54 protein-coding genes and 3 tRNA genes (2 of these 57 running past the window's edge) are annotated in these 56,694 nt (G+C 67.8%); 35 read left to right on the top strand and 22 right to left on the bottom strand.

Features of this window, described 5'->3' with window-relative positions; all coding sequences use genetic code 11:
• Together OC372_RS11590 and OC372_RS11595 are read right to left on the bottom strand one after the other, a co-directional pair.
• Positions 1-1,245, bottom strand: partial view of a DUF6571 family protein gene (locus tag OC372_RS11590; protein WP_029262891.1) — the 5' portion only. It extends 1,044 nt beyond the left edge of the window; only the first 1,245 of its 2,289 coding nucleotides appear in the window; its start codon is at positions 1,243-1,245; its stop codon lies off the left edge, out of view.
• 116 nt (positions 1,246-1,361) lie between these two features.
• Positions 1,362-2,351, bottom strand: a complete 990-nt coding sequence (locus tag OC372_RS11595; RefSeq protein ID WP_262002137.1) for a malate dehydrogenase — start codon at positions 2,349-2,351, stop codon at positions 1,362-1,364.
• Positions 2,352-2,403: 52 nt separating this feature from the next.
• On the opposite strand from OC372_RS11595, the gene OC372_RS11600 reads away from it, so the two are divergent.
• On the top strand, positions 2,404-3,288 hold the full coding sequence (locus tag OC372_RS11600; RefSeq protein WP_262002138.1) for a neutral zinc metallopeptidase: 885 nt from the start codon (positions 2,404-2,406) through the stop codon (positions 3,286-3,288).
• Positions 3,289-3,315: 27 nt separating this feature from the next.
• On the top strand, positions 3,316-4,323 hold the full coding sequence (gene pip / locus OC372_RS11605; protein ID WP_262002139.1) for a prolyl aminopeptidase: 1,008 nt from the start codon (positions 3,316-3,318) through the stop codon (positions 4,321-4,323).
• 3 nt (positions 4,324-4,326) lie between these two features.
• Here the strand turns inward: pip and OC372_RS11610 are convergent, their stop codons facing one another.
• The 5 genes from OC372_RS11610 to OC372_RS11630 are packed head-to-tail and all read right to left on the bottom strand — an operon-like array spanning position 4,327 to position 9,369.
• Entirely contained in the window at positions 4,327-6,123 is a 1,797-nt protein-coding gene (locus OC372_RS11610; RefSeq protein ID WP_262002140.1) for an aldehyde dehydrogenase family protein, read from the bottom strand.
• A gap of 28 nt (positions 6,124-6,151) precedes the next feature.
• On the bottom strand, positions 6,152-7,546 hold the full coding sequence (locus OC372_RS11615; protein ID WP_262002141.1) for an MFS transporter: 1,395 nt from the start codon (positions 7,544-7,546) through the stop codon (positions 6,152-6,154).
• 31 nt (positions 7,547-7,577) lie between these two features.
• Entirely contained in the window at positions 7,578-7,841 is a 264-nt protein-coding gene (locus tag OC372_RS11620) for a glutaredoxin family protein (RefSeq protein ID WP_262002142.1), read from the bottom strand.
• A 41-nt stretch (positions 7,842-7,882) separates the two neighbouring features.
• A complete protein-coding gene (locus OC372_RS11625) occupies positions 7,883-8,872 on the bottom strand; it encodes a cation transporter (RefSeq protein WP_262002143.1) in 990 nt (329 codons plus the stop codon).
• Positions 8,869-9,369: a transporter substrate-binding domain-containing protein gene (locus tag OC372_RS11630; protein ID WP_315985395.1), complete on the bottom strand. Its 501-nt coding sequence runs from the start codon at positions 9,367-9,369 to the stop codon at positions 8,869-8,871. Before OC372_RS11630 ends, OC372_RS11625 begins: the two co-directional genes overlap by 4 nt.
• Before the next feature lie 128 nt (positions 9,370-9,497).
• Here OC372_RS11630 and OC372_RS11635 point away from each other — a divergent pair, with 128 nt between their 5' ends.
• Positions 9,498-9,890: an SIP domain-containing protein gene (locus OC372_RS11635; protein WP_167632943.1), complete on the top strand. Its 393-nt coding sequence runs from the start codon at positions 9,498-9,500 to the stop codon at positions 9,888-9,890.
• A 52-nt stretch (positions 9,891-9,942) separates the two neighbouring features.
• Here the strand turns inward: OC372_RS11635 and OC372_RS11640 are convergent, their stop codons facing one another.
• Complete coding sequence (locus tag OC372_RS11640) at positions 9,943-10,398, bottom strand: adenylyltransferase/cytidyltransferase family protein (protein WP_029262881.1); 456 nt, start codon at positions 10,396-10,398, stop codon at positions 9,943-9,945.
• 120 nt (positions 10,399-10,518) lie between these two features.
• On the opposite strand from OC372_RS11640, the gene OC372_RS11645 reads away from it, so the two are divergent.
• Positions 10,519-11,739, top strand: coding sequence for a glycosyltransferase (locus tag OC372_RS11645; protein WP_262002144.1), 1,221 nt, complete (start codon positions 10,519-10,521; stop codon positions 11,737-11,739).
• Here OC372_RS11645 and OC372_RS11650 read toward each other — a convergent pair.
• The 5 genes from OC372_RS11650 to pssD all read right to left on the bottom strand — a co-directional run bounded on the left by OC372_RS11650 (position 11,736) and on the right by pssD (position 16,327).
• Complete coding sequence (locus OC372_RS11650) at positions 11,736-13,151, bottom strand: bifunctional dTDP-4-dehydrorhamnose 3,5-epimerase family protein/NAD(P)-dependent oxidoreductase (RefSeq protein WP_262002145.1); 1,416 nt, start codon at positions 13,149-13,151, stop codon at positions 11,736-11,738. The genes OC372_RS11645 and OC372_RS11650 overlap by 4 nt on opposite strands.
• Positions 13,151-14,149, bottom strand: a complete 999-nt coding sequence (gene rfbB / locus OC372_RS11655; protein WP_262002146.1) for a dTDP-glucose 4,6-dehydratase — start codon at positions 14,147-14,149, stop codon at positions 13,151-13,153. Before rfbB ends, OC372_RS11650 begins: the two co-directional genes overlap by 1 nt.
• Positions 14,146-15,018 (bottom strand): glucose-1-phosphate thymidylyltransferase RfbA, encoded by an 873-nt coding sequence (rfbA, locus tag OC372_RS11660; RefSeq protein WP_029262877.1) that lies wholly within the window; start codon positions 15,016-15,018, stop codon positions 14,146-14,148. The genes rfbB and rfbA overlap by 4 nt, the downstream gene beginning before the upstream one ends.
• 254 nt (positions 15,019-15,272) lie before the next feature.
• On the bottom strand, positions 15,273-15,851 hold the full coding sequence (locus tag OC372_RS11665; protein WP_262002147.1) for a glycosyltransferase: 579 nt from the start codon (positions 15,849-15,851) through the stop codon (positions 15,273-15,275).
• On the bottom strand, positions 15,848-16,327 hold the full coding sequence (pssD, locus tag OC372_RS11670) for a PssD/Cps14F family polysaccharide biosynthesis glycosyltransferase (protein ID WP_262002148.1): 480 nt from the start codon (positions 16,325-16,327) through the stop codon (positions 15,848-15,850). Before pssD ends, OC372_RS11665 begins: the two co-directional genes overlap by 4 nt.
• 289 nt (positions 16,328-16,616) lie before the next feature.
• Between pssD and OC372_RS11675 the strand changes: the two genes are divergently transcribed.
• The 9 genes from OC372_RS11675 (at position 16,617) to OC372_RS11715 (ending at position 29,905) form a co-directional block, all read left to right on the top strand.
• Positions 16,617-17,243 carry a CDP-alcohol phosphatidyltransferase family protein gene (locus OC372_RS11675; RefSeq protein WP_262002149.1) on the top strand — a complete coding sequence of 209 codons (627 nt, stop codon included), beginning with the start codon at positions 16,617-16,619 and terminating at the stop codon, positions 17,241-17,243.
• Positions 17,240-18,166, top strand: coding sequence for a glycosyltransferase family 2 protein (locus OC372_RS11680; protein WP_262002150.1), 927 nt, complete (start codon positions 17,240-17,242; stop codon positions 18,164-18,166). The genes OC372_RS11675 and OC372_RS11680 overlap by 4 nt, the downstream gene beginning before the upstream one ends.
• Positions 18,167-18,174: 8 nt before the next feature.
• Positions 18,175-18,762 (top strand): hypothetical protein, encoded by a 588-nt coding sequence (locus tag OC372_RS11685; protein WP_262002151.1) that lies wholly within the window; start codon positions 18,175-18,177, stop codon positions 18,760-18,762.
• A gap of 140 nt (positions 18,763-18,902) precedes the next feature.
• Positions 18,903-23,021: a delta-60 repeat domain-containing protein gene (locus OC372_RS11690; protein ID WP_262002152.1), complete on the top strand. Its 4,119-nt coding sequence runs from the start codon at positions 18,903-18,905 to the stop codon at positions 23,019-23,021.
• Positions 23,018-24,316 (top strand): O-antigen ligase domain-containing protein, encoded by a 1,299-nt coding sequence (locus tag OC372_RS11695; protein WP_262002153.1) that lies wholly within the window; start codon positions 23,018-23,020, stop codon positions 24,314-24,316. The genes OC372_RS11690 and OC372_RS11695 overlap by 4 nt, the downstream gene beginning before the upstream one ends.
• Positions 24,309-25,796 carry an oligosaccharide flippase family protein gene (locus OC372_RS11700; RefSeq protein ID WP_262002154.1) on the top strand — a complete coding sequence of 496 codons (1,488 nt, stop codon included), beginning with the start codon at positions 24,309-24,311 and terminating at the stop codon, positions 25,794-25,796. Before OC372_RS11695 ends, OC372_RS11700 begins: the two co-directional genes overlap by 8 nt.
• Positions 25,777-26,733 (top strand): beta-1,6-N-acetylglucosaminyltransferase, encoded by a 957-nt coding sequence (locus OC372_RS11705; RefSeq protein ID WP_262002155.1) that lies wholly within the window; start codon positions 25,777-25,779, stop codon positions 26,731-26,733. The genes OC372_RS11700 and OC372_RS11705 overlap by 20 nt, the downstream gene beginning before the upstream one ends.
• A 50-nt stretch (positions 26,734-26,783) precedes the next feature.
• The gene (locus OC372_RS11710; RefSeq protein ID WP_262002156.1) at positions 26,784-28,025 is read left to right on the top strand and encodes a YveK family protein; all 1,242 of its coding nucleotides are present in this window, start codon (positions 26,784-26,786) and stop codon (positions 28,023-28,025) included.
• 233 nt (positions 28,026-28,258) lie between these two features.
• On the top strand, positions 28,259-29,905 hold the full coding sequence (locus OC372_RS11715; RefSeq protein ID WP_262002157.1) for a glycosyl hydrolase: 1,647 nt from the start codon (positions 28,259-28,261) through the stop codon (positions 29,903-29,905).
• A gap of 135 nt (positions 29,906-30,040) precedes the next feature.
• On the opposite strand, the gene OC372_RS11720 is transcribed toward OC372_RS11715, so the two are convergent.
• Positions 30,041-31,567, bottom strand: coding sequence for a sugar transferase (locus OC372_RS11720; RefSeq protein ID WP_262002158.1), 1,527 nt, complete (start codon positions 31,565-31,567; stop codon positions 30,041-30,043).
• Between the two features lie 350 nt (positions 31,568-31,917).
• Here OC372_RS11720 and OC372_RS11725 point away from each other — a divergent pair, with 350 nt between their 5' ends.
• The 4 genes from OC372_RS11725 (at position 31,918) to OC372_RS11740 (ending at position 35,861) form a co-directional block, all read left to right on the top strand.
• Positions 31,918-33,060, top strand: a complete 1,143-nt coding sequence (locus OC372_RS11725; RefSeq protein WP_262002346.1) for a low temperature requirement protein A — start codon at positions 31,918-31,920, stop codon at positions 33,058-33,060.
• Positions 33,061-33,139: 79 nt separating this feature from the next.
• Positions 33,140-34,108, top strand: a complete 969-nt coding sequence (locus OC372_RS11730; RefSeq protein ID WP_262002159.1) for an intradiol ring-cleavage dioxygenase — start codon at positions 33,140-33,142, stop codon at positions 34,106-34,108.
• A gap of 201 nt (positions 34,109-34,309) precedes the next feature.
• Entirely contained in the window at positions 34,310-34,594 is a 285-nt protein-coding gene (locus OC372_RS11735) for a hypothetical protein (protein ID WP_262002160.1), read from the top strand.
• A gap of 148 nt (positions 34,595-34,742) precedes the next feature.
• Positions 34,743-35,861: an acyl-CoA desaturase gene (locus tag OC372_RS11740; RefSeq protein ID WP_315985399.1), complete on the top strand. Its 1,119-nt coding sequence runs from the start codon at positions 34,743-34,745 to the stop codon at positions 35,859-35,861.
• A gap of 85 nt (positions 35,862-35,946) precedes the next feature.
• Here the strand turns inward: OC372_RS11740 and OC372_RS11745 are convergent, their stop codons facing one another.
• Positions 35,947-37,338, bottom strand: coding sequence for a cell division initiation protein (locus OC372_RS11745; protein WP_262002162.1), 1,392 nt, complete (start codon positions 37,336-37,338; stop codon positions 35,947-35,949).
• Positions 37,339-37,668: 330 nt separating this feature from the next.
• Here OC372_RS11745 and OC372_RS11750 point away from each other — a divergent pair, with 330 nt between their 5' ends.
• Together OC372_RS11750 and OC372_RS11755 are read left to right on the top strand one after the other, a co-directional pair.
• Positions 37,669-38,994 (top strand): VCBS repeat domain-containing M23 family metallopeptidase, encoded by a 1,326-nt coding sequence (locus tag OC372_RS11750; RefSeq protein WP_105711024.1) that lies wholly within the window; start codon positions 37,669-37,671, stop codon positions 38,992-38,994.
• 51 nt (positions 38,995-39,045) lie between these two features.
• Complete coding sequence (locus OC372_RS11755) at positions 39,046-39,891, top strand: transposase (RefSeq protein ID WP_262002163.1); 846 nt, start codon at positions 39,046-39,048, stop codon at positions 39,889-39,891.
• Between the two features lie 18 nt (positions 39,892-39,909).
• Here OC372_RS11755 and OC372_RS11760 read toward each other — a convergent pair whose 3' ends face one another.
• The 4 genes from OC372_RS11760 to OC372_RS11775 all read right to left on the bottom strand — a co-directional run bounded on the left by OC372_RS11760 (position 39,910) and on the right by OC372_RS11775 (position 40,649).
• Positions 39,910-40,242: a hypothetical protein gene (locus OC372_RS11760; protein WP_262002164.1), complete on the bottom strand. Its 333-nt coding sequence runs from the start codon at positions 40,240-40,242 to the stop codon at positions 39,910-39,912.
• 89 nt (positions 40,243-40,331) lie between these two features.
• Positions 40,332-40,404, bottom strand: a tRNA-Phe gene (locus tag OC372_RS11765).
• Positions 40,405-40,473: 69 nt separating this feature from the next.
• Positions 40,474-40,547, bottom strand: a tRNA-Asp gene (locus tag OC372_RS11770).
• Positions 40,548-40,576: 29 nt separating this feature from the next.
• Positions 40,577-40,649: transfer RNA gene (locus OC372_RS11775), tRNA-Glu, on the bottom strand.
• Positions 40,650-40,859: 210 nt separating this feature from the next.
• On the opposite strand from OC372_RS11775, the gene OC372_RS11780 reads away from it, so the two are divergent.
• On the top strand, positions 40,860-42,236 hold the full coding sequence (locus OC372_RS11780; RefSeq protein WP_262002165.1) for a M23 family metallopeptidase: 1,377 nt from the start codon (positions 40,860-40,862) through the stop codon (positions 42,234-42,236).
• An 80-nt stretch (positions 42,237-42,316) separates the two neighbouring features.
• On the opposite strand, the gene OC372_RS11785 is transcribed toward OC372_RS11780, so the two are convergent.
• The gene (locus tag OC372_RS11785; protein WP_046014122.1) at positions 42,317-42,808 is read right to left on the bottom strand and encodes an inorganic diphosphatase; all 492 of its coding nucleotides are present in this window, start codon (positions 42,806-42,808) and stop codon (positions 42,317-42,319) included.
• Between the two features lie 40 nt (positions 42,809-42,848).
• Complete coding sequence (locus OC372_RS11790; protein WP_262002166.1) at positions 42,849-43,496, bottom strand: TMEM175 family protein; 648 nt, start codon at positions 43,494-43,496, stop codon at positions 42,849-42,851.
• Between the two features lie 65 nt (positions 43,497-43,561).
• Between OC372_RS11790 and tilS the strand changes: the two genes are divergently transcribed.
• Positions 43,562-44,554 (top strand): tRNA lysidine(34) synthetase TilS, encoded by a 993-nt coding sequence (tilS, locus tag OC372_RS11795; protein WP_262002167.1) that lies wholly within the window; start codon positions 43,562-43,564, stop codon positions 44,552-44,554.
• Between the two features lie 51 nt (positions 44,555-44,605).
• Here the strand turns inward: tilS and OC372_RS11800 are convergent, their stop codons facing one another.
• Complete coding sequence (locus tag OC372_RS11800; RefSeq protein ID WP_262002168.1) at positions 44,606-45,208, bottom strand: DUF937 domain-containing protein; 603 nt, start codon at positions 45,206-45,208, stop codon at positions 44,606-44,608.
• Between the two features lie 139 nt (positions 45,209-45,347).
• Here OC372_RS11800 and OC372_RS11805 point away from each other — a divergent pair, with 139 nt between their 5' ends.
• The 14 genes from OC372_RS11805 to OC372_RS11870 form a co-directional block, all read left to right on the top strand.
• Positions 45,348-45,617, top strand: a complete 270-nt coding sequence (locus tag OC372_RS11805; protein ID WP_262002169.1) for a hypothetical protein — start codon at positions 45,348-45,350, stop codon at positions 45,615-45,617.
• The gene (locus OC372_RS11810) at positions 45,614-47,509 is read left to right on the top strand and encodes an alpha/beta hydrolase (RefSeq protein ID WP_262002170.1); all 1,896 of its coding nucleotides are present in this window, start codon (positions 45,614-45,616) and stop codon (positions 47,507-47,509) included. The genes OC372_RS11805 and OC372_RS11810 overlap by 4 nt, the downstream gene beginning before the upstream one ends.
• Before the next feature lie 62 nt (positions 47,510-47,571).
• A complete protein-coding gene (locus OC372_RS11815) occupies positions 47,572-48,015 on the top strand; it encodes a hypothetical protein (RefSeq protein WP_136025628.1) in 444 nt (147 codons plus the stop codon).
• A gap of 26 nt (positions 48,016-48,041) precedes the next feature.
• Positions 48,042-48,545, top strand: coding sequence for a hypothetical protein (locus OC372_RS11820; protein WP_262002171.1), 504 nt, complete (start codon positions 48,042-48,044; stop codon positions 48,543-48,545).
• Between the two features lie 148 nt (positions 48,546-48,693).
• Positions 48,694-49,146: a hypothetical protein gene (locus OC372_RS11825; RefSeq protein WP_262002172.1), complete on the top strand. Its 453-nt coding sequence runs from the start codon at positions 48,694-48,696 to the stop codon at positions 49,144-49,146.
• A 55-nt stretch (positions 49,147-49,201) separates the two neighbouring features.
• Positions 49,202-49,753 carry a hypoxanthine phosphoribosyltransferase gene (gene hpt, locus OC372_RS11830; protein ID WP_029262844.1) on the top strand — a complete coding sequence of 184 codons (552 nt, stop codon included), beginning with the start codon at positions 49,202-49,204 and terminating at the stop codon, positions 49,751-49,753.
• A 71-nt stretch (positions 49,754-49,824) separates the two neighbouring features.
• Positions 49,825-51,825 (top strand): ATP-dependent zinc metalloprotease FtsH, encoded by a 2,001-nt coding sequence (ftsH, locus tag OC372_RS11835; RefSeq protein ID WP_262002173.1) that lies wholly within the window; start codon positions 49,825-49,827, stop codon positions 51,823-51,825.
• A gap of 1 nt (position 51,826) precedes the next feature.
• Positions 51,827-52,432 carry a GTP cyclohydrolase I gene (gene folE, locus OC372_RS11840; RefSeq protein ID WP_105711034.1) on the top strand — a complete coding sequence of 202 codons (606 nt, stop codon included), beginning with the start codon at positions 51,827-51,829 and terminating at the stop codon, positions 52,430-52,432.
• On the top strand, positions 52,432-53,241 hold the full coding sequence (folP, locus tag OC372_RS11845; protein WP_262002174.1) for a dihydropteroate synthase: 810 nt from the start codon (positions 52,432-52,434) through the stop codon (positions 53,239-53,241). Before folE ends, folP begins: the two co-directional genes overlap by 1 nt.
• 44 nt (positions 53,242-53,285) lie before the next feature.
• Complete coding sequence (gene folB, locus OC372_RS11850; protein ID WP_029262840.1) at positions 53,286-53,681, top strand: dihydroneopterin aldolase; 396 nt, start codon at positions 53,286-53,288, stop codon at positions 53,679-53,681.
• Positions 53,678-54,217, top strand: a complete 540-nt coding sequence (gene folK, locus OC372_RS11855; protein WP_262002175.1) for a 2-amino-4-hydroxy-6-hydroxymethyldihydropteridine diphosphokinase — start codon at positions 53,678-53,680, stop codon at positions 54,215-54,217. Before folB ends, folK begins: the two co-directional genes overlap by 4 nt.
• A complete protein-coding gene (locus tag OC372_RS11860; protein ID WP_029262838.1) occupies positions 54,214-54,696 on the top strand; it encodes a DUF3180 domain-containing protein in 483 nt (160 codons plus the stop codon). Before folK ends, OC372_RS11860 begins: the two co-directional genes overlap by 4 nt.
• The gene (locus OC372_RS11865; protein ID WP_029262837.1) at positions 54,647-55,228 is read left to right on the top strand and encodes a PH domain-containing protein; all 582 of its coding nucleotides are present in this window, start codon (positions 54,647-54,649) and stop codon (positions 55,226-55,228) included. Before OC372_RS11860 ends, OC372_RS11865 begins: the two co-directional genes overlap by 50 nt.
• On the top strand, positions 55,225-56,694 hold the 5' portion of the coding sequence (locus tag OC372_RS11870; RefSeq protein WP_262002176.1) for a PH domain-containing protein. Its footprint extends 588 nt past the window's final position; only the first 1,470 of its 2,058 coding nucleotides appear in the window; it begins with the start codon at positions 55,225-55,227; its stop codon lies beyond the right edge, outside the window. Before OC372_RS11865 ends, OC372_RS11870 begins: the two co-directional genes overlap by 4 nt.

The raw sequence follows: 56,694 nt of genomic DNA on the forward strand, positions 1-56,694 counted from the left end.
GGTCGCCGTGAGCCAGTCCAGTGCCGCGTCGGGGTAGGTGCCGAGCGTCGAGAAGACGCGGCCGGCGAGGTCGTCGACGCGGTTGCCGTTGAGCCCGGTCGTCTCGCCCTCGAGCTGCGCGAGGAAGCGACCGCCCGCGTTCGGCGAGGTGTCGTACCAGCCGCCGTTCTGCATGCTCATCGGGTCGCGTTCGATGCGGTCGATCTCGTCGGCCATGGCCACCGTGAGGTTCACACCCAGCGGGTTGTTCTTCTCGTCCGAGAAGAGGAAGCCGATCGCCGCGACCGCGCCGCCCACGGTCGAGGAGGCGCCTTCGAGCATGCTGTCGGCGAAGTCGCTCGAGGTCGACGGCATCCAGATCTGGGAGCCGGTCGACAGGCCCCCGCGGATCATGGTCGCGAGCGCGAGTGCCGCTGCGGGGTCGAAGCCCTCGGTGATGGCCGCGTCACCCAGGTTGTCGATCATCGAGACGGTGCTCTCGCCGCCGACCTCGAGGAAGAACTGCGACATCACGAACGTGTCTTCGCCCCAGACCGAGAAGAAGTCCTGCAGGGCCTGCACGTTCTCGTCGGTGACGTCGCCCTCGGCGATCTCGTCGGCGAGGTTCGCGAACGCGTCTCCGAGGTTCTCGAAGGTGAGGTCGTCGATGTCGTCGATGCCCGCGGCGCTCAGCGCCGACTGCATCTGGTCCCACCGCGCCGATGCCGGCGGCTGGAGCGCCGTCGTGAGCGTGCTGTCGGCGGTCTCGCGCTGGTCGGCGAGGGTGCGCAGCTGCTGTGCGGCCATCCGCATGTCGTACAGGCCGGGCTTGTTCCCGCTCGGCACCCAGAGGTTCGACCCCAGGGTGGCATTCGGCGCGTTGGGGGTGAAGGCCGACGGCAGGAACGGGCTGTCCTCCTGCTCCGCGGCCTTCCACGTGGCGTAGCCGGTGGCGTACGCCTGGTGCGCCGCCGTGGTGGCGACGCGGATGCGGTCGACCTCGGTGGCGTAGGCGGAGAGGGCGGACTGCACGGCGGCGAACTCCGTCTTGAGCTCATCGCACAGGGTCTGCGGCTTCGCCAGCGACGTGCGGAACGCGGCGCCCGCGTCTCCGGCCCAGATCTCCTCGGTCGTGCCGGTGGCGGCGTTCGACAGAGCCGTGCGCACCGTCTCGGTGCCGGTGTTCCGGTTGCTGACGCGTGTCGCGGCATCGTTGACCGCCCCGGTGTTCCCCCGGCCTGGATGCAGTTCGTCCCACTGAGTCATGTCGTGCGCCCCTCCTCGACGGTGTTCCCGTCCCCCAGCAAATCTAGCGGGGGTGACGAAGACCGGCGATGGGCAGAACTCCCCATGCGCCTGGCCGCTCGTGCGCGGTCAGGCGATCACAGCATGCCGAGGGCGCGCACGGCTTCGCGTTCGTCGACCAGCTCGGCCACCGAGGCGTCGACGCGGGCGCGGGCCCAGTCGCTCAACTCGAGGCCTTCGACGATTCGCCACTCGCCGTCGACGGAGCGCACGGGGAACGACGAGATCAGACCCGCAGGAACCCCGTACTCGCCGTGCGAGACGACGCCGGCCGAGGTCCAGTCGTCGGTGCCCTGCACCCAGTCGCGCACGTGGTCGATCGTCGCGCTCGCCGCGGATGCCACGGACGACGATCCGCGCACCTCGATGATCTCCGCGCCGCGCTTCGCGACGCGCGGGATGAAGGTCTGCTCGAGCCACGCGGGCACGTCGCCGACGATCTGCTCGAGTGCTTCGCCGACGGGCTTCCCGCCGACGGTCGCGTGCGAGATGTCGGGGAACTGCGTGGCCGAGTGGTTGCCCCAGATCGGCACCCGGCGCACGGTGTGCACGGGGACGCCGAGCGTCCGCGCCAGCTGAGCGCGCGCCCGGTTCTCATCGAGCCGGGTCAGAGCGGTGAACCGCTCGGAGGGCACGCCGTCGGCTGCCGCGGCCGCGATCAGGGCGTTGGTGTTGGCGGGGTTTCCCACGACCGTGACGCGCACGCCCGGTGCCGCATTCGCCGCGATCGCCGCACCCTGCGGGCCGAAGATGCCGGCGTTGGCCGCGAGCAGGTCTGCGCGTTCCATGCCGGGTCCGCGCGGGCGGGCGCCCACGAGCAGTGCCAGATCGGTGCCGTCGAAGCCGACGGCGGCGTCATCCGTCACCTCGACGTGCTCGAGCAGGCCGAACGCGCCGTCCTGCAGTTCGAGCGCCGCACCCTCCGCGGCGCCGAGTCCCTGCGGGATCTCCAGCAGCCGGAGCCGCACCTTCTCATCGGGTCCGAGCAGGTCGCCCGCCGCGATGCGGAACAGCAGTGCGTAGCCGATCTGTCCGCCCGCGCCGGTGATGGTGATCGTGGTCGTCATGCCCCGAGCCTACGACCGTTCGGCCGATCTCCGCGCGGAGTACCCTCGACGCATGACCTTCAATCCCGACGCCGACATCTCGGGCAACACCACGCGTCGACGCGGCCGCAACGGAGCCATCGCAGGTGGCGTGGGCGTGGGTGTGCTCGGCATCATCGCGCTCATCGCCGGACCGCTGCTCGGCATCGATCTGACCGGATTGATCGGCGGTGGCGCGCCCGGCGGCGGCAGCGAACCCGCCGGGGGATCGGTCATCGAGAACTGCGAGACCGGTGCGCAGGCGAACGCCGATGTCGACTGCCGCATGGCGGGAGCGCAGCTCGTGCTCGACGAGTTCTGGGCCGACGAGGTCGAGGGCTACCGCAAGCCCGGATTCATCGTCGTCGACGGGGCGACGAACACGGCCTGCGGCACGGCATCCAACGCCGTCGGGCCGTTCTTCTGCCCCGGCGACGAGACGGTCTACATCGACCCGACCTTCTTCCAGCTGATGCAGGAGCAGTTCGGTGCATCCGCGGGCGAACTCGCCCAGCTGTACATCGTCGGGCACGAGTGGGGTCACCACATCCAATGGATCACCGGGGTCATGGACGAGTACCCGAACAACGGCACCGGTCCCGGAAGCAACGGCGTCCGCACGGAACTGCAGGCCGACTGCTACGCGGGTGCCTGGATCGGTCGGATCTCGGAGGAGACCGACAGCAAGGGCGTTCCGTACCTTCAGCCGACCACCGAGAAGCAGCGCATCGATGCCCTGAACGCGGCGTTCGCAGTCGGTGACGACCACATCCAGGAGCAGTCCGGCTTCTCGAACCCGGAGAGCTGGACGCACGGCTCCAGCGAGCAGCGGCAGCGCTGGTTCGCCGAGGGGTATCAGAACGGCCTCGGCGTCTGCGAACAGGCGCTGACGCTGCCGACCGACCAGCTGGATCCATAGCCGCAGCGTGACCCGCTAGCGTTGACGATGAAGTCTGCACGACCGGCCGGGGGACCGAAGATGAAGAAGACGGATGCGCTGTATCCACCGATCGAGCCGCACGAGACGGGGGAACTGCTCGTCGGCGACGGCCACCGCGTCTACTGGGAGGTCAGCGGCAACCCCGAGGGCAAGCCGGTGGTGTTCCTGCACGGCGGACCCGGCAGCGGCACCTCGCCCTGGCAGCGCCGGTTCTTCGACCCGAAGGTCTATCGCATCGTGCTGTTCGACCAGCGCGGCTGCGGACGCAGCACGCCGCACGCGAGTGCGCCGGATGCCGACTTCCGGTACATCACGACCGCGCACCTGATCGCCGACATCGAGCTGCTGCGCAAGAACCTCGGCATCGAGAAGTGGCAGGTGTTCGGCGGGTCGTGGGGGAGCGCCCTCGCGCTGGCGTACGCGCAGGCGCATCCGGATGCCGTGACCGAGCTCGTCCTCCGCGGGATCTTCACGCTGCGTCGCGTCGAGCTCGAATGGTTCTACGAGGGCGGCGCCGCCGCGCTGTTCCCCGACCTCTGGGAGAGCTTCCTCGCGCCGATCCCCGTGCTCGAGCGCTCGCACATGATCGAGGCCTACCACCGGCGGCTGTTCGATCCGGACCCCGCCGTGCACGTGCCTGCCGCGATCGCCTGGTCGACGTGGGAGGCGGCGACCGTGACGCTGACGCCGGATGCCGCGCAGATCGGCGCGAAGTCCGACCCCGAGAAGGCGACCGCGTTCGCCCGCATCGAGAACCACTTCTTCGTCCACCGCGGCTGGTGGGAAGAGGGGCAGCTGATCGCCGGGGTCGACGTCATCCGCCATATCCCGACCGTCATCGTCCAGGGGCGGCACGATGTCGTGACACCGATGATGACCGCGTGGGACCTGCACCGCGCCTGGCCCGAGGCCGAGTTCGTCGTGGTCGACGATGCCGGGCACGCGGCCACCGAGCCGGGTACCCAGAAGGCGCTGCGCGCTGCGACCGACCGCTTCGCCCGCGCCGCCCGCTGAGCCTCAGGCCTGCAGCGCCTTCGTCAGCGTCTTCAGGAGTCCCACGACGCCGCCGTTCGCGCGGTGGCGGGTCAGCCCCTCGCTCACGGCCGCCCCGGTGCGCGCCGACACGAACCACGGCGGCTTCGGCAGGATCGTGAGGCGTCCGCCGCCGTTCGCGATCGGCAGCGATCGGGGGAACGGGCGGAACGGTCCGCGGAGCACCGAGCGCTCCACCCCGTCGAGCAGCAGCGCGTTGTGCACGACGCCGATGCCGCTGCCCACGTCGTCGATGGTGCCGCCGGGGAACGCGCCCCAGGTGAGGGTCGGGGTGATGAACGCGAAGGCGGTCCAGCTGTTGATCGCGATCGAGCCGTAGTGGAGCGCTGCGATGGCCCGCTCGAAACCGGCGCCGAGCGCCTTCTCAGTCGCCGGGTCGATCAGCAGGTTCGCGCCGAGGGTGCCCTGGAGCTTGTCGTTCGCGTGGGCCACGGCGGCATCGAGGAACTCCTGGCCGGTGCCTGCGACGGTGACGACGCCCAGCACCGGCGCGAAGTACTCGGTGGTCTCGAGTGCCGTCGCGTCGTCGTCGGCGTCGATCTCGACGAGCAGCCGGTCGCCCAGCACGAGCGCGTCGGGGTAGGCGTCGGTGGCGAGGTCCATCCGCGAGGGGGAGCCCGGGTACCAGATGGGGCGCTCCGGGGCGTTGGCGTAGGCACGGCGCAGCGCGGCGCGGAATGCATCGGCCTGGTCCCAGTCGGACGACATGATGACGACCTGGCCGGCGATGCAGTTGTGGCCGGAGTTCTGCAGGCGCATGGTCGCGATGTGCTCGGCCTGGTAGGTGAGATCGGCGTCGGTCCACGCGCCGGGCACCACGATGATGGGGGAGACTCCGCCGAGTTCGGCGGTGATCGGCTTCTTCAGCTGCGGGCGGTTCTCGCGCCGACGACGCTTGGTCGCGGCAGCCCCTTCGCCCTTCGACGGCCCCCAGGCGATCGTGTCGAACGTCGCGGCGGAGCCGGTGATGTGCACGTGCACGAGTCCGGGGTGGCCGGTGAGATACGCGCCGACCGCGGGGCCGCCGCGCACGATGCGCAGCAGTCCCGGCTCGATGAGGGGCGCGAGCGCGCGCTTGTACACCGGCACCAGAGCATCCTGCGTGGGGTTGACCTTCAACAGGGCGGTGCGGTTGTGGGCGAGCAGTTCGTACAGCACGTCGAGCACCGGGATCGAGGTCACGTTGCCCGCGCCGAGCACGAGTCCGACCCCGCCCGGTTCGGTGGGGGTGCGCTGCGCGAGGCCGGCACCCGCGCGCGCGGCGTTCGGGGTGATGCCGGGCTCGAGCCACACCTCGCCGGTGAAGCCGGACAGCAGGAACTTGTCGATGCCGGTCAGGGGGAAGGCGTGCACGCGGGTGCGTCTGCCGGGGGCGCGGTCGATCGTGAGGCCGTCGAGCGGATTCACGCCCTTCGCCAGGCGGGAGAGCGTCTCGATGTAGGCGTCGAGCGCGCCGAGCACACTGTAGGGGCCGCTCAACCATTCCTCGCCGCGCAGCGGGTGCTTCCCGTCGAGCCCCTTGGAGGCGGCGGCCGTGTTCGCCCAGTCCTCGGCGGTGGCGGCGACGCTCGTGCGCACCGCGCGCAGCAGCGTGACCCGCTGGGCGACGGTGAGAGCGGACCAGGTGCGCGATCCGGCCTGCAGGTCGTCGATCGCGGTGTCGAGGCGTTCCTGTTCGCTCTCACTCAGCGACGCGGACCCCGCTGTCGACGTGCTCTTCGAGGCGGATACGGGGGCGGGGGCTGTGCTCGCAGAAGTCATCGGCGTCTCCTTCGGACGGGATCCCAGCTTAGGCGTCGGAGGTTCCGACGGCCTCGATGTCGGCGCGACGGAGGCGGTAGCGCCGGAGCGCCAGCAGGCTCGCGGCCATCAGCACGGCGGGGAGGATGCTGAAGCTGAGCACGATGCCCGTGATCGCGGCCTCCGGCTGCTCGACCGTGGCTCCGGCGACGGTGGAGACGTATCCGGTCGCGGCGAGGGTCAGCGACACCGCGGTGGCGCCGAGCGCGAAGCCGACGGTCTCACCCGCCGTCCAGATGCCGGTGAAGGTGCCGGCCTGTCCCGGCCCGCTCGTGCGCTCATCGTGCGAGATCACATCGGGCAGCATCGCCATGGGCAACGACTGGAGTCCGGCGTAGGCGATGCCGGCGACCGCGACCGAGGCGTAGATCCAGGCGCCGGGCGCCCAGACCGCGAAGACGAGCGTCGCGCCGGCGGCGGTGAACAGAGCGCTGGCCATCGCGAACGCCCGCTCCTTGCCGACCCGCCTCGCGATGACGGTCCACGCCGGAGTCGCGAGGAGTGCAGGTCCGACGAGGGCCACGAACACGAATGTCACGGCATCCTCGCTGCGCAGCACCCACGTCGCGACGTACTGCGCCCCGGCGAGCATCGTCCCCGTGGCGAGGGCCTGCAACACGAACGTGCCCAGCAGTGCGCGGAACGGCTGGCTGCGCTTCAGGGCCCGGAAGCCCGACATGTACTGATCGCGCCATGTCGAGTCGGCGATCGCGGCGGCCGGGGCTGCCACGGTGCGCCGGGCGGCGATCGTCGCCGTCCGGGAAGCGATCAGCATGCCGATCCCGATCACGACACCAGAGGCGATGCCCATCAAGAGGTACCCCAGGACGGGGTCGTCGCCGGCATTGCGCAGCGCGGGACCCCCGGCGCCGAACAGCAGGATCGCCGCGGTGAGCACGACCACGCGCCAGCCGAGCAGACGGGTGCGCTCGTCGTAGTCGCCGGTCAGCTCGGCGGGCAGGGCGACGTACGGCACCTGGAAGAGGCTGAACGCCGTGGCGGTCGCGAGGAAAGCGAGCAGCACGCTGATCGCCCCGGCGACCGGCCCCCAGGAGGGCGGCACGGCGAACGTGAGGGCGAAGAACAGGGGGAGGGCCAGAGCACCGGTCACCATGAACCCGCGACGGGAACCGGTGCGAGCGAGCTGGCGGTCCGACGCGGCGCCGATCAACGGATCGATCAGGACGTCCCAGATCTTCGCGGCCGTGACGATGAGTCCGGCCGCGAGCGCGGCGACGCCGAGGTTGTCGGTGAGGAAGTACGTCAGCACCAGCCCGGGCAGGGTGGCGTAGCCGCCGGTCCCCAGCGACCCGATCGCGTACAGCGCGATCGTGCGCGGGGAGAGACGGACGGATGCTCGTTCGGGCCGAGCCTCAGTGCTCATCGCGCCAGTGTAGCGGCGCGATGAGGGCCACTCAGATCAGCGCGAGTTCGCGCAGCTTCGACTCGACGTCGGCGTTCGACGGCTCGACGTGGTGGGAGGAATCGGGGTACACGACGACCGGGATGTTCATGCGACCCGAGATCTCCTTCGCGACGTCCGCGGCGGCGGGCTCCGCGACGAGGTCGACGTAGGTGTATTCGACACCGAGCGCATCGAGCTGCTTCTTGGTGCGGATGCAGTCGCGGCACCAGTCGGCGCCGAACATCGTGATGGTGTCGGAGGCAGCAGAAGTCATGCTTCCAGCCTACGGCCGCGCGGATGGGGTGGCGCTGAGTGTCAGTCGGGTGCTCGGCGACCGGTGTCGACTTCGGCGGGCAGATGCTCGACGGGGATCACGACCACGTCCTGCATCTTCCAGTCGATGTCGGCGATCCCCTCCGCGGCGGCGCTGAGATCGTCGAGCGGCACCTTGCGGCGATGCGGCACGACGAACGCTTCGATGTGGAAGACCTGCCCCTGGTCGCGCATCCGCACGCCGGCCTGCGCCACCCAGGGTCGACTCCGCAGGTACGACACGATGTCGGCGGCCAGCGGGTGCGGATGCTTGCTGTCGTACGTGCGGGCACGCTGATCCATGAGGTCGACCACGGCTGTCTTCGTGTTGCGGAAGCCGTCCCAGATGATGCCCAGCGATATGAAGAGGGCGGCCGCGCCGTCCAGCCACCACGCGCCGACGCCGATGCCGAGCACGCCGACCACCGAGGCCACCGTGGTCTGCCAGTCGGCCTTCGCCATGTCGGCGTCGGCATACAGCAGCTTGTTGTGCAGCACAGGGGCGAGCTTCGACTTCGCCGGGCCGTAGAAGAACACCGGCCCGATGATCACGACCACCATGACGCCCACCATGAGCCAGCCGAGCCAGATCGTCTGCCCGAACAGCTGCACGGTGCCGATCGTGGGATGCTCCGCCGCGATCAGCCCCGTGACCGCCTCGACGGCGAGGTTCAGGCCCACGGCGAGCAGTGCCACCCCGGCGACGAGATGCCCCACGCCCATCGCCCGGTGCAGTCCGTAGGGGTGCTTCTTCGTGGGTCGGCGGCGTACGAAGATCAATGCCGTCAGGAAGGCTATCTGCGGGATCAAGGAGAGCATGTCCTCGATCCAGGCCGTCCGCATCGCCTGCGACTCGCCCACCACGAGCGCGATCACCGCGATCGTGATCGACGTGTAGACGATCGTGAAGATCTCCCACTTCACCGCGCGACGAACTGCCCGCGCCTGCTCCGCCGGCAGCGTGGTGCGGCCGAACTGCCGGGTCTCGGTCATCCGCCGACCTCCTCGTCGAGGAAGGTCTCCAGTGTCGACAGGAAGGCGTTCTCCCCGAGCGGCACCAGCATCACGAGCTCACGCCCATCGGCGCCCTCGATCCCGCGATAGCCCCGGGTGACACCCGCCTTGTCGATCCACGGGGTGTCGGGGGTGATGCCGCCGGCGATGAGGTCGAGGTCGCCTGCCTCGAGCTCCGTCACCAGCGTCTCCTCCGATGCGACGGTCCACTCGGTGTCGGCATCGATGCTGTCGGCGAAGCGGTCCACGAGGTCGACGATCGTTCCGGTGGGGTCGCCCTGGCTCACCTCCACCAGCTCGCCATCCGGGGACGTGCCGACGCGCAGCACTCCTCCCGAGACGGAGTCCAGGGTGCCGTCGGGGTCGGCGGGGATGCTCAGGCCGCACCCGCCGAGAAGGCTGATGGCGGCGAGCACGGCGAGGGAGGCGATCGGGCGCCGGATGCGCCGTCGCTGCGGCAACGCAGATCTGTCCACGCGCCGAGAGTGCTCCGCGCGGCGTCGTCCTGCAAAGCCGTTGACGAGTGGCACTGCCGAGCGCTAGCGCCACGCAGATCGGGCGCCGTCTCTTGTGGGTAAGGGTACCCTTACCTATACTCAAAGCCATGAGCAGCGCATGCGAGCACCTGCAGGATCCCGACTGGGACGACATCGAAGGCGCCGTGCTCATCGCCGGTGATGCGGCCGATGCCGGCGTCATCGCGAGCATCGCCGCGCGACTGCCGTGGGACGCGCAGGGCGTGATCATCCTCGAAGCCGCGGCGCGCATCCAGTTCCGTCACATCGACGTGCCCGAGGGGGTGTCGGTGCGCTGGTTGGTGCGCGGTGACGGCATCCGTGCGCACACGCGTGGCGAGCGGCTGGCCAACGCCGTGCATGCCTGGTGCGTGGAGTGGACCTGCTCCGAGCCGCCGTCGCAGTGGACCGTCTGGCTCGGGCCGCACACGCCGCCGCACGTCGCGCGGATGGCGCGCAGCCTGCTCGGCGTCGCGAACTGACCGCTCAGGCGCTCAGGCGCTCAGGCGCTCAGGCGCTCAGGCGCTCAGGCGCTCAGCGCACCGAGGCCACCGCGGGAGCGTTCGCGCCCGCGGTGATCGCGTCGAGGGCGCGGCGCAGCGACGAGCTCGACGTGTGCGCCGTGTACGGGAAGTACACGACCTCGACCCCGACCTCGGCGAACTCGCTCTCCAGGCGCAGCCCCTTGTCGGTGCCGCGCCAGTCGTCGCCCTTGAAGAAGTGCGTGAACTGCACGTCGCGCCACGAGTCCATCTTCGACGGCGTGGTCTCCACGTAGACGTCGTCGACGAACGAGATGTGCTTCACGATCTCCGCACGCTCCGCCGTCGGGATGACGGGCTCGATGCCCTTCACCTGGCGCAGCATCTCGTCGCTGACGACGCCTGCGATCAGAATGTCGCAGTGCTGCTTGGCGTGACGAAGTAGATTCAGATGCCCGACGTGAAACAGGTCGAAAGCACCAACGGCATAGCCGATACGCGTCCCCATGATCTCCCCAGATCAGTGATTCCCCAGAAAGCGGATCCCCACCCGCTCTGCGACTCCCACAGCCGCAGTTCGACAGTGTAGCAGGTCCGGGTTTCGTTCCCCACAGCAACCCATGGAACGATGGAGGCCGCACGCGGTGCGTGCGCGGAACAGGGGGCTGACGTGGGGACACCGGTGACGGTCATCGTGCCGACGTTCAACGAACGCGAGAACGTCGCCGAGCTCGTGGCCCGCACCGCCGCCGCGCTCGCCGGGTGGGACGCCGAGATCCTGTTCGTCGACGACAGCACCGACGACACCGCCGCCGAGGTCGAACGGGTCGCCGTCGACGCCCCGATCCCCGTGCGCGTCATCCACCGCACCGAGAACACGAACGGGCTGGGCGGGGCCGTGGTGGTCGGGCTCGAGGCCGCGGCATCCGATGTGTGCGTCGTGATGGACGGCGACCTGCAGCATCCGCCGGAACTTCTCCCTGTGCTGCTCGAGCGTCACGCCGCCGGGGATGTCGACGTGGTGGCGGCATCGCGCTACATCGGCGGAGGCGACACCAGCGGCCTCGGCACGGCGGTGCGCTTCGGCGTCTCCCGCGTGGCGACCTGGCTGACGAGGGCGATGTTCCCGATCCGTCTCGCGCGCAGCACCGACCCGATGACCGGCTTCTTCCTGGTCGACCGGCGTCGGCTCGATCTCACGGCGCTCCAGCCGCAGGGCTTCAAGATCCTTCTCGAGATCCTCGCGCGCAACGATCTGCGCATCGCCGAGGTGCCGATGGAGTTCGCGGAGCGCCGGCACGGCACCTCGAAGGCGAGCCTGCGTCAGGGGGCGACCTTCATCGCGCACCTCGCCCGCCTGCGCTTCGGGAAGATGTCGCTGTTCGCGCTCATCGGCGTCATCGGCGCGGCCGCGAACCTCGGGATCATGTGGGCACTCACCGCCGCCGGCGTGCCCTACGTCTGGGCGGCCATCATCGGCGCCGAGGTCACCATCATCGGCAACTTCCTGTTGCAGGAGCGGTTCGTGTTCGCCGACATGCGCACGGATGCCCGCGCCCTCGGCATCCGCTTCGCCAGCTCCTTCGCGTTCAACAACGTCGAGGCCGCCCTGCGCATCCCGGTGATGGCGCTGATGGTCGAGTCCTGGCACATCTCGAGCGTGCTCGCGACGGCACTCTCGTTGATCGTGGCGTTCTTCGCCCGGTTCCTGTTCCACTCGCTCGTCGTCTACGCGCCGCAGCGGCGGCGCAAGGGCGATGCCGCGGGGGCCGAGCCGCCGACGGACACCGCCGCTCTGCGGGTCATCCGCGCGATCGATGCCGAGGCGATGAAGCCGGGCGAGCTCTAGCTGCTCGCGCCGAGGTACGTCTCGAGGGCGGCATCCGCATCCCGCGGCGTCCATCCCGTCGCCTCGATGCGGCCGAGGTCCAGCACGCTGTTGAGCGGACGCGGGGCGATCGGGCCGGCCTGGTCGGCGAAGTACTCCGTGGTGGTCACGTCGGTCACGCCGGAGGGATCATGCCCGGTCAGGCGGTACACGGCGCGCGCGATGTCGGCCCACGAGCGCGGCTCTCCCGCGCCGGTCACGTTGTAGACGCCGTAAGGAGCGGCGGTCGACAGCAGGTGCAGGATCGCCGAGGCCAGATCCTCGGTGAAGGTCAGGCGCCCGATCTGGTCGCCGACGACCCGCGGTGCGATACCCCGCTCGGCGAGCGAGGCCATCGTGCGCACGAAGTTGCGCCCCTCGCCGATGACCCACGACGTGCGGACGATGTAGTGCCGCGGCACCGTCGCGACGACGGCGTCGCCCGCGGCCTTCGTCTGGCCGTAGATGCCGAGCGGGCGCACCGGGTCGGACTCCGTGTACGGGCCCGCCTTCGTGCCGTCGAACACGTAGTCGCTGGAGACGTGCACGAGCGTGATGCCGTTCTCGGCGGCGATGCGTGCCAATGCGGTCACGCCGGTGACGTTCGACGACCAGGCGTCACCGCGGCCGTCGTCGGTCTCGGCGAGATCGACCGCGGTGTAGGCGGCGGCGTTGATGATCGCGCGATAGTCGCGCCATCGCCGCGCCGTGGCGAGGTCGTCGGCCCGCAGGTCGAGGGTCTCCCGCGTCGTGTACTCCACGTGCTCGGCGTCGCCGAGCGCGGCGCGCAGGGCGAGTCCGAGCTGGCCCGCGCCGCCGAGGACGAGGATCTTCTTCGGCCCGATCGGCGTCACATCGGCGAGGCGCGGGTGCGCGAGGTCCTTGGCCGACACCTCGACGTCGGCGAGCGGGATCGGCCACGCGATGGCCGCGGTCTCATCGGCGAGGTTGAGGAACGAGTACTCGGCGTCGGGCGACCAGTGATCGTTGACGAGGTACGTGTAGGCCGTGTCCGCCTCGAGCGTCTGGTACGAGTTGCCCACGCCGCGGGGCACCAGGATCGCGCGCGACGGATCGATCTCCGTCGTGAAGACCGTGCCGAACGTGTCGCCCGCACGCAGGTCGACCCATGCGCCGAAGATCTTCCCGGTGGCGACCGACACCCACTTGTCCCAGGGCTCCGCGTGGATGCCGCGCGTGGTGCCGACCGCGTCGTTGAAAGAGATGTTGTTCTGCACGGGGCCGAAGTCGGGGAGACCGGCGGCGACCATCTTCTCGCGCTGCCAGTTCTCCTTGAACCACCCACGCGAATCCCCGTGCACCGGCAGGTCGACGACGAGCAGGCCGGGGATCGGCGTCTCGGTGACCGTGAGCGCCTTGCCGAACTCCGTCATCACTGGCCCTTCGCCGCGTAGAACGACTCGGTCGCATCCTTGGCCGGTGCCCACCAGTCCTCGTTCTCCCGGTACCAGTCGATGGTCGAGGCGAGCCCCGACTCGAAGTCGGAGAACTGCGGCACCCAGCCCAGCTCGGTGCGGAGTTTCGTGGAGTCGATCGCGTAGCGCAGATCGTGGCCCGCGCGATCGGTCACGTGGTCGTAGGCGTCCGCGGGCTGTCCCATCTGCGTGAGGATGAGCTCGACCACCGACTTGTTGTCCTTCTCGCCGTCGGCGCCGATCAGGTACGTCTCACCGATCTCGCCCTTGTCGAGGATCGTCAGGACGGCCGACGAATGATCGTCGGCGTGGATCCAGTCGCGCACGTTCTGGCCGGCGCCATACAGCTTCGGACGGATGCCGCGCAGCACGTTGGTGATCTGACGCGGGATGAACTTCTCGACGTGCTGGTACGGCCCGTAGTTGTTCGAGCAGTTCGAGATCGTCGCCTGCACTCCGAACGACCGCACCCACGCGCGCACCAGCAGATCGCTGCCCGCCTTCGTCGACGAGTACGGCGACGAGGGGTTGTACGGGGTGTTCTCGGTGAACCGCTGCGGATCGTCGAGCTCCAGGTCGCCGTACACCTCGTCGGTCGAGATGTGGTGGAAGCGCCGCTCGTGCCGACGTGCGGCCTCGAGCAGCGTGTAGGTGCCGATGATGTTCGTGTCGAGGAACGGCCGCGGGTCGTGCAGCGAGTTGTCGTTGTGCGACTCCGCCGCATAGTGCACGACCGCGTCGGCTTTCGCGAACAGCCCGTCGACGAGCTCGGCGTCGGCGATGTCCCCCTCGACGAGCTCCACGCGGTCGGCGGGGAGGCCCGCGAGCGATGCCCGGTTTCCGGCATAGGTCAGCTTGTCGAGCACGGTCACGTGCGCGTCGGTGTGCGCCACGACATGGTGCACGAAGTTCGATCCGATGAAACCGGCGCCGCCGGTCACGAGCAGCCGGGTCATCGCTTGCCTCGTTCCAGGAGCTCGAGCAGGTAGGAACCGTACCCGGATTTCACGAGGGCTTCGGCGCGCACGCGCAGTTCGTCGTCGTCGAGGAAGCCCTGGCGCCAGGCCACTTCTTCGGGCACGCCGATCTTCATGCCGGTGCGGCGCTCCATCGTTCGCACGTAGTCGGCGGCATCCGTCATCTGGTCGAACGTCCCGGTGTCGAGCCAGGCGGTGCCGCGGGGCAGCACCTCGACCTGGAGCTTGCCGCGCTCGAGGTATTCGCGGTTGACGTCGGTGATCTCGTACTCGCCGCGCGCGCTGGGAGCCAGGTTGCGGGCGATCTCGATCACGTCGTTGTCGTAGAAGTACAGACCGGGCACGGCGTAGTTGCTCTGCGGATTCTTCGGCTTCTCCTCGAGCGAGATCGCCTGGCCGGCGTCGTCGAACGCGACGACGCCGTACGCCTCGGGCTCGGCGACCCAGTAGGCGAAGACCGCGCCGCCGTCGATGTCGGCGAAGCGCTTGAGCTGGGTGCCGAGGCCGGGGCCGTAGAGCAGGTTGTCGCCGAGGACGAGGGCGACGCTGTCGTCGCCGATGAAGTCCGCACCGATCGTGAACGCCTGCGCGAGCCCGTCCGGCGACTCCTGCTGGGCGAACGTCAGCGAGATGCCGAACTGCGAGCCGTCTCCGAGGAGTCGTTCGAAGTGGGCGGCGTCGTGGGGCGTGGTGATGACGAGGATGTCCCGGATCCCGGCGAGCATCAGCGTCGACAGCGGGTAGTAGACCATCGGCTTGTCGTAGACCGGGATGAGCTGCTTCGAGACTCCCAGTGTGATCGGATGCAGTCGCGTGCCCGAACCGCCCGCCAGAATGATGCCCTTCATGATCCCCCTCGTGAAAACGTCGATGTCCATGGTGGCGTCACAGAAGGGACGGCCATCCCCTGCCGTCCGACGACCCCCACAGTCGTACGTCCGACTCTAGCGGTTTGCCTATGCGTGCCAAGGCGCTGCCAAGCTTGAGCCATCCAGCTGCCCACGTCGATCGTGGTGCTTTCGAGCGGTCCAAGTTCGACCGAGACTGCAGCCCTGTGGGCCGTCGACGTGGAGGCCATGAAGCCCGGGCGAGCTCTAGGAGCTCACGGCGTCCGTCGTGGGGGGTGCGGTGACGTGCGGCGGATCATCGCGGTCACACGTCGCCATGCGAAGCGGCGGCGGGGCTGGGCCACCAGCTCGGCGACGAGTGCGGCGACCGCGGCGCTCGCGCTGACGTCGTCGGCATCCGGTTGGAAGCGTTGGGCGCCGGGGGTCGAGATCAGGTGGTCCAGCGCCGACCGCAGATCCGCCTCCGTGGTGACGACCGTGCAGCGCCCGCGATCCGCCATGAACTCGCCGAACGCGTATTGATGATCGTCGACCACCTCGCCGAGCCTCGGGTCACGGGGGACCACGATCGGGACGACGCCGGCGGCGTTCGCATCGGCGATGGTGCCCGGGCCGACCTGGGACACGACGATGTCGGCGGACCGATAGTGCCGCTGCAACTCCTCGCCCGTCATCATCATGTGGTTCTCGCCGGTCGTCGAGGCAGCAGAGTAACCGTTCTGCACGATCAGCGAGACGTCCGGATGCGCAGCGACCCATTGATCGATCCACGTGATCAGTCGGTCGAACGGGTGATGGTCCGTCCCGACGGAGACGAAGACCCGCGTGCTCACAGTGTGGCTCCGATCACGCGCGAATCCGGATAGAGCAACTGTTGCTCGGGCCATTGGACCGCGAAGGCATCCACGGTCGGATACACCATCCGTCCGGTCATCGTCCGGGTGGAGATGCGATCGATCACCTCTATGTAGAGGGTGCGGATGCCGAGAGCTCGTGCGGTCCAGAAGAAGGGCACGGCGACACCGGCTCCGGTCGACACCACGATGTCGGGCCGGTATCGCCGAAGGACGCGGCGCGCCAGGAACAGATTGCGGATCGCGTTGGGGATGTTCCTGGTCGTCGGTGAGAACGCCCAGGTCACCTGCTCATCGGCGAGTGCAGCGTGCGCATGCGGGTGATCGAAGCTCACCCACGCGCGCTCCTGCGTGGACCACCAGTCGCGCAGTGCGAGCAGCTGGGTGAGGTGCCCGCCGGTGGAGGCGACGAAAAGGATCTTCAACCGATCACGGTCGGGGGTTGTCTTTCCCATGATGAGTCCCAGTATGGCGCGGGAGGCGCCCTCGTGAGAGTCGGCATCGTGAGTGGCGAAATTGGTCCGTGCGCGCGCTTGATATTCTGGTACGCTTCGGGGAGGTCACCTCGGGGGAGGTGATCGGCGGGAATGTAGGGATTTCCGTCAACTGGGGATTTTTGGGGAGAACGGTCTTATGACTGGGGTAGACCTTGGCGTTGAAGCGCCACTTTCGTTTCGTTCGGCGCTCAGACGCCTCGATTCCGCGCAGAAGCCTGGCGTAGGAGTACCCGCGTACACGCGCTGGGTGAACCGACGTGTGGCGCGAGTGTTCGCGGCCTTCTTCGGCGCGGTGAAAGCGACGCCGTCGGCCGTTTCGGTCGTCAGCATCGTGTTCACCTTCGCCGGACTCGCCTCGTTCCTGCTGCTGCAGGCGTACTCGCCGGTGCTCGCGGGGTTCGCTACCGCGCTGCTCCTCGCGATCGGATATGCGCTGGATTCCGCCGACGGTCAGTTGGCGCGACTCCAGGGCACCTCGAGCCTCCAGGGCGAGTGGCTCGATCACACGCTCGACGCCGTTCGTCTCCCGGCCGTCCACCTCGCGATCGCGGCAGCCTTCCTGATGTCCGGCATGACCACGCTCGCCGTGGCCGCCGCGCTCTTCTCGGTTCTCGCATCGGCCAGCTTCCTGAGCCAGAACGTCGGTGGCCTACTGCGCGACAACGCTCGAGTGGAGCGGACGGAGGTGCGGCGGATGCAGTCCTGGATCCTGTTGCCCACCGACCCCGGCATCCTTTGCTGGGTGTTCGTGCTGTGGGGTGTTCTCCCTCTCTTCGTCGCGGCTTACCTGCTGCTGATGATCGCCAACGTGGCGCACATGATCTTCTCCGCGCGCCGCCGCTGGCGTGAACTCGCAGAAGGAGGTCAGCGATGAGCGTCGTGACCGAACCCGCCGTGTCCGTCGTGATCGCGACGCGAGGACGTGCAGAGCTGCTTCGTCGAGCGGTTCGATCGATCGCCGCCCAGGAGTACGCGGGCGACATCGAGATCGTGATCGTGTACGACCAGTGCGACATCGATGCCCTCGACGACGTGAAGCCCGGGCTCGGCTCGGTCACCCTCCGCACGATGGCGAACGATCGCACTCCCGGCCTCGCCGGCGGTCGCAACACCGGCATCGCCGCCGCCACGGGAGAGCTGCTCGCCTTCTGCGATGACGACGACGAATGGCTGGCAGTGAAGCTTCGCGAGCAGGTCGCGCTGTGGGCGCAGGTGCCGGATGCCGTCGGTGTCTCGGCCGGTATCGAGATCGTCACGCAGAGCGAGTCGATCGTCCGCATTCCGCCCGCCGTCAGCACCCGGAAGGACTTCCTCTCATCGCGCATCGGTGAGATCCATCCCTCATCCTTCCTGTTCCGTCGCAGCGATCTTCTCGATCTGCCGGTCGGGGTGGACGAGGCGATCCCGCACTCGTACGGCGAGGACTACGATCTTCTCCTGCAGCTCACAGAGCGCGGCGACATCGTGAGCGTCCCGCACCCGCTGGTCATCGTGCACTGGGACCGCACATCCTACTTCGCCGGCCGCTGGGCACCCATGGCCGAAGGGCTCGGGTTCCTGCTCGAGAAGCACAAGGACCTGCTTCTCGACGACAGCAACGCCGCCCGCATGTGCGGTCAGGTCGCGTTCGCCTACGCGGCGGCAGGTTCGAAGGCGTCGGCCAAGCACTGGGTGCGACGTGCCCGCAGACATCGCGCGAGCGAGCCTCGTGTGGCACTGACCTGGATCGCACTTTCAGGTATCGTCTCGCCCGAGCGGATCGTCACCGCCCTCAACAACCGTGGACGTGGGATATGAACGCCCGGATGAAGTGGATCGTGGGGGCGTCGGCCGCCGCCGCCGTCCTCGCCGCAGCGGCATCGGTTGCCGTCATCGCGATGGGGCAGTCCGGTGGGCCCTCCGCGCAGAACGCGTCAGCCACGGCGACGCCGACTCCCATCCCGACCGTCGTTCCGCCGACCACTGGGCCGAGCGCGCCGGCGGCCGCCGTCGAAGATGCATTCGAAGACCTGGTCTCCAGCGTCCTCGACGTCACGACCACCGTGAACGCCGGAGACATCGACGTCGTCCTCGACAGCCTGAAGGCAGTCGCTGCGCCCATCTACCTCAGTGGGGTGGAAGCGGAGCGTATGGAGCTGGAGGATCAGGGCTGGACTCGATCGGGCCAGGCGACCGTCGACGGCGTCGAGACCCTGGAGTACGACGCGTCCAAGACGCCCGCGACGGCCACCATACGCGCCTGCATCGACTCGTCCGATGTGGTCATCCACGATGCTGCCGGTGATGTCGTCACCGGTGGGTCGCCGCGGGCGTGGAAGATATTCGCCATCGAGCAGGTCGACGGCGCATGGAAGATCATCGGGCAGACATTCGCCGACGATCCCGCTTGTTGACGGCTCCGCCCGTCTTCGTTGCCCGACAACTCACATACGAAACGTTCTTGACGCTAAACGCCCGGCGACGCCAGTAATACGCAGTAACAGTTCTTTTCACCTTGAGCAGTTCACTTTTTCAATGATTCTGGGGAGTCATCATGTCGCTGGGGAATACGCAGCAGAAGTCATCAAGCCGGTCTCGGCTGTCCGTGGCGGCCATCGCCGCGCTGGCAGTCGTGGGCGCGCTGTTCACTCCGACCGCCGCGTCGGCGGCGTCGCCGGTCACCGCTGACCTCGCGCCCGCCGCCGTATCGGCGACGTCGATCGGCCAGACGCAGGAGACTGCGGCCGCCTCATGCTGGGAGATCAAGCAGACTGCCCCCGCGGCAGGATCGGGCGTCTACTGGCTGAACACCCCGGAGCTCGGGGCACCGCAGCAGTTCTACTGCGACCAGGTGACCGACGGCGGCGGATGGGTGCTCATCGGTCGCGGACGCGAGAACTGGCTGCAGGGCAACGTGGGCAGGCTGACGCCGAAGGACGTGTGGGAGAACCCCACCGGTCCGGCCGCGTTCTCGCCCGCCCAGCTCCCGACGGACACGGTCACCGGACTGCTGAACGGTGGCAATGTCGACGCGCTGCAGGAGGGTGTGCGACTGCGCCGCGCGCAGAACGTCGCCGGAACCACGTGGCAGGAAGTTCGCTTCAAGTACGCCACGCCCCGCGCCAAGTGGTCGTGGCAGTTCGCCGGCGTGCAGCAGGTCGGAACTTACTCCTTCAACGGTGAGACGTCTTCGGGCGGCAACACCGGCAGCTTCGGACGCGACAACACGTTCCGCCGAGTCGAGACGAACGTCGGCGGCGGCACCCGCGGCTGGGCGAGAGGCTTCCAGTACGGGTCGAGCGCGCGCGGAAACCCCGCAGCCGACTCCTACCTCTGGCAGGCCGACACCTCGTCCCCGTACCCGCGCCCCTTCACGCAGGTGTTCCTGCGCCCGCGCCTGATGAGCGCCGACATCTTCGCCACGCCGATCCCCGACGCGGGCACGCCGCAGAAGACCGTCGTCGCGACGGCTTCCAGCTATGCGCAGCTGAACTCCTGGGGAGTCTCCGGCCTGGGCGCCGGCGGTTCCGGTGAACTCAACACCGAGGTCTCCGATTTCGTCGAGATCGCCGGTGTCATGTACGTCGGCGGCAACTTCAAGTACGTCCAGCGCACCGCGGGCGGAACAGGACAGGTCGAGCAGAGCTACCTGGCGGCGTTCGACGTGGCGACGGGTGAGTGGATCTCCACCTTCCGCCCGGTGCTGAACAATCAGGTCAAGACGCTCGCCGCGCTCCCGGACGGGCGGCTCGCGATCGGCGGCGCCTTCAACACGGTGAACGGTGTGAGCGCGCCGGCCTTCGCCGTCCTCAACCCGAGCACCGGCGCGGTCGACCCGGCCGTCACGACCAAGATCATCAACTACACCGGCGGCACCCCGCCGCTGCTGCGCACCATGGATGTCCAGGACGGCTATCTGTACATCGGAGGTCGGTTCACTCACGCGACGGGAAGCGGCGTGACCCGCGAGGTCTACATGCGCAACCTCGGGCGGCTGAACCTCTCCACACTCGCGCCGGACGCGTGGAACCCGCTGCTCGACGGCACCGTCGTGTCGGTCGACGCCTCCGCTCGCGGCGACCGCGTGTATGCCGCCGGGTACTTCGGTCTCAGCAACTGGGAGACGGTGACCGAACGCGGTGGCGCGTACAACGTCAGCGACGGTTCCGTCATCCCGTGGTCGGTGCTCTTCTCGAACCGCGACAACGGTCGAAGCGGATACCAGCAGGCGGTCAGGGAGATCGGCGACAAGGTCTGGCTCGGGGGCTCTGAGCACTCGCTGTTCAGCTACTCCCGCGACACCATGGCCCTGGACACGGCCAACATCACCCAGAACGGTGGCGACTTCCAGGCCATCAACACCTGGAACGACTATCTCGTCGCCGGCTGCCACTGCTCGGAGAACGTCTACCAGGGAGCCACGACGTGGCCGACTCCGACGAACTACCACCGGGTGGAGCACATCGATCAGGCCGGGTTCTGGAACACGGCGGACGGATCGTTCTCCGCCGACTTCAACCCGCAGATCACGATGCGCGTCGGGTACGGCGTCTGGGCCATCGAGCAGGCGAGCAACGGCTCACTGTGGCTCGGCGGCGATCTCACCCACGTGCGACAAGCCGATGCGACCAACCGATGGACCGGCGCATTCGCTCGATTCGCTCCGAGGGATGCCGTCGCTCCGACGACCCCGACCGGTCTGACCGCGGCGCGTGCCGACGGCACCGACACCCTCACCTGGGATGCGGTGGACGGCGCGAGCTATGAGGTGCTGCGCAACGATCGAACGATCGCCACGACCACCGACACGAGGTACTCGCTTCCGGCCGCCGGGCAGGGTACGCGTTACTTCGTGCGCTCGATCGACGCAGCGGGGAACCGATCTGCTTCGACACCCGTGATCACGCCTGCCGTGCTCGCGCAGCCGGTCGACGTGCTGACCGCCGGTGCGAACTGGTCGTACTGGTTCGCAGCGACGGCACCCGCCGCCGGCTGGCAGCTGCCGGGCGCCGACGTGTCGAACTGGCGGACAGGAGCCGCTCCGCTCGGATGGGGTCACTCCGGCCTCGGTACGACGCTGACGATCGACGGCACGAAGCCGGTCACCTCTTACTACCAGCGCACGTTCGATGTGCAGGATGCGGCGGGGGTCGAGTCCCTGACTCTGACCACGCGGGCCGATGACGGCATCATCGTCTACGTCAACGGAACAGAGGTCGGCCGTGCGAATATGCCGGCAGGCGCAGTGGGATTCACGACCTACGCGAGCTCGGCGCCCAGCGCGGCGAGTGCCGTCGCCAACCCCGTGACGTTCACGGTCCCCGGTTCGCTCCTGCAGACCGGTGCCAACACCATCACGGCCGAGGTGCACTCCAACTACCGCACCACTCCCAGCGCGAGCTTCGAGTTGACCGGGGCGCTCACGCTGGGCGAGCAGCCGGAACCGGAACCGGTTCCGGTGGATGTCATCGGTGCGCAGTCGCAGTGGTCGTACTACTTCGGCTCGGATGCTCCGGCTGCCGGTTGGGCCACTGACGTCTTCGACGCATCGGGTTGGGCCGTCGGCACCGCACCTCTGGGCTGGGGGCACACGAACCTCGGTACGACGCTCAGCGTCGAAGGAACCAGACCTCTCACGTCGTACTTCCGAAAGGACTTCACGGTCGATGACGTGTCGGCGCTCGGTTCGTTCGTCATCACGACTCGAGCGGACGACGGGATCCGGGTCTCGGTGAACGGGACCGAAGTGAGTCGAGTGAACCTTCCGGCCGGGACCGTCGGACACACGACCTACGCGACGGCGGTGCCCAGCGCCGCACAGGCGCTCGCCAACCCGGTGGTCGTCGATGTGCCGCTGACCCTGCTCCGCGACGGTGCGAACAACGTGAGCGTCGAGGTGCACTCGAACTACCGGACGACGCCGAGCCACAGCTTCGAGCTCGTGGCGACCGCGGTGCCGGCAGGTGCGGGCGATGCGCAGCAGCGCATGCGGGGAGAGACCGCTCCGGCTCCCGAGGTCGCCCCGACCGAGAAGCCCGTGGACGCACCCAAGGCCGACAAGAAGGCCACGACCGAGGAGCCCTCGGCGCCTGCCCCGGTCGTGCCTCCCGTCGAGGAGGCTCCGGCCCCCGTCGACGAGACCCCGGCCCCGACCTCGACGGATGTCCTCACTGCAAAGTCGGTGTGGAGCTATCACGTCGGGGCGGAGGCTCCGGCACCGGAGTGGACGACGAACGTCTACGACGACTCGTCGTGGCCGACCGGGACCGGTTCGTTCCTGCGGGGCGTCGAGGCGCCGCAGGACTTCGCCGGAACCGTCCTGGAGGACGCCGGTGAGGCGAGCCCGATCACCACGTACTTCCGCGCGAAGGTGGATCTCAACGAGACGGCCGGAACACAGTCGGTCACGTTGACCCCTCAGTCGTCGGGTGGCATCGTGGTGTATGTGAATGGAACCGAGGTCGGTCGCGTCAACATGCCTGAGGGTGCGATCACGGCTGACACGCTCGCCCTCCCCGCCGACGCGGCGCAGAAGCCCGTGACCGTGGCCATCCCGCTGACCGTGCTCGCCGACGGCGCCGATGTGATCACCGTCGAGGTGCACTCGGTGGCGGCAGGGCAGTCGCGACTGAGCTTCGACATGACGGGTGTCCGGCTCTCTGCCGGGACGTGAGCGCGGACACGACCGTCCGGCCGCATCCTGCACCTGCGCCCTGGGCCATCACGCCCGGGGCGCAGGTGTTGCCGGCATGGCCTCTGCTGGCGTGGCTCTACGGCTTTCCGCTCTATTGGGTCACCGGATTCAGCATCGTCGTGCCGATCGTCTTCGGCTCGCTCATGGCCGCCTTCCTCGTCCTTCGCGGAGGGCTGCGGGCGACGCCCGGGGTCTTGATCTGGGGTGCGTTTCTGGGATGGGTGCTCGTCTGCGCCGTCTCGCTTACCGGCGTGATGCAGGCGATCGGATTCTTCCAGCGCACCATAGATCTCTTCGCGGTCGGTGTCGCGTTCCTCTATTACGTCAATGCCAGGGAGCGGGTGAGCGTCGATCGGATCCTCGGCGGTTTCGCCGTGATCTGGTTCACGGTGATCGTGCTCGGCACGCTCGCGACGATCTTCCCCGATGTCCGGATCGCGACACCGCTGGCGCAGGTCCTTCCGGGCTCGCTGATGAACAACGAACTGGTGCGTGAGCTCGTCTACCCGCGCCTCGCAGAGGTTCAGCAACCCTGGGGTGTGGAGGAGCCGTTCGTCCGTCCGGCTGCGCCGTTCCCGTACACGAACTCGTGGGGGATGGCGTATGCGCTGCTGACCCCGGTGATGGCGCTCATCTGGTCGCGCCTGCGCTCTCGGTGGGCCCGTGTCGGGCTCGGAGCTGCGATGCTCGGCTCCCTGTATCCCGCGGCGCAGACCAGCAACAGGGGCATGTTCATCGCGCTCGGGGTCTTCGTCGTCTTCATGTGCTTCCGGTTCTTCGCGGGCGGGATGATTCGAGCGGGCCTCCTCACTCTCGGAGCGCTCGCCGCCGGTGTCGCGGCGCTGGCCGGGCTGGGTGTGTTCGCGGCGATCGCAGGGAGGCAGGAGTACAGCGACACGACGACCGGCCGGAGCACCATCTATCAGGCGACGATCGAGAAGGTTCTCGAGTCGCCCCTGGTCGGGTGGGCTACGCCGGCGATGGATACATCGATCGGTATCTCCCTGGGGACCCAGGGGTACGCCTGGACCCTGATGTTCTGTTACGGATTCGTCGGGCTCGTCTTGTTCCTCCTCTTCCTGGTGCGCATCATCACAGTGAGCTGGCACCTTCGCGGAGGCGCCATGTTCGTGATGCAAGGTCTCGTGGTCACCGTGGGGGTCACGATCTGGTTCTACGGGCTCGCGGTGACGCAGTGCCTCATCCTGCTCCTCGCCGCGGCAATCCTCAGCCGCGCGAGCGCAGACAAGGAAGAGGTGTTCGTGCGTGAGTAACGGAATGCGATTGGGACGGGAATCGCTTCTGACCTTCGGCGGCATCGTGGTGAATGCAGGTCTCGCATTCGTCGTGACCTGGATGGTCGGTCGTGGGCTCGGCGCGACGGCGACAGGTGAGTTCTTCCAGTTGACCTCGTGGTTCATGATCGCCACGAGTGTCGTGGGGCTCGGAGCGGACACCGGACTGGTGCGCTCGCTCTCTCGCCAGCGCGCGCTCGGGGACGAACGCTACCTCCGACCCACCGTGCGGGTCGCGGTTCTGCCGGTGATCGGGTTCGGGGCCGTCGTATCCATCGCCGTTCTCCTCGCGGCCCCGCTGCTGGGGGACTGGCTGGGACTCGACGCCTCCGGCGTGGACACGCTCCGCATCCTCGCGATCGCACTGGTTCCGGGAGCACTGATCGGTGTGCTTCTCGGCGGTTCGCGGGGCCTCGGCCATATCGCGACGTACACGGTCGTCCAGAACCTCTTCATCCCGATCGCTCGCCTCGCAGCCGTCGCGGCGGTCGTCCTCTGGATCGGTACAGCGTGGGCGGCGGTCTGGGGGTGGGCGCTCCCGCTCGTCTTCGCGGCAGCCATCGCCGGTATCGCGCTGTGGCGGCAGGTCTCCGCGGAAGACCCGCATCGGGAGGTCGTGGATCGAGGCGAGATCAAGGAACAGCGGCGTGCGTTTTGGGCCTTCTCGCTTCCGCGGGGCGGTGCGGTCGTCCTCGAGCGCGCGCTCGACTGGGCCGACGTCCTCCTGGTCATCGCGTTGCTCGGGCCGGCTGCCGGCGGTGTCTACGGTGTGGTGACGAGAATCGTCCAGGCCGGATCGATGCTCGAGGCCGCGATGCGCATCGTGATGGGCCCGCGCCTCAGCGCCGCGGTCGCTCAGGGCAAGCATGACGAGGCACACTCCCTGTTCCAGAGGGTCACCAATCTTCTGATCATCTCCTCGTGGCCGTTCTACATCGCGATCGCGGTATTCGCGCGTGATCTGTTGGGCCTGTTCGGCCCGGAGTTCCAGAGCGGTACCTTCGCCCTCGTCATCCTCGCCGTGGCCATGGGGCTTCGTAACACCGGAGGGGCCCTACAGACGGTGCTGCTCATGGCGGGGCACAGCATGAGCCAGCTTCGCAACAAAGCCGTTCAGCTCGTCATCCTCGTGGTGATGACGATCGTGCTGGTGCCGGTGTGGGGCATCAACGGTGCGGCGGTGGCCTATGCGCTCGGTGTGCTCGTCGACACCCTGCTGGCGGGCGTCCAGGTCTATCGGTCACTGCGCTTCCGAACCGGCATCCGCGAGATCATGGTCGCCGCCGCGCTCCCGATCGTGGTCGTGCTCGGCGGTACGCTCATTGTCAGCTACGTCCTTCAGGACGCATCGACCTTCTGGCGTCTCGCCGGACTCTTCGGGGTGCTCGCCCTCTACGGCGCCGTTCTCCTTTACACGCTGCGAAGACGAGGGGGCCCTTTTGGAAAAGCCGTCGGCTGACACGTCGACCCGCGCCGCATTCGTGATCACGAGCCACGCCGACATCCCGCTGTTGCGTCGCCTGGTGGACCGGCTGCTCGCGGGATCGCCCGACGTGCGTGTGTACATCAGCCATGACATCGCGGGGGAACCCGGAGTCGAAGACCTTGCGGGGCCGCGCTGCACCGTCATCCGGGAGGTGGGAGGGCGCGGCGACTTCACACAGATCGAACGCATCGTCTCGCTCTTCCGGCTCGTCGAAGCGGACGGCGGCGCCGACTACGTCACCGTGCTGTCGGGGATGGACTACCCAGCGAGGCCCATCTCCGATTTCCTCGACGCCCTCCCGAGCGCGGGGGACGGTTACCTTCACAATTTTCCTGCTCTCGATCCACAGGGCAGCGACTGGGCGATGCACGAAGCGCGCCAGCGTTACCTCTACCGCTGGTGGATCCTCTGGCCGCTGAGCGCGGCGTCGCGACGGCGCTGGCACTGGCTCCACGGTGTCAACTACGTGCAGCCGTTCTTCCGTGTGAACATCTCGTACGGGACGTTCCGGCTCGCAGCGCTCCGCGGAAGATTGCCGAACGGAATGACGGTGCATGGCGGATCCGCGTGGTTCACCATCTCGCGCCGTGCGGTCCGCCATGTCCTCGCGACCGTGGATTCCCGACCGGACATCCTGCGCTGGGCGCGGACGAGCCTCGCCGTCGACGAGGTCTTCTTCCAGAGCATCCTCCTGAGTGCGGGCACGTTCGACTTCATCGATTCGAACGCGCGCTACATCGACTTCGAAAGCGATGGTTTCGGCCATCCGAAGGTCCTCACAGACGAGGACCTCGAGCGCATCGACGCGTCCGACGCGTACTTCATCCGCAAGGTCGACCGGGCTCGGTCCGCGACCCTTCTCGACAAGCTGGATGAACGCGTGACGGGACGCGAAGCTGACGATAGATGAGACTGTAGAGAGGGAGTCGGCGCTCAGTGCGTCCGACGGGAGGACAACGGATGACATTCTCGCTGATACTGACGGTGCTGCGACGCCGCTGGAAGACGATTGCAGCCTTCGCGTTGCTGGGTGCATTGGGCGGTATCGCGCTCTGGACGGCCATGCCGACGAAGTACTCCGCGACGACGAGTCTCGTCGTGTCCGCCGGTGTCTCCAATCCGTTCACCGGCACCAAAGAAGAGGTGAACATCCGCACCGAGCAGGAGATCCTGGGTTCCCGTCAGGTGGCAGAGCGTGCATCCGAGGCGCTGGGCGTCGACCTCGTCCCGGGCTCCTTCCTGCTTTCGCAGGTCGACGTCGCCGCGCCTTCCGGTTCGCAGGTGCTGCAGGTGACGGTGAGCGCCAGCTCCCCGTCGGAAGCGGCGAAGGCTGCAGACGCGCTCAGTGAGGCCTACCTCGAGTTCCGTCGGGAAGGCGCCGACACGGTCGTCGATGGATATCTCGAGAAGATCGACGGACAGCTCGCTGAACTGCAGGCGGGTACCCGAGACGACGCGACGAACAGTCTGATCGCGACGTTGCAGCAGCAGCGGCTGAGTCTGCTGCTGTCCTCGTCGGAGCCGGGTCGGATCATCGGCGAAGCCGAGGTTCCCTCGAGTCCGTCGACGCCCGGCCTGATCGTGTCCCTCGCCGGCGGAATCGTCGGCGGCATCGTCCTGGGCATCGGGGCCGCGCTCCTTCGCGAGCGCACCGATCCGCTCGTGCGGTCGGCCGATCGCCTTGAGAAGATCGTGGGTGCTGTTCCCCTCATCTCGTCGTCGCACCATCAGCACGGTTTCTGGGCTTCCTTGGCGGATCACGTCGCCGACGCGACGGAGTCCGAGGGGGTCGTGCAGCGTGTGCTGCTTCGCGGTGTCGGGGTCTCCGATGCCGCTGACTGGGCGAATCATCTCGAGAATGCGCTGGCGGACGCGGAGTCGGACGCGGGGGCTGCGAAGGACGGCGTGGACCTGTGGGCCGTCGACGTCGACATCGACGAGGGTGACAGCGAGTCGTCGGTGCTGCGCTCCGAGGACGACGGCGCTCATGCGCGGATCATCGACGCATCCGGGATGGGCTCGGCGCGGGCCGTGGCTCGCTTGGCCGTCGGGGCGGATGTCGTCGTGCTTCTCGTGCCGAGCGATGCGCGATCGTCTGATATCGAATCGGACTTCGAGCTGCTGCAGAGCACGGAGAAGCCTCTCGTCGTGGGCTTCGATCCGACACAGGAGCCGGAGCCCGCAGACTCGCCGAGTGCGTGATTCGACCGTTATCAGAAAGTTGCACGATCGATACGGCTGTGGTTAACTCGCCGGAGCGAACGCCCAGTCAGGCCCGGAGGGGGGGCGTGGTGTTCTTGTCGTCTCGCAGACCGCGGGGCGACCAGACCGTGTAAACAACACTGAGGACCCCTCTTTTGAAAGACCGCAGATCCCGATCAAGCACGCTCAGAAAACTCTCCCTCTCTTCGACAGCGGTCATCGCATCCGCAGTGATGCTGGCCGCTGCCCTCGCTGGTTCGGCACCGGCGGCGGCCGCCGAACCGGCGTCCACCCCGATCGCACCGGCTGCCGCCGCGTCCGAGCCCGTCACGCTCCTCGCAAAGGGCGCCGATTGGCGCTGGCACTATTCAGCGAGTGCCTGGGATGCCGGCTGGCAGTCTCCGGACTACGACGATTCGTCCTGGCGAGACGGCACAGCTCCACTCGGGTGGGGCCCCGATGCCCGCACCCGAACGTCGCCGGAGGGCAGCCCAGCCCGTAAACCGTTGAGCATCCAGTTCCGCACGGAGTTCCCCGTGACCGATGTCGACGCGCTCGCCGATGTCACTCTCTCGTTCCGTGCAGACGACGGGGCTGCCGTGTACGTCAATGGCAAGGAGATCACACGGCAGAACCTGCCGTCGAAGACGCTCTCGGCGACCACCTATGCGACGAAGGCGCCCAACTCCAAACTGGCAGCGCGGCTGCACACCGTCACGGTCCCGGCCTCAGCGCTGCGCGACGGAACCAACGTCATCGCCGCATCGACTCACCTGAACTGGCGTGCGACCCCGAATGTCAGCTTCGACGCCGAGATCACGGCGACGGCGAGCACGGCACCTGCTCCCGCACCGGAGCCCGCTCCTGCACCGGAGCCCGCTCCTGCACCGGAGCCCGCTCCTGCACCGGAGCCCGCTCCTGCACCCGAGCCCGCTCCTGCACCCGAGCCCGCTCCCGCGCCACAGCCCGGTGGCGACCAGTGCGGCGCTCAGGGATACCTCGCGCCCGCATGCGGAGCGCTGTGGGGTGCGTACACCCTCAAGGGTTCCACGCTCACGACGGCGGTCACCGACCTCGAGCAGAAGATCGGGCGTGATCTCGACATCACGCTTCGCTACCACGACTTCTCCAAGAGCACCCACCAGGGCCTCTTCCCCGACTCGCACGAGCAGACGCTCGGACAGTCGCGCACTCTGCTCTTCGCCTGGCAGGCCCGTGTCGCGAGCACGAACACCGATATCCGGTGGGCGTCGATCGCACGCGGAGAGTGGGACGAGTACATCGATGCCGCAGCCGATCGAGTCGACGCGCTCGGCAATCCGGTGATGATCGCCTTCGACCCTGAGTTCGACAGGTTCGACAAGGGGACCATGGCCGAATACATCGCCGCATACACCCGCGTGCATGATCGCTTCGAAGCGAAGGGCGTGACGAACGTCGCGTGGCTGTGGGTGTCGACCGGCTATCTCGGGGCAGGGAACGACAAGAAGATCGCGTCCGGCTACCCCGGTGATGCGTACGTGGACTGGGTCGGGTTCGATCCGTACAACTTCTACACGTGCAACGGCAGCGGGTGGACGTCCTTCGAGCAGGAGGTCGCCGGCCCTCACGACTTCCTGGTGAAGAACGGATGGGACGACAAGCCGCAGATCCTGATGGAGTACGGCACGGAGTTCGATGAGGCCAACCCGGCTCGCTCCCAGCAGTTCTACCACGACATCCCGTCGGTGCTGAAGAAGTACCCGAACATCAAGGGACTCGTGCGTTTCGATGCCAGCTCCGGCACGCAGACATGCGACATGCGAATCGAGAACGGCCCGGGAATGGCCGGTGCCTTCGCGAAAGCCGGCCTCGATCCGTGGGTCAACGTCGGCAAGTGAGCCGCGTGGGGGCGACCAGTCGATCGACCGGCCGCCCGCACATGTCGCCCGGGTGGAGACCGCCCGGCAATGCGGACGAATGACTCGGGCGGCCCACTGAACTTCGGTGGGCCGCCCGAGTCGTCGTGGGGCGGGTCAGTATGCGCCGCTCGGTCGAACCATGACCTTCGCCGTGCGCCACATGATCTGCAGGTCGTTCATGACGGACCAGTTCTCGACGTAGCGCAGGTCGAGGCGCACGCTCTCGTCCCACGAGAGGTCGCTGCGCCCGGACACCTGCCACAGGCCGGTGATGCCCGGCTTGATGTAGAGGCGGCGGAACACGGTCCCGTCGTACGCCGTGACCTCGCTCTGCAGCGGGGGGCGCGGTCCGACGACGCTCATGTCGCCGGTGAGCACGTTCCAGAACTGCGGCAGCTCGTCGAGTGACAGCTTGCGCAGCACCTTTCCCACGCGGGTGACGCGCGGGTCGTCTTTCATCTTGAACAGCAGACCTGCGCCCTCGTTCTGTGCCTTGAGTGTGGCGAGCTGCTGCTCGGCGTCGGTTTTCATGGAGCGGAACTTGACCATCTTGAAGGTGCGACCGTCGCGGCCGACGCGCTCCTGGAAGAAGAACGTCGGACCCGGCGAATCTAGTTTGATCAGAATGGCCAGCACCGGGGTGATCAAGCCGATCGGGATAAGCGCGACGATTGCCACCGCGATGTCGAGTGCACGCTTGAGAACGTGCACGCCGCCCTCGTAGGTCGGGATCTTCACCTGGATCAGCGGCAGGCCGTCGACCTGGCGGAGCGAGATGCGCGGGCCGGCGACATCGGTCAGACGGCTGGACAGCACGAGCTCGGCTGCGGTTCCTTCAAGCTGCCAGCTCAGCTGCTTGATGAAGTCAGGGTCCCCCTCGGGGCGGCTCGCCACGATGATGGTGTCCGCCCCGAGCTGCGCCGCTGCTGCGGCGACAGAATGAAGATTGCCCACGACCGGGTAAACACTCTCCCCGATGGCGAGCGTGCCGGCATTGCGATCCAGCAGCGTCGTCCCCACGACGTGGTAGCCGTTCTCTGCACCCTTCTGGAGAGAATCGATCACATACTCGACGTCCCCGGTATCGCCGACGACCAGGGTCCTCGACGCGTACTGTCCCCGAAGGCGCTGCCGCTGCAGCCAGCGGCGCCAGGTCCAGCGTGCGACGAGAAGCCCGAGCATCCCCACCGGGAGTGCGACGAAGAACAGCGGCTGCAGTCCTTCCCACTCCAGGAGGACGCCCGCGATCGCGGCGATGCCGAAGGCCAGACCGCCTGCGTGCGCGACGCGCCGATACTCGGTCGTCCCGGATCCGAAGATGGCGGCCGCCCGGGTGTTGAGGGCCGACAGCATCAGATACCAGGCGAGGCCGAGCAACGCGGCGTTACGCAGCGCTTCGGCGGCCCAGACGTCGGTGATCAGCTGGATTGCTGCCGTCAGACCGGCGGCGAACAGGATGACAGCCGCATCCGTGATCCGCAGCCGCATCCGATAGCCGCGCTCCCACTGCCGGCGCCTTTCCAAGGTCGCCGAAGTGCGCGGTGTGACCACCGTGCGCGTCACCGACTTGGTGGCTCGCGGAGCCGCGACCGGCACGAAGCCCGTACGAGCGATGCTCAGGGCATCCTCGACGGAAGTCATGCCGAGGCCCCTTGAGCCGTGAATGTACGCAGAATTCCCCAGTGCGTCATTTGATTCCCCAGATTTCCCCAGACCATGAACCCCACGTTCACGGCATTCGTCTACATCCCGACCCCTCGGGTCCTGCTGAAACCCTCTGTGATTCCCACATCACGGAGTGCGTTTTCACCGTCCCACACGGTGATCGCTGACAGCAGGCACTGCAGACCTCTTCACTGTAGCGGAACAGACCCGTCGCTGGAAGATAATTCTCACGAATGGACGAATCTGCCGCCGAACGGGCGTCGTGCGAGCGCTATCCTGTGGCGGTGAACGCCGACTCCTCTGCCTCGCGCTTCCGTCTGCGCACGATGGCGCCCCGCGATCCCTCGCAGCCGCATCGCACCGCGAGCACCCTCGAGCTGTTCTTCGACCTGGTGTTCGTCGTGGCGGTGAGCATCGCCTCCGCTCAGCTGCATCACGCACTCGGTCACGGGGACTTCCTGCACGGCGTCACCTCGTACGCAATGGTGTTCTTCGCTATCTGGTGGGCGTGGATGAACTTCACGTGGTTCGCCACCTCGTTCGACACCGATGACTGGCTCTACCGCGTGACGACGTTCGTCCAGATGGGGGGAGTCCTGGTACTCGCCGCCGGTATCCCCGGCGCGTTCGTCGAGGGGGACTTCACGGTCCCGGTGCTCGGCTACGTCGTGATGCGCGTCGCGATGGTCGCGCAGTGGCTCCGTGCCTCGCGTTCTGCTGGGCCGCTGCGTTCGGCGACGCGACGGTACGCCTTCGGCATCGCTGCGGTGCAGGTGCTGTGGATCCTCTTCCTCCTCATCCCGTCCGGACCTCTGCAGCTGACCGCCTTCGTGATGTTCGCGCTCGTAGAGATCGGCGTCCCGGTGTTCGCCGAACACCGCCGACAGACGCCGTGGCACCCGCATCACATCACCGAGAGGTACGGCCTGTTCACGCTGATCGTTCTCGGCGAGAGTCTGCTCGCGTCGGCCAACGCCATCATCGATGCGCTCGACGAGGTCGAATCCCTCGGCCCGCTGATCGCGATCGCGGTACTCACCCTCGTGGTGACTGCATGCCTCTGGTGGATCTACTTCTGGCCGCCGCATCACCGCGCGATCACGACCTTCCGTCGTTCACTCCGCTACGGCTACACCCACTACTTCGTCTTCGCGGCCGCCGCGGCCTTCTCCGCGGGGATCGAAGTCGAGATCGATGTGCTCACGGGGGAGAGCCATCTGTCCAATGTCGCTGCCTCCTTCACCGTCACGATCCCGATCGCGATCTTCCTCATCGGCATCTGGTGGATCGCGATTCGAGAGAACGCGGACCGGGTCGTGAACACGGTCGTCCCTCTGGGCGCATTGCTGGTGCTGCTCGACCCCGTGCTCCCGATCCCGGTGACGCTCACCGCGCTGATCCTCGTCGGCATCGTCGTGGTGCTCGTGGTCCGTCCGCCGGTGGTGCGGGAGCACATAGACAAGGCATAGGCCGAGCAAAGGGCTCTGATCAGGTGCTCGGGGACCATGGTGACGCACCATCACCGGTCCGCCCGAGAGGAGCCAGATAATGAGCATTCCCGAACCCACCCAGACCCCCGACGGCCCCGCATACGAGGGGCGACTGCTCGACCGCGTCGATGAAGAGGTCGTCGACCGGGGCGCCGCATTCGACATCCGCACGCTGATGAGCAGGCGCGGCGTCCTGGGGCTCGCCGGTGTCGGCCTGGGGGCCGTCGTGCTCGCGGCCTGCGCACCGGCGGCGTCTGGCGGCGCGTCGAGCACGCCCACTCCGACCACTTCCTCCGGCGCCGATGCGGGCTCGGCGAGCGTGACCGAGATCCCCGATGAGACGGCGGGGCCCTATCCGGGCGACGGGTCGAACGGCCCCGACGTGCTCGAGGACTCGGGTATCGTCCGGCAGGACATCCGCTCCTCGATCGACGGAGCAGCGACCGCCGACGGTGTGCCGCTCGTCTTCGAGCTGCAGATCCTCGATCTCGCGAACGGGGGCGTTCCCTTCGCCGGGGTTGCGGTCTACGCGTGGCACTGCACTGCTCAGGGCGAATACTCGATGTACTCCTCCGGCCTGGAAGACGTCACGTACCTGCGTGGTGTGCAGGTGGCCGACGCCGACGGCACGGTGTCGTTCACCTCCGTCTTCCCCGGCTGTTACTCCGGCCGCTGGCCGCACATCCACTTCGAGATCTACCCGGACGTCGCGTCGATCACCGACTCGACGACGGCGATCGCCACGTCGCAGCTGGCCCTTCCGCAGGCGGCCTGCTCGGCCGTATACGCCGAGTCGGCGTACGACGGATCTGCACGGAACCTCGCGCAGATCACGCTCGCGAGCGACGACGTGTTCGGTGACGACTCCGGTGCCCTCCAGGTCGCGACGGTCAGCGGGAGCGTTTCGGCGGGCTACGCCGCCTCCCTGGTGGTCGGCGTCGACACGACGACGACACCCACTGCCGGCGCCGCGCCCGGGGGTGGCGAGGGAGGACCGGGAGGCGGCGGGGAGCCCCCGGCGAATTGACCGCGACACGGGCAGTTTCGAGGCCGGAGGATGGTCTGCTATGCTGATCGTGCAACGTGTGTGCTTCGCCCCTCTCGGCCGCCACGTCACCATTGATCAGGGCCGTAAAGGACCGCGCACATCGATGCGTGCGGTATCCGCCTCGATCTCACATCTTGCGGAGCGCCGACGCGTGTCCGCCACACAGCAATGAGCATCACCATGAGCACGACCACCTTTCCCCCATCAGATCCGTTGACCTGGAAGCAGGCCGACACCGATGTGCACGTCGCGACGCGTGCCGGCGAATTCGCCGGCTTCGTCGAGTTCGACGGCACCACGCACCTCGTACGCGACAACCACGGTGCCGATCTCGGTGCCTTCGAGGCCCTCGAGGATGCGTTCCGCGCACTCGAGGACGCGCACGCGCCCACGCGGAATGGATCCGCCTTCGCCCCGATCCTTCCGCGGGCATGGCGGCGCAAGACGCGCCGCGCTCGCGCCTGAAATCAAGGGCTTCACGCACACTGAAAGCGGTCCGTCAAGGGGTGCGGATGTATTCCCGAAGGCGCATGCGGGCAGGGCTACTGTGAGGTAAGCGTTAGGCAACTGCCTTGGGCTTCCACAGCTCAAGGGCTCCGATCGTCAGGAGAAGATCATCTCCATCACACAGATCGAACCGACCGCGGCAACGCTGGGTCCGATTCGTCAGACGTACTCCGGCAACGCGGACTTCCCCCCGATGGCCAAGGCATACAAGCAGGTGTCCCAGGTCGTCAAGGAGACGGGACTTCTCGGCCGCACGCAGTGGTTCTATGTCTTCGTCGCCGCCGGGCTCGCCGTCGCCCTCGGTGGCCTCATCACGGGCTTCATCCTGCTCGGCGACAGCTGGTTCCAGCTGCTCATCGCCGCGGGACTCGGCATCGTCCTGACGCAGATCGCGTTCCTCGGACATGAGGCCGCGCACCGTCAGATCCTCACCACAGGGCCGGCGAACTTCAAGCTCGCCCGCATCGTCATCGCCAGCATCGGCATGAGCTACTCGTGGTGGGACTCGAAGCACACCAAGCACCACGGAAACCCGAACCAGGTCGGCAAGGACCCCGACATCGAGGTCGACACGATCTCGTTCCTCGAAGAGGACGCCGCGAAGGCGAAGGGCCTGATCAAGCTGATCACCCGCAAGCAGGGCTGGCTCTTCTTCCCGCTGCTCACGCTGGAGGGACTGAACCTCCACTTCCTCGGCCTGAAGTACCTCCTCACCACGAAGAACGTGAAGGGTCGCTGGACCGAGCTCAGCATCATCACGCTGCGATTCGCCCTCATCCTCGTTCCCGTGTTCATGATGCTTCCGCTCGGTATGGCATTCGCCTTCATGGGCGTGCAGATGGCCGTCTTCGGCGTCTACATGGGAGCCGCATTCGCACCGAACCACAAGGGCATGCCGATCATCGAGCCCGGTGCCCGTCTCGACTTCTTCACCAAGCAGGTCCGCACCTCCCGCAACATCAGCGGTGGATGGTGGACGACCTGGCTCATGGGCGGCCTCAACTACCAGGTGGAGCACCACCTCTTCCCGAGCATGCCGCGACCGCACCTGGCGAAGGCGCGCGAGATCGTGCGTGACTACTGCGCGGCGAACGACGTGCCGTACACGGAGACCAGCCTCGGCCGCTCGTACATGATCGTGATCGAGTACCTGAACCGTGTCGGACTCTCCGCCGGCGCAGACCCCTTCGACTGCCCTGCAGTGGCGCAGTTCGGGCGGCCGTAGCCCTCAGACATCACCGGGCCTGATCAGTCCGGCAACGACAGAGGCGCGAGCAGGAATCCTGCTCGCGCCTCTGTCGTTCGTGCGTCTACTTGGAAGACTTCTTCTTGGTCTCCACGACGTCGATCGTGATCTTCTCGAGCGGGCGGTCGTCGTCGAGTTCGTCTTCGAGAACCTCATCGCCGAGGAAGGTATCCTCCGGCGTCTCGTCTGCGGCAGCCTCCGCGGGGGTCGGGGCGGCAGGGGCATCCGCTCCGGTGATCTCCGTGGGCAGGGAGTCGTCGGAGAAGATGCCGTCGGGTCGGATGAGCTCCTTGACCTCGGCCATGAAGCTCGACAGCTGCTGCTGCTGCCACCGGAGCTGACGGGTGCGGTCCTCGGCGTCGTGCAACACCGCGGTGGTGTGCCCGGTGACCGAGTCGACGATCTTCTGGGCCTTCGCGCGGGCACGTTCGAGGGTCTCGCGGGCACGGACCTGGGCTTCGGCTTCGATGGCCTGTGCCTGCGAGCGGGTCAGGCGCTCGTAGTCCTCGGCCCGAGCGGAGATGCGCTGGGCGTGCTCGAGCGATGCCGAGACCTGCTCGTTCGCGTCGTTGGTGATCCGCTCGGCGTGCGCCACGGCCTGGTTGTGCAGCACGAGGAACTCCTGCTGCGCGTCGTCCTGGCGGCGGGTGAGCGTCTCCTCGAACTCCAGCACGCGGGCGTTCATGTCGCGGACGTCGCGCTCGGCGTCGGCGCGCAGCTGAGTGGTCTCGCGGGTGACGAGGGAGCGCAGGGCTGCTGCGCCCTTCTCGGCCTCGGTACGGATCGCGGTGGCCTCCTGAGCGGCCTGGTTGACCTTTTCTGCGGCATGGGCGGCTTCGCGTTCGATGCGGGCCTCGTGTGCCGTGTACTCGGTGTCCATCTTCAGGCGCACCTGGTCGGCGTCGCGCTGCGCCTGGGCGGTGATCCGCTCGGCGTCGGCCTCGGCCTCGGCACGCTGCGCGGTCACCTCCTCGCGGGCGGAGGTCATCAGACGGTCGGCCTGCACGGCGGCGTTCTGGATGAGCACGTTCGCCTGCTCCTCGGCGACTCGCAGGATCGCCTCGAACTGCTGGCGCGACGGAGCCTCTTCGCCGTCGGGCTGCGGTGCGTCGACGAGTTCGGAGGTGAGAGTCGCGACCTGCTGCTCGGCATCGGATGCCTTTGCGTTCGCCGCCGTCAGCTCGCTCTCGAGAGCTTCGCGGGCTTTGCGCTCCTCTTCGCGCACCGCTTCGACGGCTTCCTCTTCGCGGGCCTGCGCCTCGGCGACGTCGGCGGCGGCCTGCTTGAGCTGGTTGCGAAGGGCCGCGAGCGCGGCGTCGACCTCTCCCTTGTCGTAGCCGCGGAAGCCCACGGTGAACGCGCCCTGCTGGTCACGGGGCGGGGTCTCGATCAGCTGGTCGAAGAAGTCCGGCGAGCGCTCGCCGTCGCGGTCGGCGGTTCCGGAGGATTCGCTCATGAGGTTCATGCCTTTCTGGCGTGGCCACACGGCGGAGCTGCGGCTCCATCCCGATGGACGGGATCGTGCGACCGGAGGAGGAGGTCGTCTGGGCTCACGCCACGACCGTGACCCGGCGGAGGTCCGGCAGGGCGGGGCGTGCCTCCCAGCCTAGTTGCGGAGGCCGAATGTTGGGTGTGCGGTTTCAGCGGGCAGCTGCACGGTGCACCGTGGGTGAAGACGGATCCGCCGGTTCCTCGGCGGCGTTCGCGGAAGGATCGCGCAGCCCTGGTACGGTGACGGCGGAGGGCATCACGTCCTTGGGGCCGCCGAGCAAGAGAGAACTTCGAGATGAAGCGACCGTCCCGCGTGCGCCTCGCCCGCATCGGGATCGCCACCGTGCTCGCGGTCGTGATCGGAGCAGTGGCACCGTCCCTGTCGGCGACTACCTCCGCGACTGCTGCCGTCAACGATCAGATGGTGTATCCGTCCTCGGGCAACATCCAATCGAAGGTCGGCGACGGCTGTCGAGGAAACTACCGTGCGCACGACGGCATCGACATCGGCGGCGGGGGTGGCACGCCGATTGTGGCCTCCTACGGCGGAGTGATCAAGTCCCGCACCGCCAACAGCGGCTACGGCAACTACACCGATGTCGAGCATCCCGGCGGTTACGTCACGCGGTATGCACACATGGCCTCGCCCGGCATGTACGCGCCTGGCACCCGGGTCGCCCGCGGGCAGCAGATCGGTGTCGTCGGCAACACCGGGAACTCTCCCGCGTACCACCTGCACTTCGAGGTGCGGCTGAACGGTGCGGTGTACACCGCGATCAACAACGGGTTCACCTGCCTGTCGAACGTCGCCCGCGGCGGCGTTCTCCCGCTGTACTTCCCCGGGCTCGGTTCCGGACAGGCGCCGGGCGTCGCTTCTGCCGACTACTCCGGCGACAAGAAGGCCGATCTGCTGACGGTCTCGGGGAACGGTGACCTGCGGCTGCGTGCGGGCACGGGTAGCGGCGGCTTCGGGGCGGCTAAGACCGTCTTCAGCAGTTGGGGCGGATCCCGCAGACACATCACCCATGCGGACTTCAACAACGACGGCAAGGCCGACATCCTCGTGACCAGATCCGATGGTGATCTGGAGTTCTACGCCGGCAATGGCGCAGGGGGATTCGCGAGGGCCGTCGGCATCGGTAAAAACTGGTACGGGCTGCTGCATGTGACCTCGGGTGCCGACTACACCGGGGACGGCAAGCAGGACGTGATCGGCGTCTCCGCGACCGGTCTTCTGACGATCTACCGGGGAAACGGCGCCGGTGCCTTCGGCGGACCGCAGATCTCCCTCGGCGGAGGGTGGCAGGGGTTCCACTTCCTCGTCGGCGGTGACTTCGACAACGACGGCAGCGGCGACATCATCGCCGTGGCCACCGACGGCGCCCTCCGTTTCTATTCGGGAGTGCCCGGAGGTTTCCGCGCGATGCGCGTGGTCGGATCCGGATGGGGTGAGTTCACCGCACTGACCGGAGGGGTCGACTACAACGGCGACGGTCATGCCGACCTGCTCGCTCGCACCGCGTCCGGGCAGCTCTACCTGTATCCGGGCCTCGGAAACGGCACGTTCGGCGGACGCACCCTGATCAGCGCCGATTGGGCGGACCACCTGGCCATCGAGTAGCGGCGGCCCTCCCGCAGCCCCGCCGGACGGCGCACGGCGTATCGTGGGCGCATGGCTGGCCCGACGTTCGAAGAGATCGCCGCAGCCCTGTACGCCGGTCCGCCGGAGTCGTTCGTATCGTCGCGAAAGACCCACGCGGAGAGTGTCGAGGACCGCGTGCTCGCGGCACGTATCCGCGCGTTGCGAAAGCCGTCGGTCGCCGCCTGGGTGGTGAACCTGTTCGCCCAGGAGCGCGCCGGGCAGCTGGGGGAGGCGCTGCAACTGGCCGCAGAGCTTCGCGAAGCGCAGGAGGACCTGGATGCGCCGGCGCTGGCGAAGCTCGGCAGGGAGCGCCGTGCGCTCACGAGACGCCTCGCGGAGATGGCGGCCGAGTTGGCGGGATCCCGTGGTGAGAAGATCACGTCTGCGACACGGGAGGCAGTGGAGGGCAGCATCTCGGCCGCCTTCTTCGACCCCGCAGCGGCGGGCGCCGTCGCCTCCGGGCGGCTGATGCGGGCGATCGAGGCCTCGGCGTCATCCGACGACATCCGGGATGCCGTGGTGGGGGAGATCCCGGAGCTGGAGTCGGTGCCGCAGCGGCCGCCGGATGAGCTGCAGGCGCGACGCCTCCGCCGCGACGCGCAGCGCCTGCTTGCGAGCGCGGAGAAGGAGCGCAAGGCTGCGGAGCGCGCGCTCGCCAAGCAAGACGCGGCTCTGCAGGATCTGCAGACCAGGGCGGCGGAGCTCGCCAAGGGCGTGGCCGAGCTCGAGGCTCAGCTCGCGCGCACCCGCGCGGAGGCGGAGCGCGTGGATAAGGACCTGCAGCAGGCGAAGGACCGACAGTCCGATGCGAGGCAGCAGTCGGAGGCTGCGGCGGGCGCCGTCACGCGCGCCCAGAAAGCGCTGGAGGAGCTGTAGGGCGATCGGGCGGCCCGGTCAGCCGCGGCTGTGGCCGAGGCGCCCGGGCAGGAATGGCAGCATCGGCGCCCGGTACTCCCACGCGGCGCCATCCTCCGGATCGAGGGTGGCCTCCGCTCGGCCGAAGCGCCACACGCGGTTGAAGAGGAAGACGCCGATGGCGACCGGCTGGTCGGACGGAACCTGCCACGTACCTCGACCCCACTGCGTGGGCTGCCCACGCTCGCCGATGACGAGAGTCGGCTTGATCCCCGCATAGAGCGTGAACCGCGGGCGTCGCATCGTGAGCTCGATCCGGCGGCTGTTCATCCCGGTCTGTCGCTCGGGCGCAGGTCGGGCGGAGTCATCCATGATGACCGAAGCCTAGCTGGGAAAGGCAAAACCCCCGCCATGTAGAAGCTAGGCGAGGGTTTCTGGAGTGATTGTAATGATCACTCGTGTGGCTCCGACGGGCGTCGATCCCGTGACCTCTCGATTTTCAGTCGAACGCTCTACCAACTGAGCTACAGAGCCGCGCGACCGGCGAACCTGTCGCGTCCTAGACGAAGAGCCCTCTCCGAAGAAAGAGCTCAACGCACGGAGCGACCCTGACGGGACTTGAACCCGCGACCTCCGCCGTGACAGGGCGGCACGCTAACCAACTGCGCTACAGGGCCATACTTGTTTTCAATTGTATCGGAAGGTGTGACCCCAACGGGATTCGAACCCGTGCTACCGCCGTGAAAGGGCGGCGTCCTAGGCCGCTAAACGATGGGGCCGAGTCAGTCCCGGGGGACTTCCTTGCCGACGCTCAAGCATAAGGGATGTTCTGGGCAAATCGCGAATCGAGGGCGCGGCGCCTTCCCCCGGGCGTGTTTCAGGAGGACGATGGACCCGTCAGGCGTGCGCTGGCGACCGCATGCTCGGCCTGGTGCAGATGTGACGGTTGTTGTTAGTGTGGCATTTGTGAAACCGGCGGAAGGGGCCGTGTGAACGACGACCAGAACACTCTGGACGCTGCGGTTGCCGCGGCTTCAGATGATTGCGGCTGCGCGCCCAGCCCGACCGAACGCCGTGCGTTCAGCAAAGACGGCCTCAGCCGCCGTGGTGCACTCGGTCTCGGCGTGCTCAGCGTCGTGGCGCTCAGCGCCTTCGGCATCTCGAACGGGGTCTCCGCCGCCTATGCCGCCTCGTACCCGAGCTGGGACGACGTGCAGCGCGCGAAGAACAGCGAAGCCGCCAAGGCCGCCGAGGTCACCCGCATCGAGGGACTCATCCAGTCGCTGACCCAGAAGGTCGCCGAGACGCAGGCAGTCGCGAAGGCCACCGCAGACGAGTTCTACGACGCGCAGCAGAAGTACTTCGCTGCAGCCACCGAAGCCGATTCCCTGCAGGCGAAGGCCGACGAGCAGTCGGCGAAGGCCGACGAGTCCGCGAAGAAGGCCGGGCAGGTCGCCGCGCAGCTGTACCGCAACGGCGGTGACGACACCTCTCTCGAACTCCTCTTCACCGGTTCTGCCGACAACGCAGACGAGTTGCTCGCGCGGCTCGGCACGATGGACAAGCTCTTCGAGTACAACCAGTCGGTGTACGACGATGCCGTCGCCGCCCGGAACTCCGCGCAGTCGATGAGCGACCAGGCCGTGGTCGCCCGCGACGAGCGCGATCGGCTGCAGAAGATCGCCGAAGAGAAGATGGTCGTGGCACAGCAGGCTGCCGACGCCGCTCAGGCCGCGCTCGACGAGCAGTCCGCCAACCTCGCCACCATGCAGGCGCAGCTCGCAGCGCTGAAGGACGCGACGGCGAAGACCGTCGAAGGCTACAAGGCCGGCGTCGCCCTCGAGGAGAAGAAGCGCAAGGAACGCGAGGCCCGCGAGGCCGCAGCGGCTGCCGCCGGTAACGGCGGCGGAGGCGGTGGCGGCGGAGGCGGTGGAGGATCCCAGGGCAGCGGCGGCTGGTGCCGTCCGCACGGTGGGGGCAAGAGCTCGGGCTACGGTCCGCGTTCGCAGCAGTGCGGTCCGCAGGGCTGCTCCTCGAGCTTCCACTACGGCACCGACTTCGCGAACGGCTGTGGCGCCGCGATCTACGCCGCGCAGTCCGGCACCGTCGACTACGCGGGCTACAACGGCGGCTACGGCAACTACATCCGTATCCAGCACGGCGGCGGGATCGGCACCGGCTACGCACACATCCGCAACGGCGGCATCATCGTCAGGTCCGGCCAGTGGGTCCGCTCCGGGCAGGTCATCGCCTACGCCGGCAACACGGGTCGCTCGTTCGGATGCCACCTGCACTTCGAGGTCTACGATCGCGGCAACGCCATCAACCCGGTGCAGTTCCTGGCCCGGCACGGCGTCTCCGCCTGATCGCAGGCCCACCGAAACCGAAAAGACCCCCGGGCCGCTTCTGCGGCCCGGGGGTCTTTCGTGTCTGGCGACTCAGCGAGTCAGTGACCCTGCTCGCCGAAACGGACGATCGCCTCGTCGAGGATGCGCTGCGCCTCGGCGGCGTTCCCCCACTCGTCGACCTTGACCCACTTGTTGGGCTCGAGGTCCTTGTAGTGCTCGAAGAAGTGCGAGATCTCCTTCTTCGTGTAGTCGGCGATGTCGTCGATGTCCTGGATGTGTGCCCAGCGCGGGTCCTTCGACAGCACGGCGACGAGCTTGTCGTCCCCGCCGGCCTCATCGCTCATCTTCAGCACGGCGACGGGACGCACCTCGACGACGACGCCCGGGTAGATGGCGTGGTCGAGGAGCACGAGCACGTCGAGCGGGTCGCCGTCCTCGCCGAGCGTGTTGTCGAAGTAGCCGTAGTCGGCGGGGTAGCCGAAGGTCGTGTAGAGCACGCGGTCGAGGTGCACTCGTCCGGTCTCGTGGTCGACCTCGTACTTCACGCGGCTGCCGCGCGGGATCTCGATGACGGCGTCGTGTGCGCCCATGCGTGTGCTCCTCAGGAAAAGTTCGGTTGGATGCCGCGGACTAGCCTACCTGCGGCTCGCTCCGGCGCTTTCGGAGGAGACGATTCAGCAGACGGCTCATCGGGTCGCTCAGGAGCAGCAGGAACAGCCCCGTGTATCCGTTCGGCGAAGCCGCGACGGCGATCGCGAGTGCGGCGGCGAACAGGACGATCGCGGCGACATCGCCGATGGCCCCCAGGCGGATGGTCTCGGTCGACACGGCGCCGAGCTCGCGATGGCGCGCCAGGTAGAGCCATCCGGCGAGGGTGGTCACCTGCGTCATGATCAGCGTGCCGATGTAGACCACGGCCTGGAGCGGGTCGGTGTCCATCTGCCCGATCATCGCGGTCGGAACCGGGAGCCACACGATCGTCGCCATCCACGCGACGTTGATCCACAGCAGGGGACCGGTGACGAACTCCACGTCACGGTACTGGCGGTGGTGTCCCATCCAGAACGTCGCGATCAGGAGGAAACTCAGCCCGAAGCTCAGCAGCTGACCCGAGTGCTCGTCGAAGAACTCGGCTGTGCTCTTATGGTCGGATGCGGCCTCGGACACCGACTCCATGAGGGGAAGGATGAGCAGCGTCATGGCGATCGCGACCACGGCATCGACGAACGCCTTGAAGCGTTCGGTCCGGAAAGGCTGAGTGCGCGGGTGATCGTTCACGGCGTCAGGATAGACCCGTGGTCGTGCCGCCCGCATGGGGTGCGACCGTGCCCTACCGTGGAACCGTGCCATCACTCTCTCCCGCCATCGCCGAGATCCGCCTGGCCGTGCGCACCGCGCTCGTCGACCTTCCCGAAGGTTCGACCGTGATCGTCGCGCTCTCCGGGGGCGCCGATTCTCTCGCGCTCGCCGCGGCGACGGCCTTCGAAGCGTCGAAGCTGGGTCTCCGTGCGGCATCACTGACCGTCGACCACGGCCTGCAGGATGACTCCGCCGAGGTCGCGTCGACGGCGGCACAGGCGGCAGCGGCGCTCGGACTCGACCCGCTGATCGTGCGCGTGCAGGTGGATGGCGAAGGCGGACCTGAGGCCGCAGCGCGCGACGCGCGGTACCGTGTGCTCCGTGACGCGGCGGCGGATGTCCGCGCCGCTGCCGTTCTGCTCGGCCACACCCTCGACGACCAGGCCGAGACCGTGCTCCTCGGACTCGCCCGCGGCTCGGGCGCCACCAGCCTGCAGGGTATGGCGCCCTCGCGGGAAGACGACGACGGGCTCCGCTGGGTCCGTCCGCTGCTCGGCGTGCGGCGGGAGACGACGCGGGCGTTCTGCGTGGCATCCGATCTCGAGGTGTGGGACGACCCGCACAACTTCGACGACCGTTACGCGCGGGTGCGGGTGCGGGAGCGCGTGCTGCCGGTGCTCGAGGCCGAGCTCGGTCCGGGCATCGCCGAGGCGCTCGTCCGCACCGCGGAGCAGCTGCGGGAGGACGCCGAGGCCTTCGACGAGATGATCCACGAGACGATCGAGGACATCGTCGAGCATGCGGAGGCGGGGATCTCGGTGAGCGTCGCCGCGCTCGCCGCCAACCCCGCAGCACTGCGCAACCGCATCATCCGCCTGGTCGTCGACAGCGAGTTCGGGGTGAGCCTCACGAGGACGCAGACCATCGAGGTCGCGCGGCTCGTCACCGATTGGCGCGGTCAGGGGCCGATCGATCTGCCCGGGTGCGCGGCTGTGCGCCAGGGCGGCCGCATCGTCTTCACCGCATCCGGTCGCTGAGGACCCTCCGCCGAAGCGCCTTCGCCTCGCGACCGGAAGTGCCGGGTGTGACTACTTCTTGCCGCCGAAGAGTCCGCCGAGGATGCCGCCGAGGTCGATGTCTCCGCCGGAGCCGCCGCTCTTGCCACCGCCGAGCAGTCCCCCGATCACGTCGCCGATTCCGCCTCCGCCGGCCGAACCGCCACTGTTGCCGCCGCCGAGGATCCCGCCGATGACGTCGCCGATGCCGCCCGAGCTCTCGGCTCCGGCATCCGCCTTCGCGGTCTTGTCCTTCGTCGCGTTCGCGATGAGGCCCATCACGATGGGGGCGAGGATCGGGAGGAGCTTGCCGAAGTCGATGCCGGGAGTAGCCTTCGACTCGGTGAGCTCCTTCGTGACCTCCGTCTTCTTGGAGCCGAGGATGTGCGCGACGATCTTGTCGCCGTCGGCCTGATCGATGTCGTCGACCTTCGAAGCGCCGGCCGTGCCCTCGTGCTTCTTCAGCGCGTTCTGGATGGCCGCGGAGCCCTCGTCGGTCTCTGCGTTCTTCGCGAGCCCGCCCAGCAGCACGGCGCCGCCCTGCTCGACAGCAACCTTCGCCTCGTCTCGCGAGACACCCAGTTTCTCGGCGATGTCGTCGATCGGAACCTGCTTGAGGATGTCGTCAAGAGCCATGGTGAATCCTTCCGTCCGGGGCGTCCGCCCACATCACCGCTCACAGTAGTGCGGATGCGGTGGGCATGGGGAGATCTGCCCATCGGCAGCGTCGGACACGTGACGTAGGGTAGACGCGTCCGGGGGGAAAGGGGCATCGGTGACCGATCTCGATGTTCAGAAAGAAGCGCTCGATGCAGTGCAGGCACGGCTCACTGCGGGGGCCGCGCCGATCATCACGTCGTGCCTGTCGTTCGGAGGCACCGGGTCGTCTTCGGTCGAAGGTGCGCTGGGCGAGGCCGAGTCGCTGGTAACGCAGATCCTGTCGGCCCTCGCGCAGACGGCGACCAACTCTGCGACCGATGCGGCATCCGTTGCATCGACCTTCACCGCCAACGACGAGGCGCTCGCGCAGCAGGCGGCGCAATGAGTCTGCCAGGCCTGATCGACGATCCGGCTCGCGGAGATGCGGGCGCCGTGAGCGGGTACGCGACCACGTTCTCCACGCGGGCGGCGTCGTCGCGAGAGCGCAAGGGTGATGCGGATGCGGCGCTGGCGAGCATCACGTCGATGACGGCGTCCGCGGCGGATGCACTCGGTGCGCGAGTCGTGCTCCTGTCGCAGCGCATGGGCGAGGCGGCTGAGGGACTGGACGGCATCTCGACCGCGGTGTCGGCGTATGTGACCGACCTGGAGGGGCTGAAGAGCGAGGCTGCCCGTCGGCTGCGGGGCGCGCAGAATGCGTACGACCACATCTTCGTGCGTCGGGCCGAGGCGTTGAGCGCGGCGAGCGAGTTCGTCACCGGGTGGGCGCTGCCGTGGGACGCTGTGCTGCCGTCGTGGATGTACGTCGACGACCCGAGCTACCTGCGTCGCTGGCAGGACGCGATCGACGACTATTACACGGCGCGGGCGTCGTACAACGCGCTGGCGGAGGAGCGCACTGCGATCGACCAGCGTGCCGTGAACGCGATCGCCGCCGTACCGCTCATCTCCGCCGTCACGCAGGGCGGGAAGGTCGGCGGTGCGGGGTTCGCGGCAGCCAGTCTCGCGTGGGCGGGGAACGTCAATGCGATCACGGCCGAGTCCCTGGCCGGTCTCGGGGATCCGGACATCATCCGTGAGACGTGGAACACGATGGATCAGGCGACGCGGGATGCGCTGCTTGCCGCATCACCGATGATCCTCGGGAACCTCAACGGCATCCCGATCCGTGACCGGGTCACCGCGAACCACACAAACATGCGCGCCGAGATCGCGCGGCGGGAAGCGGAGATCGCCCGGCTCCAGGAGAAGCTCGACGGGATGACGGCGCGGAACCACTGGAGCGCCCAGCGACGGAAGAGCCTGAGCGACGAGATCGCCGAGCTGCGGGAGCCGATCGGTGCGTGGAAGAATCTGCTCGATGAGCAGCCAGTCTGGTACGACGAGTCCGGCCGCGAACACAAGCACAGTGGAGCTCAGGTCGTCGTCTTCAATGCTGATGCGAATGCCATTGCGACCTATCACGGAGCAATCGACCCCGTCACCGGCGACATCCCGGTCTGGGTGCAGAACGTGGCGGTCTCCGTGCCGGGAACGACGACCACAATCAGTGAATTCGGTCACGGAACCGGAGCAAGTCTCTATTCCGCGGCTATCGATGCGAACGGCCCGGGGAGCGCAGTGTTCCAATGGGCTGGCGGTAGCTTTCCGCAGCTGGAAGTCCCCGGCCCCACGGATGCTTCGTACTCCCATGATCTCGCTCCGAAGCTGGTCGATTTCGTCGCGGGCATCGAACGCCCGGCCTATTCCACTCTCACCGTTATGGGACACAGCTACGGCGGCGCGACCGTGGGGTTGGCGGAGCAGGCCGGTTTGAAGGCCGACCGTATTCTCTACGTCTCTGCGGCCGGCATGGGGGCTGGGGTGGCCGGCGTCGAAGATTTCCCGTACACATCCGGCGTTCCGCACTACTCGATGATGGCTAGGAACGACGCCGTGGTGGGGATGATTCAGGGTGATCACGACGATTGGTATGCGATCCACGGCCAGTCCCCGTTGTTGGCCGACGACGTTACGCGTCTGGAGACTGGATGGATCGACCATGCAGATCCCGATAGCGCCGACCTCGAGGACTACGGCTTCCCGAATGGGATTGAGAGTCACAGCTCCGTGCTCAATCCGCGGTCGACCGCGTTTCACAACATCGTCGAGGTCATCACCGGCGGCGAGGCGATCAGTTGGGCTCCGAATGAGTACGTCACGGGTGGATACTCCAGCATTGCGATCGATGGGATCGATGCTTCGGACTATGAGCCGCACTATGTGAGGATCGACTGATGCGGAGATGGTGGGGAATCGTTGCACTGCTCGCGTCGGTGGGCTTGATCGGAGGGTGTGCCGTGTCGGCTGACAGTCGGTTGGATGAGTTTCGAGCTGAAGGCGAGGCGATCTCGCAGCAGGTCGTGGAGTCCATTCCCGCAGCAGTGATTGCGGATGAAGCCCCGGATAGTGCCTCCGCCGGGCGGCTGGCGCAGAGCATGGGAGACACCCCTCAAACGCCCGCCTGGTGGGAAGTGAAGACCTCGGTGGTCATGCTCGACGAGCCTGCGGCGTCCGAGACCGCGGCCACAGCAATCGAAACCGCGCTCGTTGACGACGGATGGAAGAAGGCTGAAGAGTCGGGCTCCCCGGATCCGGTCTACAAGACGGATGAGTACCGACGGGACGGATGGTATGTGCGTGTCGCATGGGTACGCTCTACTCCGAAAACGATCGAGAGCTTGAGGGTCCTCGTGGTGAGCCCTGACACGATCCGTGGCGATCACGACGAGATCCATTCCTGAGCCGAATGGTGCGAAGACTGACGGGAATGATGATCGCGCTCGTCTGCGTGCTGATTCTGGGAGGATGCGCGGTGCCACCGACACCGGAGAGTCGACTCGACGAGTACAAGGCGGAGAGTGAGACGCTCGCGATGAGTGTCGTCGAGCTCATCCCCGTTCACCTGGAGCCGGCGCTCGATACTGAGCTGGAGTCGCGGGGGCAGGCGCCGCAGAACGGTGTCACCGCCGAGAAACGTCCGGGCGATCCCGCCTGGTGGCAGGCTCGGGCCTACGTCAGCCTTGTGGAGTGGGAGGGGGCAGCGGCTGAGGCGATTGCCGCCGTCACGGAGGCCATGAAGTCGGATGGTTGGACGGTGGAGCGCGTCCGCGAGACAGGCGAAGGCCGCACGATCACGGACGGCTTCCGACAGGACGATTGGTACGTGGAGATCGCGTGGGTGAAGTCTGAACCAGGCAGGGTCGAACGGTTCGACATCTCGGTTGTCAGCCCCACGACGGTGCGCGGAGACCATGATGACATCTCCTCTTGACCGAGGCCGAACAGGGAGCCAGCGCGTCCTCATGGTGAGCCCGGAGATGGTGCGCGTCGACAGCGACGAGCTGTCGTCCTGACGCATGAGGCGTCTCTGGGGTGCGTTGGCGGTGCTTGCTGCGGCATGCATCGTGGGAGGGTGTGCGATGACGGCCGAGAGTCGCCTTGATGAGTATCAGGTGCAGGCGGAAGTGCTGGCGGAGGAGATCGTGGGGATGATCCCGGCGGACCTTGCGCCGTCGACGACGCCCGATGTGGAGTCCCGAGGGCGGATGCTCCAGAACCCGGTATCTGCCGAACCGTCTGCCGAGGACTCTGTCTGGTGGCAGGTTGACACCTATGTTGAGCCGGTTCAGCGCGACGGGGCTTCTGAAGAGGCCGCGAAGGCGATCGCCACCCAGCTGCTCGCAGATGGGTGGGAGCACACTGATGCACGTGAGACCTCGGAAGGGCGGCGTACCGCAGACGCCTACGGTAAGGACGACTGGTATGTCGAGGTAACGTGGGTGCGCTCCGAGGAGGGCAAGTACGAGACCATCGAGATCGGCGTGCTCAGCCCGAAGACCACCCGCGGCGACAACGACGAGATCCATTCCTGATCGCAACGGAGAACCCTGAACCGGAGCACCCGGTTCCGTCACCTAAAATCGATCCATGCGCGCCGCGGAGATCCAGGACGACCTTGCTCAGATCCTCGTCACAGAGGAGGAGATCCTCGCCAAGCTCGATGAGCTGGCGACGCAGGTCGCCCAGGACTACGAGGGCAAGGACCTGGTCCTCGTCGGCGTGCTCAAGGGGGCCGTCATGGTCATGGCCGACTTCGCCCGCGCTCTGCCGTTCCACGCCCCGATGGACTGGATGGCGGTCTCGAGCTACGGCGCCAGCACCAAGTCGAGCGGTGTGGTGCAGATCCGCAAAGACCTCGACACCGACCTCAACGGCAAGCACGTCCTGATCGTCGAGGACATCATCGACTCGGGTCTGACCCTCAGCTGGCTACTCGAGAACTTCGGATCCCGCGGCGCCGAGTCGATCGAGGTGCTCGCCCTGCTGCGCAAGCCCGAGGCCGCGAAGGTCCACATCGACTGCAAGTACGTCGGCTTCGACATCCCCACCGACTTCGTCGTCGGATACGGCCTCGACTACGACGAGCGCTACCGCAACCTGCGCGACGTCGCGGTGCTCGCCCCCCACGTCTACTCCTGACGCGCGGCACGCTACGCCGTGGGTGAACGTACAGCGACCCCCTAGGGCGCGCGCGATACGCTGATCCGATCATGGATGTGAAGAAGCTCACCCGGAATCCGCTGATCTACGTCGCGCTGATCGGCCTGCTGCTGTTCGGCGGCTTCCTGCTGATCTCGAATCTGGGTGCGCCCAAGCAGATCACGACGCAGGAGGGGCTCAAGCTCCTCTCCGGCACCACGGTCACCGAGGTCGTCAACACCGACGGCGACCAGCGCGTCGACATGACGCTGTCCAAGGCGTTCGAGGGCTCCAAGAACGTGCAGTTCTACTACGTCGACGCCCGCGCCGACGAGGTTGTCAGCGCGATCAACGAAGCCGCTCCGAAGGACGGCTTCAACGACGCCGTGCCGCGTGCGACCTGGTTCGACGGCTTCCTCTCGCTCCTCCTCCCGCTCGTGCTGCTGGGCCTCCTGTTCTGGTGGCTGCTGTCGTCGATGCAGGGCGGCGGCGGCAAGGTCATGCAGTTCGGCAAGTCCAAGGCCAAGCTCGTCAACAAGGAGACGCCGACCGTCACCTTCGCCGACGTCGCCGGTGCCGACGAGGCCATCGAAGAGCTCCACGAGATCAAGGAGTTCCTGCAGGATCCCGCGAAGTTCCAGGCCATCGGCGCCCGCATCCCGAAGGGCGTGCTCCTGTACGGCCCTCCCGGAACCGGCAAGACGCTCCTCGCCCGCGCCGTCGCCGGCGAGGCAGGCGCCCCGTTCTACTCGATCTCGGGATCGGACTTCGTCGAGATGTTCGTCGGTGTCGGTGCCTCCCGTGTGCGCGACCTCTTCGGCCAGGCCAAGGAGAACGCCCCCGCCATCATCTTCATCGACGAGATCGACGCCGTCGGCCGCCACCGCGGTGCCGGCATGGGCGGCGGAAACGACGAGCGCGAGCAGACCCTCAACCAGATGCTGGTCGAGATGGACGGCTTCGACCCGAACGCGAACGTCATCGTGATCGCCGCGACCAACCGCCCCGACATCCTCGACCCGGCACTGCTGCGCCCTGGCCGCTTCGACCGCCAGATCGGCGTCGACGCCCCCGACCTCAAGGGCCGCCAGCGGATCCTCGAGGTGCACAGCAAGGGCAAGCCGCTCTCGAAGAACGTCGACCTCGAAGTCGTCGCCCGCAAGACCCCCGGGTTCACCGGTGCCGACCTGGCCAACGTCCTCAACGAGGCCGCGCTGCTCACCGCCCGCTCGAACGCGCAGCTGGTCGACAACCGCGCCCTCGACGAGGCCATCGACCGTGTGATCGCCGGACCGCAGCGCCGCACCCGCGTGATGCGCGACAAGGAGAAGCTGATCACCGCCTACCACGAGGGCGGACACGCACTCGCGGCGGCGGCGATGAACTACACCGACCCGGTCACCAAGATCACGATCCTGCCCCGCGGCAAGGCCCTCGGATACACGATGGTGCTGCCGCTGGACGACAAGTACTCGGTCACCCGCAACGAGCTCCAGGACCAACTGACCTACGCCATGGGCGGTCGCGTCGCTGAGGAGATCATCTTCCACGACCCGACCACCGGTGCATCGAACGACATCGAGAAGGCGACGTCGATCGCCCGCAAGATGGTGCTCGAGTACGGCATGACCACACAGGTCGGACCGGTCAAGCTCGGCAGCGAGGGCGGCGAACCCTTCGCCGGTCGTGACATGGGCCGTGGCCGCGAATACTCCGAGCGCGTCGCCGAGCGGGTGGATGCCGAAGTGCGCGCGCTCATCGAGCAGGCGCACAACGAGGCGTACGAGGTCATCAGCGCGAACCGCGACATCCTCGACAAGCTCGCCCTGGCGCTCCTCGAGGAGGAGACCCTCGACCACAACCAGATCGCCGAGATCTTCACCGAGGTGAAGAAGCTTCCGGAGCGTCCGCTGTGGCTGTCGAGTGAAGACCGTCCGGTGTCGGAGCGGCCCCCGATCGAGGTGCCCAAGAAGGACGTCTCGCTCGCGGCATCCGTCGAGGCACCCGCCACCGCACCCCGCGCGCAGCAGGGCTCGGCGGGAGCCGGGAACCCGCGACCCGCGACGGCGTGACGTGACCGTCGACAGGCACCGTGTCGAGCGACTCACCCGCGAGCTGCTCGAGGCCATCGGCGAAGATCCTGATCGACCGGGGCTGAAGCAGACGCCGTCGCGCATGGCCGAGCTGTACTCCGAGTTCTTCGCGGGGGTCGGGGAGGATCCCGCCGAACCGCTCGCACGCACCATCAGCGTCTCGCGCGGACCCGCTCCCGACACCCTGCCTTCCGGGGCCGTGCTGCTGCGGGACATCCGCTTCCGTTCGGTGTGCGAGCACCACCTGCTGCCCTTTGCTGGGCACGCTCACATCGCGTATCTCCCGGGCGAGCAGGTCGTCGGTCTCGGGGCGCTCGTTCGCGTGGTCGAGATCCTCGCCGCCCGTCCGCAGGTGCAGGAACGCCTCGGCGAGCAGATCGCCGACACGATCGCGGAGCACCTCGACACCCGGGGAGTGCTCGTCGTGCTCGACGCCTCGCACGGCTGCGTCACGATGCGCGGCGGACGCCAGAGTGAGGCGTCCACCCTCACGATCGCGGCGCGCGGGGAGTACACGGATGCCGTCGCCAGGACCGAGCTCATCACGCTGATCGGCGCGTCGGCGGGATCCGGAGCAACGCGCTGATGACGAGCATCTGGGGCATCGTCAATGTGACCCCCGACTCCTTCAGCGACGGCGGTCGTTACCTCGACGTCGATCGGGCGGTCGCCCACGGTCTGCGCCTGCGGGCCGAAGGCGCCGCGGTGCTCGATGTCGGCGGCGAGTCGACCCGGCCCGGCGCCGACCGCATCGGTGCCGATATCGAGCAGCAGCGCGTGATCCCGGTGATCGAACAGCTCGCCGCGGCGGGCGTGCCCGTCAGCATCGACACACTCAATGCGGCCACCGCCGCCGCAGCCGTGCGGGCAGGCGCGCGCATCGTGAACGACGTCTCCGGAGGGCTTGCAGACCCCGACATGCGGGCAGCCGTCGCGGAATCCGGGGCAGACTACGCGATCGGCCACTGGCGCGGATTCTCCTCCGACATGTATGCGAACGCCGAGTACCGTCGCGTCGCGCGCGAGGTGGCGGGAGAGCTGCAGGAGCGCATGGGCGAAGCCGCCGCATCCGGGATCGCACCGTCGCGACTGATCCTCGATCCGGGTATCGGGTTCGCGAAAGCCGGCGCGCAGAACTGGGACGTGCTGCGCGGACTCGACGAGATCGTCGCTCTGGGTCCTCGCGTGCTCATCGGCACCTCGCGCAAGCGCTTCCTGGCGGAGGCGCTGCGTCAGCAAGCCGGCGCGGACGACGAGGTCTCCGAGTCACGCCGCGATCTCGCGACGGCCGTCACCAGCGCCCTGGCGGCCCGCGCCGGGGCGTGGGCGGTGCGCGTGCACGACGTGGCCGGCACCCGCGATGCGCTCGCGATCACGCACGCCTGGGCAGGCTGAACCCCCACCCAGCCGAGGGGGTGGGTCCCCCGTACGCTAGAGTCATGGATTTCCTCGATGAGATCGTCCTCACCGGTCTGACCGTCTTCGGCCGCCACGGCGTCTACACGCACGAGCGGGAAGAGGGCCAGGACTTCACGATCGACCTCCGCCTGCGCTTGTCGCTGGATCAGGCCGCGGCCTCCGACGACGTGACCGACACCGTGCACTACGGCGAGCTCGCCGAGAAGGTGGCGGCGATCGTCGCGGGCGAGCCAGTGAACCTGATCGAGACGCTCGCGGAACGCATCGCGTCGGCGGCGCTGGAGGACGAGCGGGTGCAGAACGTGACGGTGACCGTGCACAAGCCGCACGCCCCGATCCCGCTGAACTTCGCCGATGTGGCGGTCACTGTGAACCGCAGCCGCCCGCCGCAGGCGCTCGAGGACATCACGATATGAGCCGGGACCTCGCGAAAGCGCCCGAGCTGCCCGGCCCCCGCCCGGCACGCCCGGAGACCGTGGCCGTCGTCGCCCTCGGCGCGAACCTCGGTGACCGGCACGAGACGATCCGCGCCGCGGCGCAACGGATCGCCCGCCTGCCGCTCGTGAGCGATGTGCGACTCTCCGACCTGTTCGAGACCGTCGCACTCCGCCTCGACGGACCGGATCCCGAGGCGCCGGGGTACGTGAACGCGGTCGCGCTGGTCACCACGCGTCTCGCCCCGGAGATCCTGCTCGGGATGCTGCACGCCATCGAGGACGAGAACGGTCGGGAGCGCCGCGAGCGGTGGGGCGACCGCACGCTCGACCTCGACCTCATCGCGTACGGGGACGTCGTCTCGGACGAACCGCGTCTGCAGCTGCCGCATCCGCGCGCCGCGGAACGCCTCTTCGTGCTCGACCCCTGGCTCGACGTCGACCCGGATGCGGAGCTTCTCGGACGAGGGCGCGTGGCCGACCTCGCGGCCGATCTGCGCGGCCGGGGCGAACTATGAGGCGCACCTCTGCGGGGCTCCTGCTTCTGCTCGCACTGCTCGCGGCCGGTGGTGGTTTCCTGCTCGATCATCTGCTCACGGCGTCCGGCCGGGTCACGTTCACGCCGTCGCTGCTGCTCCCGGTGCTGCTTCTGCTCATCGCCGCTGCCTCCCTGGGCGTCGCCTGGCCGGTGCGCCGCAGCGTGCGCTCGGGCGTGCGTATCGATCCGTTCCGCGCGCTGAGAGCGGCGACGCTCGCCCGTGCCTCGAGCCTGCTCGGCGCCATCATGGCGGGCTTCGGAGCGGGGCTGCTGGTGTTCCTCCTCTCGCGGCCGGTCGATCCACAGGTAGGGTCGACTGTGGCCATGCTGGCCCTCATCGGTAGCGCGATCGTCCTCACGATCGCCGCGCTCGTCGCCGAACAGTTCTGCACCCTGCCGAAGGATCCTGATGACTCAGAACCCAGAGACCGCGCCCCTGAACCCGGCGGAGGGCACTGACCTCGACGCCCTCGATCAGGGTACGTACTCCGAGCTGCGGACGGCTCGGAACGAGGCCCGGCTGGAACTCGACGGTGCGTGGCACCAGATCTCGCCGCGCTACGTGGTGTCGCAGATCGTGCAGAACGTGATCTTCCTCGTGATCGTCGCCGCCGCGGCGCTCGTGCTCAGCCTCGTGCTGGACCAGCAGTGGGTGTGGATCCCCGCCGGAGTCGTCCTCCTCATCACGGTGATCGCGCTCATCATCCTCCCGCGGCAGGCGAAGGCGATCGGCTACATGCTGCGCGCTGACGACATCGTGTTCCGCAAGGGCATCCTCTGGCAGCGCATGATCGCCGTGCCCTACGGCCGTATGCAGCTGGTGGACATCACCCAGGGCCCGCTCGACCGCGGCTTCGGCATCGCGCAGCTCAAGATGGTGACGGCCGCCGCGACGACCGGCGTGCAGATCCCCGGCCTCACCCAGGAGGCGGCGGAGGCGCTGCGCGACACCCTCATCCACGTCGCCGAGACCCGCCGGACCGGCCTGTGAGCGAGCCGCAGCTCCCGCCCGCCCCGAGTACGCGGGCGACCGGCGTCGACTCGTCGACCACCCTCGCCAACGGCGAGTGGCACCGCATGCATCCGCTCACGCCGCTCTTCAAGGGCGGGCTGGTGCTGATCATCGTCGCCGGCATCGTGATCACGAACATGCGCGATCGTCTCATCACCTGGGCCGTCGCGCTCTTCGCGCCGGAAGAGGCGCACGTCGGTGACTACTCCGGCGGCGATCCCGTCGACTGGGTGCTCTCCAACAACCTGATCCTCGTCGCGCTGCTCAGTGTGCTGGGACTCGTCATCGTTCTCGTGCTGATCTTCTGGTTCGTCTGGCGCTTCCATCAGTTCCGGATCACCGGCGACCACGTCGAGGTGCGCAAGGGGTTCATCTTCCGCTCGCACCGCCGGGCTCCGCTCGATCGCGTGCAGGGCGTCAACCTGACCCGTCCGTTCCCGGCGCGCATCATCGGACTCGCGAAGCTGGAGGTCGTGGGCGCCGGAAACGATGCGAACGTCGAACTCGAGTACCTCGCGACGTCGCGCGCCGAGTCCGTGAGGTCGGACATCCTGCGCCTGGCATCGGGCGCCAGAGCGGCCCGCAACGCCGCGCTGAACCCGGGTTCCGTCTCGGCCCCGGCTGCGACCGCGCCGGGATCCGCGCGTGCGCAGCTGGTCGGATCGGTGAACGCCGGAGTCAACGACCTCCTCGCGGGCGTCGACCTCGCCGACGTCGTCCCCGAGAGCGTCGTCAAGATCCCGACCGGGCGCCTCGTCGGATCGCAGTTGATCTCGGGTCTGCTGTGGGTCGTGTTCTTCGGCGCGATCTTCGCGATCGCGTTCGGCAGCGCGCTGATCGGCCTGCTTATCGACGGCGACACCGACGGCGGCGTCGTGCTGCTCGGGCTGGGCTTCGGCATGGGAGTGCCGCTGGTGATCGCCGTGGTCGGTATCACCTGGGCGCAGATCTCGAAGTCGTTGCGCTACTCGATCGCCCCCACCCCCGACGGCGTGCGCATCACGTACGGGCTCCTCACGACCGTGACCGAGACGCTCCCGCCTGGGCGCATCTTCGCCGTCGAGGTGACGCAGTCGCTGCTGTGGCGCCCGTTCGGCTGGTGGACGATCAAGATCAACCGGATGAGCGGCAAGAGCGCCGCTCAGCAGTCCTCCGGCAGTGGACAGCAGTTCAACGTGGTGCTGCCGGTCGGCAAGCGCGCCGACGTCGAGCGCGTGCTCGCGCTGGTGCTGCCGGACGTTCCCGCCGAGAGCATCCACTCACTCTGGGAGCAGGGCGTCGTCGGCCCGGTCGAAGGCGACACGTACCGCACGATGCCGCGGCGCGCATGGTGGCGGCGTCCCTTCTCCTGGAAGCGCCACGGCTACCTCGTCGAGGAGTTCGGCCTGCTGCTGCGTCGGGGCATCGTCTGGCGCAAGCTCGCCGTGTTCCCGCTCGCGCGCCTG

It is taken from the genome of Microbacterium sp. Mcb102 (genome assembly GCF_024519805.1).
Classification (GTDB): domain Bacteria; phylum Actinomycetota; class Actinomycetes; order Actinomycetales; family Microbacteriaceae; genus Microbacterium.

What these genes read in the sequence shown, in the direction of transcription:
- OC372_RS11595 (WP_262002137.1), bottom strand. Translation starts at nt 2,351, where the DNA reads ATGACGACCACGATCACCATCACCGGCGCGGGCGGACAGATCGGCTAC.
- OC372_RS11600 (WP_262002138.1), top strand. Translation starts at nt 2,404, where the DNA reads ATGACCTTCAATCCCGACGCCGACATCTCGGGCAACACCACGCGTCGA.
- pip (WP_262002139.1), top strand. Translation starts at nt 3,316, where the DNA reads ATGAAGTCTGCACGACCGGCCGGGGGACCGAAGATGAAGAAGACGGAT.
- OC372_RS11610 (WP_262002140.1), bottom strand. Translation starts at nt 6,123, where the DNA reads ATGACTTCTGCGAGCACAGCCCCCGCCCCCGTATCCGCCTCGAAGAGC.
- OC372_RS11615 (WP_262002141.1), bottom strand. Translation starts at nt 7,546, where the DNA reads ATGAGCACTGAGGCTCGGCCCGAACGAGCATCCGTCCGTCTCTCCCCG.
- OC372_RS11620 (WP_262002142.1), bottom strand. Translation starts at nt 7,841, where the DNA reads ATGACTTCTGCTGCCTCCGACACCATCACGATGTTCGGCGCCGACTGG.
- OC372_RS11625 (WP_262002143.1), bottom strand. Translation starts at nt 8,872, where the DNA reads ATGACCGAGACCCGGCAGTTCGGCCGCACCACGCTGCCGGCGGAGCAG.
- OC372_RS11635 (WP_167632943.1), top strand. Translation starts at nt 9,498, where the DNA reads ATGAGCAGCGCATGCGAGCACCTGCAGGATCCCGACTGGGACGACATC.
- OC372_RS11640 (WP_029262881.1), bottom strand. Translation starts at nt 10,398, where the DNA reads ATGGGGACGCGTATCGGCTATGCCGTTGGTGCTTTCGACCTGTTTCAC.
- OC372_RS11645 (WP_262002144.1), top strand. Translation starts at nt 10,519, where the DNA reads ATGGAGGCCGCACGCGGTGCGTGCGCGGAACAGGGGGCTGACGTGGGG.
- OC372_RS11650 (WP_262002145.1), bottom strand. Translation starts at nt 13,151, where the DNA reads ATGACGGAGTTCGGCAAGGCGCTCACGGTCACCGAGACGCCGATCCCC.
- rfbB (WP_262002146.1), bottom strand. Translation starts at nt 14,149, where the DNA reads ATGACCCGGCTGCTCGTGACCGGCGGCGCCGGTTTCATCGGATCGAAC.
- rfbA (WP_029262877.1), bottom strand. Translation starts at nt 15,018, where the DNA reads ATGAAGGGCATCATTCTGGCGGGCGGTTCGGGCACGCGACTGCATCCG.
- pssD (WP_262002148.1), bottom strand. Translation starts at nt 16,327, where the DNA reads ATGGGAAAGACAACCCCCGACCGTGATCGGTTGAAGATCCTTTTCGTC.
- OC372_RS11680 (WP_262002150.1), top strand. Translation starts at nt 17,240, where the DNA reads ATGAGCGTCGTGACCGAACCCGCCGTGTCCGTCGTGATCGCGACGCGA.
- OC372_RS11685 (WP_262002151.1), top strand. Translation starts at nt 18,175, where the DNA reads ATGAAGTGGATCGTGGGGGCGTCGGCCGCCGCCGCCGTCCTCGCCGCA.
- OC372_RS11690 (WP_262002152.1), top strand. Translation starts at nt 18,903, where the DNA reads ATGTCGCTGGGGAATACGCAGCAGAAGTCATCAAGCCGGTCTCGGCTG.
- OC372_RS11710 (WP_262002156.1), top strand. Translation starts at nt 26,784, where the DNA reads ATGACATTCTCGCTGATACTGACGGTGCTGCGACGCCGCTGGAAGACG.
- OC372_RS11715 (WP_262002157.1), top strand. Translation starts at nt 28,259, where the DNA reads ATGCTGGCCGCTGCCCTCGCTGGTTCGGCACCGGCGGCGGCCGCCGAA.
- OC372_RS11720 (WP_262002158.1), bottom strand. Translation starts at nt 31,567, where the DNA reads ATGACTTCCGTCGAGGATGCCCTGAGCATCGCTCGTACGGGCTTCGTG.
- OC372_RS11725 (WP_262002346.1), top strand. Translation starts at nt 31,918, where the DNA reads ATGGCGCCCCGCGATCCCTCGCAGCCGCATCGCACCGCGAGCACCCTC.
- OC372_RS11730 (WP_262002159.1), top strand. Translation starts at nt 33,140, where the DNA reads ATGAGCATTCCCGAACCCACCCAGACCCCCGACGGCCCCGCATACGAG.
- OC372_RS11735 (WP_262002160.1), top strand. Translation starts at nt 34,310, where the DNA reads ATGAGCACGACCACCTTTCCCCCATCAGATCCGTTGACCTGGAAGCAG.
- OC372_RS11745 (WP_262002162.1), bottom strand. Translation starts at nt 37,338, where the DNA reads ATGAGCGAATCCTCCGGAACCGCCGACCGCGACGGCGAGCGCTCGCCG.
- OC372_RS11750 (WP_105711024.1), top strand. Translation starts at nt 37,669, where the DNA reads ATGAAGCGACCGTCCCGCGTGCGCCTCGCCCGCATCGGGATCGCCACC.
- OC372_RS11755 (WP_262002163.1), top strand. Translation starts at nt 39,046, where the DNA reads ATGGCTGGCCCGACGTTCGAAGAGATCGCCGCAGCCCTGTACGCCGGT.
- OC372_RS11760 (WP_262002164.1), bottom strand. Translation starts at nt 40,242, where the DNA reads ATGGATGACTCCGCCCGACCTGCGCCCGAGCGACAGACCGGGATGAAC.
- OC372_RS11785 (WP_046014122.1), bottom strand. Translation starts at nt 42,808, where the DNA reads ATGGGCGCACACGACGCCGTCATCGAGATCCCGCGCGGCAGCCGCGTG.
- OC372_RS11800 (WP_262002168.1), bottom strand. Translation starts at nt 45,208, where the DNA reads ATGGCTCTTGACGACATCCTCAAGCAGGTTCCGATCGACGACATCGCC.
- OC372_RS11810 (WP_262002170.1), top strand. Translation starts at nt 45,614, where the DNA reads ATGAGTCTGCCAGGCCTGATCGACGATCCGGCTCGCGGAGATGCGGGC.
- OC372_RS11820 (WP_262002171.1), top strand. Translation starts at nt 48,042, where the DNA reads ATGATGATCGCGCTCGTCTGCGTGCTGATTCTGGGAGGATGCGCGGTG.
- OC372_RS11825 (WP_262002172.1), top strand. Translation starts at nt 48,694, where the DNA reads ATGACGGCCGAGAGTCGCCTTGATGAGTATCAGGTGCAGGCGGAAGTG.
- hpt (WP_029262844.1), top strand. Translation starts at nt 49,202, where the DNA reads ATGCGCGCCGCGGAGATCCAGGACGACCTTGCTCAGATCCTCGTCACA.
- ftsH (WP_262002173.1), top strand. Translation starts at nt 49,825, where the DNA reads ATGGATGTGAAGAAGCTCACCCGGAATCCGCTGATCTACGTCGCGCTG.
- folP (WP_262002174.1), top strand. Translation starts at nt 52,432, where the DNA reads ATGACGAGCATCTGGGGCATCGTCAATGTGACCCCCGACTCCTTCAGC.
- folB (WP_029262840.1), top strand. Translation starts at nt 53,286, where the DNA reads ATGGATTTCCTCGATGAGATCGTCCTCACCGGTCTGACCGTCTTCGGC.
- folK (WP_262002175.1), top strand. Translation starts at nt 53,678, where the DNA reads ATGAGCCGGGACCTCGCGAAAGCGCCCGAGCTGCCCGGCCCCCGCCCG.
- OC372_RS11860 (WP_029262838.1), top strand. Translation starts at nt 54,214, where the DNA reads ATGAGGCGCACCTCTGCGGGGCTCCTGCTTCTGCTCGCACTGCTCGCG.
- OC372_RS11865 (WP_029262837.1), top strand. Translation starts at nt 54,647, where the DNA reads ATGACTCAGAACCCAGAGACCGCGCCCCTGAACCCGGCGGAGGGCACT.